Below are 43,398 nucleotides of genomic sequence, written 5' to 3'. Positions count from 1 at the left end.
GGGACAAGGGGACAGGGGGACAAGAGGTGAGAACTTGAAACAAGTCTTTCCCCTTGTCCCCAATTCTCCTTGTCCCCAAGTCCTCTTCCCAATGCCCAATGCCCCATGCCCTCACTCCTCTACTGTGTCTTTCATTTCAACAGTCAAATTGGGGAGTCCCTCCAGTTTTTCTGTAGGCTCAACTTCTTCTACTAATGGCACAAAAATTTTCAAACCTGCTGGTACACACTTAATTTCTACTGGTGTTGTGCCTACGATTTCACCATCTAGAACAACTTTTTGTGGTGGCTCAGTCGTAATTTTAAATTGTTTGGCTCGTAGAAAGCCAATATCATTCCGTTCTACGGCGTTACCTGTAGAAGCCGTTTGAAATAGATGAAATGTAGCTGCGATCGCTCCTGCTTTGTTAGCTGGAGCTACGATCGTTAAATCTAGTAACCCATCATCATAAATCAGACCTGCTGGCCCTTGAGCCAAGACTGAAGTGGGAGGCGCGGCATTTGCTACTGTAACTGCACAGGCACTAGTTTTAATGATCTTGTCTTCAGTTTCAATTTCAACATCAAAGTTTTTTAAGTTTCTTAGTTGCTGGATTCCTGCCAAAACGTAGGCCATCATTCCAAAACGATTCTTGGCATCTCGGTCTGCCAATTCTACAGTTTCAGCTTCAAAGCCAATACCTGCCAAGAGCACCATTGGCCGATCGTTGCAATAGGCTACATCCACATTGCGGGTTCCTCCCTGCAAAATTGTTTGACACGCACCTGCGATCGTGTCAGGAATGTTTAAAGCTGTAGCAAAAGCGTTTGCTGTTCCTCTAGAAATGATCCCAAATGGAATGTCACTGCCTACTAGAGCCGCCGCCGCCGCCGAGAGAGTTCCATCTCCTCCCGAAGCAATAATTGCATCTACCCCTCGCTCTACCGCTGCATAGGCCAGTTCGTCAGCGTCGATTTCTTCAGTTGTAAGATAAATATCTAGGTCAATTTCTGGCTCTAATATTGCCCGAATTTCTGCCAGTTCTATGTCTGGGTCACCCTGACCGGCAACTGGATTAAAGATGAGACAGGCGGAACGATTCATAAAATATAAAAGCTAAACTTAGATCACTAAAATACCAAATTCTTTCTAGCATTCTTGTGAAATTTCGACTTCCTTCTGCCGACTGGTTTATCTTTTGTAAGCAGGTTAGAAGTCTTTTGTTTCGTAACTTAACAATGCTGACGTGTATTTTAGTATTTTTTGTCCTTACTTAAACAATAAAATTTTTGCCATGCGTCAATTCTTACTAGTTTTAGCAAGTATGCTAACTCTCAGCAGTTTAGATACCCCCACCATGACAATAGCAGGCACAACGCCTAATTTATCCGATATGCGCTTAGTTCAAAAGCTCAACTGCCATAATCCTCAAACTCAAAGAGCAATTAATGAATGCACGAAGTTATCTTATCAAAATGTAGATAAAAAACTGAATCAAGTTTATCAACAATTGCTACCTACCTTAGAAAGGTCTAGAAAACAGAAATTGATTGCTGCACAGCAAGCATGGATAAAGTTTCGGGATACCAATTGTGAGTTTGAAAGAAGCAGATATGAGGGAGGAAGTATTGCCCCTACAATTTATTTTGGTTGTCTAGAAAATGCTACAAAATTGCGTACCCAAGAATTACAGGAATATCTCAAATCCGACCCTTAAGTAGTTTAAGTAAATTATTTCACGAATTCGTAGCAAAAAAAAGCTGAAACTTCTGCGATCCTCTGCGCTAAATTTTATGCACCTCTGCGTTGAAAAAACTAATGTTTTTCAACTCAAAGTAAATGCATAGCACTTCGCCTTCCCACAGGGTAGGAACGCAGAGTTTTGCCAATAGCTGAATTCTTCTGAGGAGGGCTAAATATAACATTTTAGTTTAGTTGTTTAAGACGGTAGCCAATACCGTGAACTGTTTCAATAAAATCTTCAAAAGCTCCGGCTGCTTTGAGCTTTTGACGCAGACTTCTGAGATGAACTTTCACCGCATGTTCTTCTGGAGGAGACTCTAGCGACCAAATATGTTCAATAATCACGCTGCGACTAAGCACACGACGACCATTTCGCAGCAATAACTCTAATATTCCGTACTCTTTTGGGGTTAAATGTAGCATATTTTCGCCGTAACTCACTTCATAAGTGCTGGGGTTGAGGTGCAGATTTCCCCATTCTAAAATCGGCGGCGATGAAACATTACCTCGACGAAGCAAGGCGCGAATTCGGGCAAATAGTTCTTGCAAATCCACTGGTTTAACGACATAATCATCCGCTCCCGCATCGAGTCCGGTGATTTTATCGCTAACGGTATCACGAGCAGTCAGCATGAGAACAGGCATACTGTAGCTGTGCGATCGCAACCGATGACATAAACTAATTCCATCAAGTTCTGGCAACATCACATCCAGCAGCAGCAAATCATAATCCAGCATTTTAGCTTGATTCCATCCTGCCTCACCGTCTGTCACCACATCAACCATATAACGTTGGTCTGTAAGAGCTTCTGCTAAAGTTTCGGCAAGGCGTACATCATCTTCAACTAAGAGAATTCGCATAGCATTTTTTTTAACTATACAAGTTATCAGGACTTGCGCAAAATAATGAAAAAACGAACCGCATTCGCGCAGCGTCTCGTTAGAGAAGGACGCAAAGGACACAAAGGAATAAGAGTTTGAGAGAGTTATTGCGTAAGTCCTAGTTATGTTTAAAACTATTTGCGAACTCTCTTTGAGAAAATATTGCAAAAAGTAACAATTTCTAGTTTTCGTTGCTTCTTTCCGATTTCTTTACCATTTCCTGAGCGATTTCCTTACTTTTAGTATGTAATTTTCTATTCTATGTAGGTTTCTAATAACCTCCTTTAGACGTTCCCAAAGAACTCTATGTTTAGCCAGGAGATTTTCATAAAATGGCTTTTAGACCAAGTTCACGTTTAGGTGTCAGCCTGTTTGAAGACACTCACTCAACTGGAGGGGTACCTGGTTATTCGGCAGAAGAACTTGAAGCTCTCATCAGGGTTATATACAGACAGGTTTTAGGAAATGCGTATGTGATGGAAAGCGAACGGCTCACTGTTCCTGAGTCGCAATTTAAGCGAGGTGAAATCAGCGTCCGCGAGTTTGTCCGTTTGGTAGCAAAGTCTGAATTGTATCGTTCCCGGTTTTTTAGCAGTTGTCCTCGTTATCGGGCAATTGAGTTAAATTTTAGGCATTTGCTCGGTCGCGCTCCTATTGATTTGGAAGAAATGCGATCGCACAGTAATATTCTGGATGAAAAAGGCTTTGAGGCTGAAATTGATTCCTATCTCGACAGCAACGAGTACCAAGATACCTTTGGGGAAAACATTGTGCCTTATATTCGAGGCTACAAAACCGAAGTCTGTCAGAACATAGTGCAGTTTACCCATATATTCCAATTAGTCCGAGGTGCCTCTAGTAGCAGTCTCAAAGGCAACTTAGCAGGTAAAAAACCTCGGTTGAATAGTTTGGTAATTCAAAGTACCCCTACCCCTGTGGTTTCACCTGCTAGCGATGGTGCAACATTCCGTAATCCACCACTTGGCTCCAGAACCCTTCATGGTGTAGCAGCTAGTGATGAAGGTAAGGTGTATCGATTGGAAGTCACTGGTTATCGGGCAAATACAGTAAACCAGATTTCTCCATTTCGCCGCAGCAACCAAGTCTATCTTGTGCCCTTTAATAAACTATCGCAAGAGTATCAACGGATTCACCAGCAAGGCGGTGTGATTGCCAGTATCACCCTAGTTAACTAGTAAAATGCCCCATGCCCAATCCCTTTAAATCTCTAGCTTTAATATGCCTATACCTTTGTTAAATTACTCCCCTTCATCTCGAAATCACCGTGTATCTGGATATGAGATTCTTGGCGACGAGCAACCTAGAATTTATACAGCCGAACATCTGCCATCATCAGTAGAAATGGATGCCTTAATTACGGCAGCCTATCGCCAGATTTTCCACGAACAACAGATGCTAGATTGCAACCGCCAACCCTTTTTAGAATCCCAACTGAGAAATGGTCAAATCACAGTCAGGGATTTCATTCGAGGGTTAGCAATATCTGATGCATTTCGGCGACTTAATTACGAAAGCAATAACAACTATCGCTTTGTGCAGATATGCGTGCAGCGCTTCTTGGGCCGTGAAGTTTACAATGAACGCGAAAAACTAGCCTGGTCGATTGTGCTAGCTACCAAAGGACTAGAAGGATTTATCGACGCTTTGGTGGATAGTGGGGAATACATTAGTAACTTTGGTTACAATACGGTTCCCTATCAACGGCGACGGATTTTACAAGGACGCTCTCAAGGTGAATTACCTTTTGCTAGGATGGCTCGTTACGGCGAAGATTATCGGGACAAATTGCCGCTTCCCATCACGAGAAAGCAGATTGAGCCTTTTAATTTACAAACCTTCCTACGCAGTTCTGACAGGGATGTAGTGTTATGGCTATTAGCTTCACTGCTGGGAGTGATTGTCTTGTTTACTTGGCTAACTGCTTTTGGTTATTTGCCAAAATTCGGCGGATACTAGCTGAGAATTAAGCGGAGTGCGATCGCTATATTAGGCGATCGCACTCAACTTTTGAAAAAGGCAGAATAGGTCATTAAGCGTTTTTCATTGCATCTCTGCATGAAACAAAAATGATTTATGCAAGAAGTTGATTCATATAAAAACCGATGTAAACAATGCATTCATATCAAATTCTTTGAAGCAAAACAATGTTGCCGCCACAAGCGCATAAAAAGCTCCAATGTTGGATAAGAAGTCGCCATTTAATTTGTTCAGGCCATTTTTTTATATTTGAAACTATAGACTATTCTTGCGTTGAGAGATTTACTGAGTGTATAGTCGCGCTAGAAGGAACATTAATTTCTGTTGAGCCGGTTGACAAAATTTGGATGGGCGATCATCGTCAAGTTTTTCTTTATCGTGTCAAAGCCAGCTTATTTACACCTTGTCATCAGTTAAGGCAATACTGGTTTAAGTATGGTGGTTTCTACACTAGATTTGATAAAAATTGTTAAAAGTTTTTGATATCTAGCGACTTCTATGATTATGTTACGATCTCAGATAATAGGTGATAAAAAAGTGCCTTTATGACCGTAACTACAGCGAAGTGGACAATAGATGAATATCACCATATGATCGCGGCGGGTATCCTAGATGATCGGCGTGTGGAACTACTAAAGGGAGAAATAGTAGATATCTCACCGGAAGGAGAACCTCATGCCTACTTCAGTAGTGAAGCTGGGGAGTACCTGATTCAACTTTTAGGCACTCGCGCCACGATTCGCCCCAGTAAACCGATTACGCTTCCTAACAAGTCTGAACCTGAGCCTGATATTGCTGTTGTACAAAGATTGGTACGTGAATATTTAGAACATCATCCCTATCCTGAAAATATCTTTTGGTTGATTGAATATTCAGATTCCAGCTTAGATAAGGACTTAAAAATAAAAACCACAGTCTATGCTGAAGTAGAGATTCCTGAATATTGGGTAGTTAATCTTAAAAAACGACAACTTGTAGTATTTCGAGATCCTCAAGATGGAGAGTATGCCTCAAAAACTACATTAACTGGAGGTAAAATTTACCCACAAGCATTTCCAGATTTGGCTATATCAGTGAGTTACATCGTGAGTATTTAGAAGTAGAAACGAAAAAAGCCACTAACACGATTATTTACAGATCCATTTAACATGGCTTTCTCACTCTGATTTCATCTTTAACCAGCCAAATACCTGTTCAACTGTCAACTTTAAATCAATACCATCTAGAACAGCCAAGCTATCTTCTTTATGACAAAATTCTGGTTGTTGATGTGGTTTAAATACAATAACTGATCGGTCATCAGGATCAATCAACCATCCTAGCTGACAACCATAATTTAAACAGTGTAAAATATTGCTTGTAACACGATTGGAACTCTGATCTGGAGAGAGAATTTCAATTGTCCAATTAGGAGCAATTAGCACATCATCTACAGGTTCTCCGTTTTCGTCAAACTCAATTTGTTGCCAACGAATAACCGCCACATCTGGAACAATTGACCGACCACCAAAAGTACAACGCAACTCTGGAAAAGCATAAGCTATTTGCTTTTTTTCTGTGACTTCGTTAATCCCATTAATCAACTTAGCCTGAAGTCGGGAGTGGCGGGTTTTCGGCATTGGTTTCTGGATAATCTCACCATCAATATAAATACTTGCAGGCTTTGTTTCTGGCAACTTGAGAAACTCTTCCAGGGTTAGGGATGCAGATTTTGCAACACTCATAACTTCTGCTACTCCGAAAGTCCTACATTCAGTTTATCAACGTTCACAACTAATGGATGAGCAGAAAACAGTAAACTAAACCAGATGCCTCTAATCTTTCCTGTCTATACCCATGACCGATTTTAGCGTTATCAATCTCGCCTCCATCGGTGTTGGCTTTAGCATTATTGCCTTGGGAGTAATTTACTATTTTCTCAACTTAGAAGTAACTAGACGGCAACGAGCAGAAGTGGTGCTGCGGCAACAAACTGAGCGAGAGCGACTAGTAAACCAGATCGCTCAACATATCCGTGAGTCTTTGGAGTTAGAAGAGGTTCTTACTACCACCGTTGCCGAAGTGCGCGAGTTTCTCCAAGCAGATCGGGTGCTAATTTATCGCCTTTGGGAAGATGGCACAGGTAGCGCAATTACCGAAACAGTTCTACCTGAGTACACAAAAATTTTGGGAGAAACCTTTCCACAAGAAGTGTTTCCTAGAGAGTACCATCAAGCTTATTCATTAGGAAAAACCCGTGCGATCGCTAATGTTGAACAAGCAGATGTAGAACCATGTTTAGCAGACTTCCTGAAACAGTTTGGTGTCAAAGCAAAGTTGGTAGTGCCAATTTTACAAGAAAATCGGCAAGCGGATAAACAACGAGATAGTAAAACTCCTGCTTCTCCCCCTTATCTTTGGGGCTTATTGATTGCCCATCAGTGCGATCGCACCCGCGTATGGGAATCCTGGGAAATTGAGTTGATGAAGCAACTTGCAACCCAGGTTGCGATCGCCATCCAACAATCCGAACTTTACAAACAGCTGCAAACACTCAACGCTGAATTAGAACACCGCGTTCAACAACGGACTCAAGAGTTAGCTAAAGCCAATGTCTCTCTCCGAGCAGAAATTGCTGAACGTCAGCGCACTCAAGCGGCGCTGCAAGCTCTAATTACTGCCTCTCCTCGCGCCATCTTCACACTTGATTTAGAAGGGAATGTGAAAATCTGGAATCCTGCTGCGGAACGCATGTTTGGCTGGACAGAAGCGGAGGTAATTAACCGGCCTAACCCAATTTTTTTAGATGACCAATTAGAGGAATACAATACTCTCCAACAGAGCATTTTGCAAGGAACAACTTATACCAGAGTCGAATTGCGCCGTTTTAAAAAAGATGGCACTGCGATCGATATAGTTTTCTCTGCTGCTCCCTTGCATGATAGTGACGATAGTATCAACGGGATGGTGGCAGTGATTGCTGATATTACACACCAAAAGAAGCAGGAAGAACAGGTACGTTTGCTGCAATCTGTAGTTGTAAATACTAATGATGCTGTCGTTATCACTGAAGCCCAACCCATTGGCGAACCTGGGCCGAATATTATTTATGTTAATGAAGCATTCACCCGAATCACAGGTTATAGCCTGGAAGAAGTCTTAGGTAAAACGCCCCGTATCCTTCAAGGAGCGAAAACAAGTCGGGCTGAACTGGATAAAGTCTGGACAGCTCTATCTCGTTGGGAAACAGTCACCGTTCAGGTAATTAACTACCGCAAAGATGGCTCTGAATTCTGGAATGAGTTCAGCATCGTCCCCGTAGCCGATCAAACCGGCTGGTATACTCACTGGATATCAGTACAACGTGACATTACCGGGCGCAAGCGGTTAGATGAAATTCGGATGGCACTAGAGCGAGAGAGAGAACTCAGCGTCCTCAAAACACGCTTTTTCTCAATGGCATCTCACGAGTTTCGCACTCCTCTAAGTACTGCCTTAGCAGCTGCTCAATTGCTAGAGAACTGTCAGGATGAATGGGATAACTCTTCTAAGCGACTGAGGAACTTGCAGCGAATTCAACTCTCTGTCAAAAATATGGTTCAAATATTAGACGATATTTTGACCATCAATCGAGCCGAAACCGGAAAACTGGAATTTAATCCCAAACTCCTAGATTTAGAAGAATTCTGTGGTTATTTTGTCGAAGAAATGCGCCTAAGTACAGATGAGAGACACACACTGAGTTTTGTTTGCCAAGGAAAAGCTGTTCCTGCTTTGGTGGATGAAAGGTTGTTGCGTTCCATTTTGTCTAATTTGCTGCTGAATGCGATTAAATATTCTCCTCAAGGAGGGAATGTTGATCTAAGTCTGGAGTTTAAATCAGATACAGTGATTCTCCAGGTTCAAGATCAGGGTATTGGAATTCCGCTAGCAGATCAAAAGCAGCTGTTTGAGCCGTTTCATCGTGGCAAGAATGTCAGAAGCATTCCTGGTACAGGATTAGGATTGGTTGTGGTGAAGAAGTGTGTAGATTTACACCAGGGTGATATTAATATCACTACTGAAGTAGGAATTGGTACAACTTGTGCGATCGCTCTCCCATTAGAAGGTAAGTCTAATTAGTATTGTTCGAGATTCCTAAAACCAGCTTTTGGTAAAGAATTGTAATCCAAAATCGCAAATCTAAAACCCAAAATTAGTATGAGTCCCTGACTACGGTAGTCTAGATGAGAGTGAATTTATCGCCTAGTTTGATATATTGTTTTATGACTTCAGTTGTTTCTCCCCCACGCACTATTCGGATTGGTTCGCGCAAAAGCCAACTTGCTCTGGTTCAGACCTACTGGGTACAAGAGCAACTCCAGCAAAGCTTTCCCGATATCACTTTTGAAGTCCACACCATGTCTACCCAAGGCGATAAAATCTTGGATGTAGCATTAGCTAAGATTGGCGATAAAGGACTTTTTACTAAAGAACTTGAACTCGGAATGCTCAATCAGGAGATTGACTTTGCCGTTCATTCTCTCAAGGATCTGCCAACTCATTTACCAGAAGGCTTAACACTGGCAGCAATTACTGAACGGGAAAATCCAGCAGATGCATTAGTGGTGCATGAAAAGCACAAAGATAAACAAATCGATACCTTGCCAGAAGGTGCAGTAATTGGTACATCTTCACTGCGGCGGTTAGCACAGTTACGCCATCACTTCCCCCACTTTACTTTTAAAGATGTGCGGGGAAACTTGATTACACGGTTGGCAAAACTGGATGCAGGTGAGTATGATGCTTTGATTTTGGCAGCAGCAGGGTTAGAAAGATTGGGAATGAGCGATCGCGTTCATCAAGTCCTCCCCAAAGAAATCTCCCTCCACGCCGTTGGACAAGGTGCTTTAGGAATAGAATGCCGTGCTGATGATAGTGAATTGCTATCTCTACTCAAAGCGATCGAACATCCCGAAACACGCGATCGCTGTCTCGCCGAACGCTCTTTTTTACGCTCTTTAGAGGGCGGCTGTCAAGTACCTATTGGTGTAAATACAGAAATATCTGGTGATAATTTGACCTTAACAGGCATAGTTGCCAGTGTAGATGGTCAAAAGCTGGTAAAAGATACCGTCACAGGGAAAGCTAACAATGCCGAAGGGCTAGGCAAAGAACTAGCAGAAGTGTTGCGGCAGCAGGGAGCGCAAGAAATTTTAGAAGAAATTTTTGCAGTGATTCAGCGCGGTTCCTAACCAATTGGGCAAGCCGATGTGATTAGATAAGAATTGATCGCCGTTGCACCAAAGACGCGACAAATCGCCTTGGTCGGGATCAGAAAGTTAATTTGACAAATATAGAGAGAATCGGGGAAGCAAAAATTACCATGCGGATTCTATTTGTTGCAGCAGAGGCAGCACCCATTGCAAAAGTAGGAGGAATGGGTGATGTCGTCGGGGCATTACCCAAAGTCCTGAGAGAAATGGGGCATGATGTGCGGATATTCTTGCCTTACTATGGCTTCCTGCCAGACAAAATGGAAATTCCCAAAGAACCCATCTGGCGGGGATCTGCGATGTTCCAGGAATTTGCTGTTTATGAAAGCGTTCTGCCTGGTACTGATGTTCCCTTGTACTTATTTGGACATCCCGTTTTCCTACCCCGCCGGATTTATTCTGGAGATGATGAAGACTGGCGGTTCACCTTTTTTTCCAATGGTGCAGCGGAGTTTGCCTGGAATTACTGGAAGCCAGAAATTATCCACTGTCATGATTGGCATACGGGGATGATTCCCGTGTGGATGCACCAAGATCCTGATATCACCACAGTATTTACCATTCATAACCTGGCTTATCAAGGGCCGTGGCGTTGGTATTTAGAGAAAATTACTTGGTGTCCCTGGTATATGCAAGGACACAACACAATGGCTGCGGCGGTACAATTTGCCAATAAGGTAAATACAGTTTCGCCCACCTATGCAGAGCAAATCAAGACAGCTACTTACGGTGAAACATTAGAAGGTTTGCTGTCTTTTATTAGCGGTAAATTATCTGGGATTATCAACGGGATTGATACTGAAGTTTATAATCCAGAAAATGACAAATACATTGCTCAAACCTTCACTGCTGATAGTTTAGAGAAACGCAAGGCTAACAAAATTGCTTTGCAAGAAGAAGTAGGATTAGAAGTCAATTCCAAAGCCTTTTTAATTGGGATTGTCACCCGATTAGTAGAACAAAAAGGCATTGATTTGATATTGCAAATCCTTGATCGCTTCCTCTCTTATACAGATGCACAATTTGTGTTGTTAGGAACAGGCGATCGCTACTATGAAACTCAGATGTGGCAATTAGCATCTCGCTTTCCCGGACGCATGGCAACTTACTTGCTGTATAACGATGCCCTGTCTCGCCGGATCTACGCTGGTACTGATGCCTTCTTAATGCCCAGTCGTTTTGAACCATGTGGTATTAGCCAAATGATGTCTTTGCGCTACGGTTCTGTGCCCATTGTCCGCCGCACAGGTGGATTAGTTGATACCGTAACCCATCACGACCCCGAAAATGCAGCAGGTACGGGTTATTGCTTTGACCGCTATGAACCCCTAGACCTTTTTACCTGTATGATCAGGGCTTGGGAAGGCTTCCGTTTCAAACCACAATGGCAAGAACTACAAAAACGGGGCATGAGTCAAAATTTTAGTTGGCATCAATCTGCCAAAGAGTACGTGAAGTTGTACAGGTCAATTTACGGTTTGCCAGAAGAAGAGGAGACACCACAACCAGAGTTAGTGTTAAACGAAGCAGTCACTAATAACAAGTCATAAACCCCTGTAGAGGTGTACAGATGTATGCACCTAATTTTTTGGACTCATGATAGCATTGTTCAGATTAGCCTATTATCTGAAGATGCTAATCATGAGTTTTTTTTGTTTCTGAAACAATCCAAAATCTAAAATCTAAAATTGAATGACTTCTAACTATTGATTACTTGTGGCTTTCGCCTTAATTAACCAGTCACTATCGTGAGCGCAAATTTCCTGACCGGACGAGTCTCCTAAGCGGTCTAACGCCCATAAACAAGCATATTTTAAGTCCCAAATCGGCGTATTTAGGCAAATTTTGAGTTCAGGAATTGCTCGTGAATCACCCAATTCACCAAGAGCGATCGCACAAGCAGCACGGGATTTCTGAAACTGAGGTTCACGGTTGTGCAGGTTTTCTATTAACAAATCATAGGCGGGAGCATATTTCAGCCAACCGAAAAGTTTCATCACATGATAATGAGCGCCATAATCGTTATATCCCTTGTCTAAATAAGTTGCTAGAAGTGCTTCGGGTGCTTCTTGTGCATAGATATCCAGTAAGGTTTTTGTTGCTAAATAACAGCGTCCAAAATCGGTTTCGTAGAGTTCGTTAATTACAAAATCCAGAACAGGGGTAGCATCATACTCATGTACTAGATCAAGGTCATTGGGATGGTCATAGAGTACTTGCTCTAAGTAAGGTTGAATTTCTGTGAAGGTAATTTCACCACTAGGAACGCCTGCATCCAAAAGCATTCGCAATCCTCGGAGTCGGAACACCAGAGATACAGGACAACGAGCAATTTCTGGGATGGCTTTGTAGTAACGTGAATCAATCAGGTCTTGAATGCAACCGCGCCGTGCATTGACGCTGGAACTTTGCAGCAGCGCCATCACCTCAGTGATTTGGGAGTAATCACCTGTGAACCGACAAACTGTAGCGATCGCAGCACTACGGGTAGGTTCATCCTCAACTTGAGTAAATTTCCGTACACGTTCTAGAGACGGTTGATAGTCAGCATTAGCTAGGGTATGAATAATTACTCGATAGATTTGACCTGGTTTATCCAGCAATTGGGCCATCTCTTCAAAGATTTCTGGATCTTTAGTCCCGATTTCTCCGATCGCCCACACGGTATTTTCGACAGTATAAATATCATCATCTTTAAGACACTGCCTAATTACAGGTAAAGCTGATTCGGCCTGCAATCGCCCCAGACTTTCTACAGCTTTGCGTCGGACAATCCGGTGATCTAATTCATCAGGGTTACTGGTTTCAATTGCCCGTACCAAAGCTGCGATCGATTGCTCGGTGGGATAATTAATCAGATGGGAAACAGCAATATACTTATCAGAAGCGTCTTCGAGTTGTTCTAATGGTGTATCGATAATTGCGATCGCTTGTTCTTCTGTTAGCCCAAACATTTTAAAAAAACGTTTATCCATTGATCTGTAAATTGCTCTTGGATAATTGCTCAGATGTCACCTTTACTATCGTACTAGGGAGTGGGGACTGGAAAATAGCGGTAAATTATGTTTGGGGATTGAACTACTAAAAAATGCAGTTGCTAGTTAGGTTGGAGTTTACACCAAAATAAAATAAAATTCGCTCACTGAGCTAGTCAGTTGTAATTGCGATGTCTAACGACAAGCCACTTTGCGTCTACGCAGCCATTTGAGGATGAGAAGAACAAATATGAGTGATTACTTAGATGACTACGAATTTAATAATCTCGATTTTTACAGAAAAAATCATGGGTTACAGCTTTATTACAACTGGTCTGGGGAAATTTGCTGGCAAGAAACACCAGAAAAGCCAAAAGAAAAGTTATTTTCTATTATTGGAATGAATGCTACTAAGGTATTTATCAAGCCTGATTCTGAGTACGGCGAAGTCGGGTATCGCATTAATAGAGAATTGGGTTTATTTTGTGACCCGGATACTCAAGAGATTCTCCACTTTTGGAAGTCACCAACAGCAAGTCAATCAGTACCAGTAGTCCACATTGCTAACCGCATTGTCCAAGGCTCAGTCAAACCAAAGAAATTTGTCATACCCAAAGGCAGTGGATATATTACCTCTGTGATGGAAATTCCTTTAGAATACCCACATCCCTTAGCAGGAGATAGCAAATATTCAGACTATTGTCCTGGAGAAAAGTTTAAGGGAATTGAGTACTTTATATCAAATACTTGCCGACCAGATGCAACTGAAGTCCCTCCTGCTAGGTGGGCGAGGGACTGTCCTTGGTTACCGTGGATGAAATTAGGATATGCCCATCCAGCTAAATTAAGATTTGAAACAACAATATTTAGAGTAGATTCTTTTGAGCAGCTTCATCCTAGCTTGGTCAAGCTGGTGAGGGAAAAAGTACCAATTTATGAATTCACGCCAACGGAAAGTGATGAACCGAATGTGACGAGCATTCAATACTTTAAGAAAAACTTTGAGTCCTACTTGCGGGGAGATATTTTTCCATTAGAGGAAAGCTGTTGAGCAGTTTTTGTATAGTGCTAAGTAAGTCAGTGCAATAAAACCAAACTATGTAAATAAAAGTAAATAAAGCTCAAACTCTTTCTCTCCCTGCCCCCTGCCTTATTGCAACAATAATTATTTACGCCGACTTACTTGTATCATGCTGTGCGATGTCTACAACGGGCTACGCCTACGCACTTCAATCAAAAAAGCTTAAAATACTTATCAAAACTTGGTTTGAAGGCTATGGTTGAGTTCTATTTTTGAAGATTTTCGTCAAAAGCTTTACCAGTGGTTACACGATCTGAGAAGATCGGAATATATGCATTTGTCAGCTATTTAGTTAGTTGCCTCTTGCCAATTGTTCGGTTTTATGTAAAGGCTAAGTGCTGGTCTTTAGCGAGTAACCAAATACAAATGATAGTGGAATACTGACCACACATCATTCATATAAACACGTATTTAGGAAACAAAAGTTATGGATGAAACCTCAGAACTCACAACAACCGATAACGTAACCGCTCAAGATGTAGCAGAGGTTATTGAAGAGCTTGAGCAGTATCGGGAACGTCTAGTTCAAGAAACTACAGAAACGGCAAAACGGGCTAAGTTGATGAGAGTAAATGTTGTGGCAAAACTGGAGCCTGAGCTTGCTAAGATTGATTCTGCTCTCCAAGAACTCCGTAATCAACAGGCTGCTCTCAGTGCTAGTAATTAGTCAATTATCTTGATAATTTAGCTATAAGTCACATGCTCAACTCCGAAACTCAATCCGGGGCGGATTCATTAAATCTGTCTCAGGCAGAAACTGATGCTTTACTTGCAGCAGTCAGTGAGCAATTAGCCTTAAAAACCTTTAACCCCAATGACCAAGAGCTAGTCAAGCGAATGGTTGAAAGTATGGGAGACTCACGGGGGATGGTTAGGTTGAGTTTTGCAGAGGCATTGGGTAAAATCGGTAAACCAGCGACCCCTTTATTGATGGAAGCTGTGGCAAATCACCCAAACCCAGTTGTACGCAGAGCCAGCGCCAAAACCCTAACACTTATCGCTGACCCGATCGCAGTTCCCACCTTGGTCAACGCTCTGTTAAATGATGAAGATACAGTGGTCAAAACCTCGTCGGTGGGGGGGCTTGCCAAGATAGGTGAGGCAGCTGTGCCAGCATTGCTGAAAATCTTAGCGTCAACCGAATATCCAGAAAGTGCCAAAGGACATGCGGTATGGGCGTTGGGATTTATTGGGGCAGAGGCAAAAGAGCATTTATATCGAGAGATTAACTCAGACTCGGCTGAGGTTCGAGCTGCGGTAGTGGGTGCGATCGCTAAAATTGCTCAAGAAAGCACTGAAGAAGCAGCATTTAATATTTTAGTTAACGCTCTCACCGATCCATCTGAAATTGTGAGGTGTGAAGCAGCATCTGCTTTGGGTAGCCTTAGCTATCAACCAGCAATTCCTAACCTCGTTGAGTTACTGCATCATGCCGATTGCGATACTCGAAAAGCGGCAGCTCTGGCATTAATGAAAATTGGCGATCGCACTGCCTTAGAACCCCTGCAAGCCGCATTAACCGTGGAAGAAGAAGCGGGGGTTCAGGCGGTGATCAAGTTGGCGATTTCTCAAATTGAGAGACAGTTAGAGGAAGATACTTGGGAATAGGGCGATGCACGCTTACAACTTGACATACTCCTCTCGTTTTGAGAGTATTTAATTAGCAATTAGTTTTTTGTTGATTGATGAATATGGACAAAGAACCTAGAGACAAATGCATCTGATTGCGATTCGTAACCTCCGCATTGATGCTGCCCAGTACCCCGATGTCAAAAAGCAACTTGACGAATGGTACGCAACTGTTAAGAAAGTAGAATGGCAGAACTTGGAGGACGTTCATCAAATTTATCGGGATGCTGAAGCGGTTGGAAATTTTACTGTCTTTAATATCAAAGGGAATGACTATCGCCTGATTGTCGGTATTGACTACGAAAACCAAACGGTTTATTACAAATACTTTCTAACTCATGCCGAATATGACAAAGGTAAATGGAAAAATGACCCTTACTTTTGACCAAGTTGCTTATAGTAGTCTGCTAGCTGAAGTTGCTCCCAAGGTGATTGAGACAGAAGAAGAGTACGATCGCGTCCTAGCTGTAGCAGAGCGCCTAACATTTTGCAAGAACCGCACTCCAGAAGAGCAAGCTCTGCATAAGCTGATAGTAACCCTGATTGAAGTGTATGAGGGACAGAACTATCCAATGGATAAATCTGCACCGCATGAAATTCTCCAGCACATTATGGAAGCCAGCGACACCCGTCAAGCTGACTTAGTGGGCATTATCGGGTCGAGTGGCGTGGTATCTGAGGTTGTAAACGGTAAGCGGTCGATTAGTAAGGCGCAAGCTAAGGCACTTGGAGATTACTTCAAGGTGGCACCCAGTTTGTTCATCTAATATATCCGTCCTACAGGGATTGATAAAGTAGTTGTATAAAAGAGCGATCGCTACGCTCTTTTATAGTTAATCACCTGACCCAATCGAGGCAAAGCACTCACTGCGGACTCTCGAACATATGGATCGACGGATTCATCATTTGTCAATGCCGTGAGTACTTCCACTCCTCGCATATCACCCATCGAACCGAGTGCATTGACGATTGCCACAGCCAGCGCCACATTATCTATAGTTTTCAGAGCCTCTGCCAAAATCTCAAAGGCAGGAGAACCAATTTCACCCAGCGCCATGACTGATGCAATATAAACAACCGCATTTGGATCATTAAGCGCTGTTTTCAATCCCTGTAAGCCTTGATCTGGAAAAGGAACATCGGGATGGTTCGCAGCAACCTGTGCTAACGCCTTAGCACAGCTACCCCGAATAGTCGCATTCTCGCTATTTACTAATGACTCTACCAGTGGTGGTACTGCATCTATACCAATAGCACCTAGTGCTTTTACCGCAGCTCGACGGTAAGTCACATCTTCTTCATCCAAAATACCCATCAGCCGAGGAATGGTATTTTCATCACGAACCTCAGCCAGTTCCCACATGGCTCGTTCCCGCAGATTGGGATTAGGGTGTTTCAACTGTTCAAATAGAGAATCTATGGTCATAAAAAAAATTTTCCTGTTTCAATCCCCCAAGTTAAATCATGAATTACGTTAGCGAGACCTTGAGCGTCATTACGAATTACGAATTACGAATTACGAATTACGAATTAGTAACAACTGAGGGACTCTTGGTCAATCACTCAACCAGATACAGGCAAAGCAACAGACTGAGAGTCCCTGAGTTTTAGAGTATGACTATCGCTCGTCTAGTCAATCCGCGTCACTATGACAGGGAGTTGATTACATAGTCGAGGAGAGCGCGGAACTCACCCAACGCTTGAGGAGACATGTCACGAGGAGAACAAGCGCGATCGCGAGTGTAAGTCAACGCGGTAACATAAGGAGCGGTAGGCAGAGCCAAAGAGCGATAAACTTCACGAGCGCCTGCAATACCCCACTCATCCAGAGGGCCAGTACCGCCCACAACCAAGCTGTAGTTGATCAAGCGTAGGTAGTGCTTGATGTCGCGGAGGCACTTTTCTTGCTTGACTTGGGTGCTGCCAGCTTCGCCTTCTTGGGTCAGGTAAGGATATTTCTTAAAGGCAGCATCATAAGCTTCCTTAGCTACGTTATCGATACCAGCAGCTAGCTTTTCAGCAGCTTCTAGACGAGCACTAGCACGCTGAATGCTACCTTGAACGGATTCTAGGTCAGAGGTGGTTGGAAAACGACCTGCTGCATCAGCAGATCCAATAACCGTAGTGATAACTGATTTCATTGCTTTTTATACTCCAGATTAGATTTGATCGAGTTTTAATTTCAGTTGGCTTGACTAATAGGCTTTAGCCGTTAGGAATTAGCAATTAGCTCAGAGCAGAAATAACGCGATCGAAGTAGCTAGCAGCTTCAGCAGCTAGAGCAGAGCAGTCGCCTTGAGGAGTGTCCAGCTTGCGGAACCTTTTACCAGCGTTAGCTTCAGTGTTGGTGTTGGTGATGTGAGCGACGCTGATAGCCTTCAGGATTTGGAAAGCGCGTACAGAAGATCCTGTGGGTACGCCCAAAGCTGTGTAGGTTTCTTTCAAACCGTTCAAAGCACGATCATCCAATACGGAAGAATCACCAGCCAACAGCGCGTATGTTACATAGCGCAGAACGATTTCAGCATCACGCAGGCAAGCAGCCATCCGGCGAGTGGGGTACAAGTTACCACCAGCTTGAAGCAGACCAGTGTTTTCACAAGCAATCCCAGCAATGGCATCAGAAACTGCACAGCTAGCGTTACTGGCGATCGCATTCACTGCATCAAGGCGCTTGTTGCCTTCAGCAATGAAATTTTTGAGAGATGCTAAGTCAGCACCACCGATAGGAGCGGTTTTGGCATCAGCCGCAATTACAGCTCTGGAAAAAGCATCAAGAACCATGAGTTCTCCTTAAATATTCACAAATGGCGGATATTATTTCTGGCATGTTCTCGATCAGATTAACTGCGAGTAGCCAAACAAAAACATAGGGGATCAATAGTACCCTAGTCTTTACTATGAGAGACAAAGTAATAATCTGTAATATTTACCTGTAACTTGGCTAGTCTGACAAAAAAGCCAAATTTAGCCTAAATGGGCAAAAAATTAAGACTTACGCGTTTCAATGGAACTCTGCCACTGCGTAAGTCTTAAGTAAAAATTTTCTTTTTTAGTTGATCAAGCTTGTTTGAGCAGATGTTTAACCAAATTATCTTTCACCATCATCTGCCGCAAAACTTCTAACAAAAATTCCTGAGCCTCTTCTTGGCTCAAATTCTTTACCTGATCTTTCAAATTTTGTAAGCGAAACTGTTGTTCTAAAGTTAGTTCGATTGGAAAGTCCATCATTCACTCCTCGGATTGACTGAATCGAAGGGTATTTGTTTTTACCACTAGTGTGAAGGCGTAGGCTGTCGTAGACACTGCTTTCTACTATTTTAGCACTGAGATATTAAAACGTCTATATTGTCAAGCCATAAGAAATTACACTCATAAAAGTTTACAATTGCATAACAACATATCAATCTCTCCCTTTGTAGGGAGTTTATTGAAGCTGATCACTAATCGCTGTAATGTTTAGAATGTTTATATACCAATAACTTTAAAAAGAAAGAACTCGAAAAACATCATCCGCAGGAGTAATAAGTAGGAGTCAGAAGATTGATAGACGCAATGGAATTTTTTCAGCTAAGTGCTGGTAAGTGGCGATCGCAACGTGCAACTCATCACCTGGCGTTCAAACGCTCAGAGACAGGAGAATCGGATATACAGGTAGAAACTTTAGATGCCAATCATCCAGAAATCATAGAACTGTGCCAGTATCATCAGATTGACCCCAGCCTTTCAGTAGGAGGATCACGGGTGCGTTGGCTAGGGACAATGGCTTGGGATAGAGAGGATGAAGAGAACCATCAAGGGAAAACCATATTTGCGATCGTGCCTGATGGCGATAACCCAAGGGCTGGCAAATTACTCCGCGAAAGAGGCTATGCCGAAATTGTGCCTGTAGTTGGTCTTTTCCACATGGATGATGAAGATGGACTAGTGTTGACAACCGAATACGAAACAATGAGTTCCATTGAGCGATTCTGGTTTGCCAGCCCAAATATGCGACTGCGAACCAGTACAGTAAAACGGTTTGGTGGCTTCAGCACGGCATCATTTTGTACCGAAACCCGCATTGAAACTTCTGTTGAGGCTTCCAGCCCAGAAAAAGTAACAGAAAAGCTTGGGGAGGATGTTCTGGAAAAAAGACAATTTTATTCAGTTTTGGGCTGGTGAATGATTCTTAAGCAGACCGATGCTTTTACTCGTGGACGAGATTATCTGCATCGGGTACAGGAACTTGCCCTAGAACCGGGTATGGTGGATGTGTTCGATAACCTGCGCGATCGCATCCCCATTTGCACTTGGATCGGCGAAAATATTAACACAGTTAACGCTCAGATCAACGCCTATCTAGAACTTTGTCATGAGTGCTTTCACCCCCAAGAGCGTCGCCATATCCAAATTTTTGCAGTCCCTATAGCTCAATCCTTCGGCATAGATGGGCTGTGCAACATTCTCACAAACCCAATCACTATTCTGGTAGATGTCGGTCGAATAGCACCTAGAGACTGGTTTGGTGTAGTCATCCATGAATACGCCCACGCCCATCTAGGAGATTTTGGTCACAATCAGCAGTTTGCTAACATCCTATCTCATCTATGTTTAGGGCTGGGACTGGAACCACCCTATTGGAGGGAAGGAATGGAAGCAACTTTGCGTAGCTGGCCTCACTGTAAGTCAACTATAGATCCTCTGGAATTTTGGATAGGTCACTGAAGAGGAGAGGGGGCAGGGGAAAATATTTTTGCTTGTCCCCATTCCCGATTAATTTCTTTTGCTAAATGTTAAAAATTATTGCTTCAGTTAAAAAAAGTGAAACTCAATCTCCTAATCTAAAATATGTAAATAAAGTTTTTTAGTCATTTACGTAGTCATTAAGCTGGAAGCCCCACTTAATTTTATTGATTAGCTATGGGTTAAATCCAGCAGACTAATTGTTCTTCCTAAGAATAGTTAAATTACCCTTAGTTAAGTTTCGTGAAATTTTATCAGAATCTGAGGTTCTGATCCTACTACTCCCTTAATATGTGTTTTAAAGTTGTTAACTTTAATTAAGAACATGGAGGCTTTAGAGTGGCAATTCCTCTGTTAACATATGACCCTTCAAGTCAAAACCAGCGTGTAGCTGCATATGAAGTACCGGGTGATGAACAGCCCAGGATTTTTACTACAGACAACATACTGTCCCCGTCAGATTTAGATGTTCTGATCGAAGCAGCATATCGTCAGATTTTCTTTCATGCCTTTGCTGCCGATCGCGAAACATTCCTAGAGTCCCAACTCCGTAATGGACAAATTACAGTCCGGGACTTTATTCGTGGGTTGTTGCTTTCTAATACCTTTAAGAAAAGCTTCTACGACCTCAACAATAATTATCGCTTTGTTGAGCAAGTAATCCAGCGCGTTTTGGGACGCGACCCATACAGTGAGCGGGAAAAAATTGCTTGGTCAATTGTAGTTGCTACCAAGGGTATTAGAGGCTTTGTTGATGAAGTGCTCAACACTGAAGAGTACCTGAGCAATTTTGGATACTCCACAGTGCCTTATCAGCGCCGTCGCATACTGCCATCCCGCGCTGAGGGTGAGTTGCCATTCAACATCAAATCTCCGCGATACGAAGATTACCACCGTGCCAAACTGGGTTTCCCCCAAATCATTTGGCAGGTCGAAGTCCGCAGATTTATCCCACAAGAACAAAAGCCCAAGGCAGGCGATCCGGCTCAATTCTTGTCTATGGCACAAAGTGTCAATGCTGTTGGCAATCCACCACAAAGGATCTCGTCATTCAACATCGATATCGAAAAGTCTGTACCTTATCGCCAGCTGGCTGGAATTAAGTAACGATTTTTGGTCTGCGGCTAGCTAATACATCGATTTGATCATTTTATAGCGTGCATAAGTCTTGGGTTATGTAGGAGTTTCATTTAGGTATAACTAGTGGAACAGACTCTATCCCATGTCTAATGCACGCTAGTCGTTTGTTTTACGGTGCAGTTCGTCTTTTTAACATCTCCAAAAGTTTTGTAAAGTGGCTGGGAGGGTTTGCTGTCACCTCAATCAACTCTCCAGATACAGGATGCTGCAATTTTAGTCGCCAAGCGTGCAGTGCTTGACCGGGCAGATTTACGCCCACTGAATGACCAGAACTATAAACTGGGTCGCCGACAATGGGATGACCCATTTTGGCACTGTGGACGCGGATTTGATGGGTGCGTCCAGTTTCTAGTTGAAAGTGGATTAAAGTGAAGTTACCGAGGCGTTCTAGTACTTGCCAATGAGTGACTGCGGCTCGTCCGCCTTGTTCAACAGGCATAATAGCCATTTTTTTGCGGTCTTGTGGATGGCGACCAATAGGCAAGTCAATTGTGCCACTTTCAACTTTTGGCGCACCGTAAACCACGCCCAAGTATTCTCTCCGTGCGGTTTTAGCTTTGAGTTGCGCTTGTAGGTGATGATGGGCAACTTCTGTTTTAGCGATCGCGATCGCTCCTGTTGTATCCTTATCCAATCGATGGACGATTCCCGGACGTTGGACTCCCCCAATCCCTGGTAAATTGGGGCAATGTGCCAATAGGGCATTTACCAAAGTGCCATCTGGATGGCCGGGTGCAGGGTGGACAACTAAGCCTGCGGGTTTGTTAAGAATGAGTAACTGATCGTCTTCGTAGAGAATATCTAAGGGGATATCTTCTGCTAGCAGTTCTAAAGGTTGCGCTTCTGGTATTTCGAGAGTGATGCGATCGCCTAGCCTAACATTGATCTTTTTGGATATACAAACTTTGCCATTAAGTTGGACATTACCCTGTTCGATTAACTGTTGGATGCGGGAACGGGATAAATCTGGTAATTCTTGGGAAAGGTAACGGTCAAGGCGATCATTGCCTTTAGTGTTGACGCAGTGTATCGTATCCCTGAAGGGAAGTAAGCTAGACGCTGCATCCTCCAGTGGAGTTGACAAGCGATCGCTATTTTCTTGGATTTGTAAATTAAATTCGGTCACAATTGCTCTGGATTATTAATTCCCCATTCTTTAAGTAAAGCGCGGAATCATTTTAGTTGGGCTTCTAAACTTATCTAAGTCAATTAATACAGCATAATTCAGGAGTCAAACAGGCTTTATATCTTACTTGTGTACTGAACCAAACTGAAATCTGCTGTAAAGTTTACTAGAATCTTCGCGCCATTCGCGTAGCGTTAGCGAATCCTTGACTATCTGACTCGCTAAAATCCTCTATCCTTCTTAGGTCACCCTTTGGGCGTTTGCGTAGCCTACCGCAAACTATTGATGTAGATTTTATGTGGTAACTAGCAATTCCCTCAACAAATATAGGATTTTTAGTGATATTTCTGTAACATTTTGCTCATATAATTTACGATTATGAGATAATTTCCTACTATTGTTTTACACAAAGTAAATTACTGAATATTCGTATGCCGCAAGTATCAATCCCTAGTGTGGAGTTACCAATTCATCTCTGTGCTAAAACAATTGCTCGACGTTTAATAGTTATAGTTATCAGTCTCACTTTTGCAGGTGTCTTAAGTAGCTATTTTTGGCTCTCAGAGTTTACTTTCCCATCTAGCAAATGGTTTTACGAACTATTTAGCCTTGATAGAGAATTGAATATTCCTGCTTGGTATTCTGCATTCTCTCTATTATTTTGTTCGGGATTACTTAAAGCAATTTCTGTTATTAAGAGGAAAGACAGCTATTCCTCTTACTGGAAAACCCTATATTTTATATTTGTATATTTGAGTTTGGATGAAGCATTTAGTTTTCACGAAATTTTGATCATACCGTCAGTACGGCAAGCGCTTAACCTCAATCCTATATTTTTCCAAACCTGGGTTATTCCTGGTGCAATTTTAGTAGCAGTTTTTGTATTTAAATATCTAAAATTTTGGCTCGATCTACCTCATAAAACTCGGTATTTATTTTTTATTGCCGCAGTTGTTTATGTGAGTGGAACATTAGGTATGGAAATGATCGGTGGGCTTTTGATAGAATATTTTGGTCGTCGCAGTTTCATAACATCAACAGGTATAGTTATTGAAGAGTTTTTAGAAATGATAGGAATTGTGATTTTTATTTATGCATTGATAACTTACCTTGGCAGCTTGAAAAAAAATATTAAATTGAAAATATATATATCTGAGAAATAAATTCATACATGGCAATAAGGGACAGGCGATTTTAATTGGTACAAAAAATATCGCAAATCATCCGCTTATTGTATACAGCATCATTCATGGTTAAAATACAGGTAAAACATCAATTTTATCGGCTAGGGAAAAAGAGTTTACAATTATATAAAAATTTGCCACTACACCAACTCAATACCCATCTCTTATCTGCAAATCTAACAATAACACCTGTATAAGCTCACTATACCTTAATAGGTTCATCTGGATAAAATTGAAGACATAGATTATTTGCTTTGTGGCTATTAGGATATATAGATATCCTAATTTCTAATTTACCTTTCTGCCAGTTTTTTCCACTTTGAAGAACCTGACACTCTTTGACAGCATGTAGTTGAAATTCGCTAACTGGAATGGACTCGTCACGAGCAGGAATGCTGCCAAATAAATTACCAACTGATACATCAGAGATTTGAGCTTTATAGCTGCAAATTTTCTGATGCCATTTATTTGCAATTTCTCGTATGACTAGCTCTCTTAATTTACTTACTTTAAAAGTATCTTTATTAAAAAAAATGACATCATCTTCACACTCTAAAGAAATGAATTCGTTTTCCATATCAATGTCTATACTGTCAACTCAGAGTTGGCAATACTTGTTTTTTTATTTTACATTCAACATGAAATTATAATGTAAGATTATTATTCTAAATCTAGTAAATATACTGAAGATAAAATATAAAAAATATTAAGCGATCGCTTTACAACATTATTCTTTAATATCTCACCCCCAGACACAGATTTTTTCTGTGAGCCTTTACGCCTTCGCGCGAGTTAATCATTCTATAAATTAGGTGGAATACAAACATCCGGCGCACATAATCCAATAAATTCCAGCGTTGTCACTTCAAGAGTATTTAAATCTACGCGGCGGATGGCGTGGTTATTGGTATCACTAATATATAGATATGAATTCATAGCACTCAATCCCGAAGGTTCAAAAAACCGAGTTTTTTTACCCTGGCCATTTTGTAAACCAGCAGAACCATCTCCTAAAACTGTTTGACAATTCCCTGTACTGGGACTCACTAATTTAATTTTGTGATTGTAACTATCTGCCACCCACAGAAAATCCTGAACATATTCCACTCCTAAGCAGTGTTGTAAACGGACATCTTCACCTTGTCCATCTACATCACCAAAACCAAATAAACCCCCATTACCACAAACAGTTCTCACTTGGTAAGGTTCTACAATTCCAACACCACGAATTGAGCTAACTTCACTGTCAGCAATATATAGTTCATTCCCATCGGTGCTGATACCGCTAGGTTGGGCAAAGGCAGATTCGGTAAGTGAACCATCAACGCAAGCTTCTGCACCAGTACCAGCATAAGTTTTGATAATGCTATTTTCTAAGTCCATTTGCCAAATTTGATGCGGCCCAGCCATTGCTATAAACAAAGTATTTCCCACTTTCACTAAATCCCAAGGGGAATTCAGCGCGGTTTCTAAACCAGCACCGCCATGAGGACGAATATTGCGGCTTTGTTCACCAGTTCCGGCGAGAGTTTCCACTAACTGACGCTTGAGATCAACTCGCCGTAGAGCATGATTTTCTGTATCAGCAACATAAAGAATTTGATTTTCGCCATCAAATGCCATTCCCTGTGGTGCAAAAAATTGCGCTACGTTAAAAGCACCATCGGTTAAACCAGATTTTCCAGTACCAATCAAGTGCAGAATTTCGCCGTCGAAGCTACTCATAATCAGGCGATGATGTCCAGAGTCAGCAATGAATAAACCCGTTGGAGTAGCTAAAACTTTACCAGGAAAAGCTAGGGGTGTGATTAATGGTTGGCGCTGTTTTTCTAAAGTCAAGCTGAGTTCTTGGAAATTAATTGTGCCTTTCTCTTGGTGTTGTTGAATTAACTTTTGAATCAATTCGTCTAAAGCGTCACGGTTTCCTTCACCAGAAATCTGACCAATCACGTAACCTTCTGGATCAATAATTATTAATGTAGGCCAAGCACGCACAGCATACTCTTCCCAAACTCGAAAATTGCTGTCAACTAAAACTGGGTGTTCAATGTCGTAGCGCAGGATAGCTTGACGAATGTTTTCTGTTTCCTTTTCGTTGTCAAACTTGGCGGAGTGGATACCGATAACAGTGAGGCTATCTTTATATTTCTGTTCTAAATATTTCAGGTTTGGCAAAATATGCAGACAATTGATACAGCAGTATGTCCAAAAGTCTAAAATTACGACTCTACCCCTGAGTTGTTTAAGAGACAAAGGTTTTTCTGTATTGAGCCAACAATAATTTTGCGGTAATTCTGGCGATCTGACACGGGGAATCATACTAATTTGTAATTCGTAATTCAGAAATGCAAGCATTATGCTTATTAACTATACGTAATTTAACGTGGCTATATCTGTTGTGAAAGGACTTGAAAAATTAACATTATCCTCTTGGATACAACAAGCTAAAACTAAAGCTGAACAAGGACAAGTTGCCGATCGCATTCCGCAATTGGCTAAAGCTTATCCTGGTTGGTTTGCAGTTCACATCTGCTGTGAATCGGGGAAAAGTATCAGCCTTGGGGATACCCTTTGTGTATTCCCATTAATGAGTACCATTAAGCCATTTTTCTTACTTTATCTGCTAGAACATTTTGGCGCAGAAACGGTTTTTGGGTGGGTTGGGGTGGAGCCATCCGATGCACCATTCAATTCTTTAGAGCAGTTGGTTGCCGATCGCGGCCGTCCCCGCAATCCGATGGTTAATAGTGGAGCAATTACTCTCGCTGATAAATTACCGGGAAAGGACGCTAGCCAACGCACTCTTTTATTTTGTCAATGGCTCAACCAATTAGCAGGTTGCCAACTATATTTAGATGAGGTAATGCTGGCTTCAGTGCGATTAACACGCTCAACAGCCAATCAAGCGATCGCAAACTATCTTGCCCAAACAGGTCATCTAGAAAATCTGGAAACAGCACTTGACACCTACGAGCAAATATGCTGTTTGTCTGGGCGAGTGGAAGATTTAGCTCTGTTAGGAAAACTCCTAGCTATTGAAAATAGCTATTTAAAATCACAAAACCGCCGGATTGTCAACGCGGTGATGTCAACTTGTGGGTTATATGAAGCTTCTGCCCAGTTTGCAGTCAGGATTGGTCTGCCAATGAAATCAGGGATTGGTGGTGGACTTATAACAATAGTACCAAGTGAGGGGGCGATCGCTTGCTACAGTCCCGCCTTGGATACGGTAGGAAATCCGGTAGCAGGGCTTGCTTTTGTTGAGGCTTTATCGCAAAAGTTAGAGTTGAGCATTTTCGGATAAATGCTGCTTTTGAATCGGAAGAGAAATGATAAATTCTGTACCACTACCCACCTCAGATTTACAGATTAGTTGTCCTCCGTGTTTCTCGACTACAATCTGATGACTAATCGAAAGTCCCATACCAGTACCAACACCTCTGGGCTTGGTAGTGAAGAACGTCTCAAAAATTCTTTCTTGAACATCAGAGGGAATACCAGAACCATTATCAGTAATGCGGACAACTACCCAGTTTTTATCTTGAAGTTCAGTAGCGATCGCAATTCGTGGGTTGTCTTGAGGATTGTGCTCTTCCTCCAATGCATCAAGCGCATTGTTGATAATATTCATGAACACTTGATAAAGTGAGCTATAAAAACCTTCAATACTAGGAATCTCGCCGTAGAAGCGCTCAATTGTAATGCCTTTTTTGATCCGATTATTGAGGATGAGTAGCGTACTATCCAGGCATTCATGTAGATTGACTGCATGTGCTTCTGCTTCATCCAGCCGGGAGAAGTTTTTCAAGCTCAAGACAATTTGCCGCACGCGATCGGCACCAAACTTTATCGATCAATTGTATGACAGCAACATCGCCGGAAACTGCCTGAAAATTTGAACCTTGAGTTTGGGAAGCCATAGTAATCCTAAGTAAGAAATAAAAGCCATCCTTACTTAGAATTCCCTAGTTGTTGTGCAAAAGTAAAAATTTTGCAACTTTTTGCTCGCGATAGTAAACGAGTTATTTCACTTCTGGTTTTTCCAGTAACGGTGTTGATTCAGGAGTTGGTGTTACCTCTGGTTTAGTTTCTGCTGGTGGCACACTTGTTTCAGGTGCAGGAGACTCAATAATCTCTGGCAGCGTCGATGGCAAACTAGGAGATGGTGCAATTGGTGCTTGTGGGGTAGTCATCTTGCCTGCTCGACGGTTGAAATAACTGCCCAATCTAGATTTTGTTGCTTGAGGGGCAACTTTTTCGGGTAACGGCGTTGATTCAGGAGTTGGCATTACCTCTGGCTGCGGTTCTGGTGTTGGCGTAATTATTTCAGGTGCAGGAGACTCAATTATTTCTGGCAGCGTCGATGGCAAGCTAGGAGATGGTGCAACTGGTGCTTGTGGAGTGGGGACTTTACCAGCCCGACGGTTGAAAAATCCGCCCAATCGAGGTTTTGTTGTTTGAGGGGCAACTTTTTCAGGTAACGGTGTTGATTCAGGTGTTGGTGTTACCTCTGGCTGCGGTTCTGGTATGGGAGACTCAATTATTTCTGATGGTGTCGGGGACAAGATGGGAGATGGTACAACCGTTGGAACTTCCAATTTTGGTTGTTCTGGCTCTTCTGGTTTGCTTGGCTGTGTTTTGAATTCTTTTGGAATTTCAGTTTCAGGAATGGGCTGTTTTTCTACCTTCGGTTGTATCTGGGGTGTTTTTTCAACAGACGGCGTGGGTGTAGGTGTGAGTCTATAATTCTGGTCTACAACGGGGCGCGCCTCATCTGCTGTGAGTTCTCCTCTCACAATTCTCGACAAAGTGTCTTTACCCTTTGGCTGGTAGTCAATTAGTCTGACTGTGGTATTAAAGGCATTTTTGACAGGATTTCCCTGATTATCAAGAAATTCCAGTTTTACCCAGTTTTTACCAGGTTGGAAACCTTTAAGATAAACTGCTTGCCAGCGATCGAAAATAAAGCTTTCACCATTAATTGTGGAGCGGATGCGCCAATCACTGAATTCGTCGTTAGCGTTTTCCTTCCCAACGAGGTGCAGGGGAGCGTTAGTTAGATAAAAGTCCAGCAAGATTGGTTCAGCTCCGTAGCTGCTTTGAGGACGGCTGTAAGTTAGCAGGGGTAACTTGGGATCTGGGTTGTTGTCGGCGGTTTTGGTGAAGACGTGAAATGTTGTCTGGGCATAAGCGCCTTCATTCTTAAAGCTTTCATGCCAAGGACGAGAGGCAAAGACGCGCAGGGTATGAGTACCTGGAGACAAGTCTGGCAAAACCAAGGGCTGATTCAGGTCGTAAACAGGTATATAAGGTTGGTTATCCAGAATTACATGTAGATGGGGCCCCAGTTGTAATTGTGGATCTTTAAATATTGGTAGATCCTTAACCTGAAAACTGGCAGTGGCTTTGTTATCTTGGAGAACTTCATCAGCTTGTGGAGTAACAATTGTCACTTGCGGCTGATAAACTTCCAAAATTGTCCGCAGTTCTTGGATAACAGATGGTGGGGAAACTTCCGAAAATTGCTTTGAAATTTGAGAAATCTGTGGAGATTTTTCTTTATAGCCAATAGATACTTCCTGGCTACCAGCTTTCTCGCCACAGCTGGTCAAGTTTAATACCAGCACCAATGTTATTACCCACCTGAGAATCGGGAACCTCTCAGGGAGGAGCTTCTCTAACACCTTTTTCTGCCACAAGTTCATGCGTTGCACCCAGTGATAGTCTTCGACAATCGACAGATTATTTTGGCTCAAACTGTCCATAGGGAACAATAGCCCAAAAGGTTAAATCTGCCTCACATCCCATAAGTTTTCCTGTGTCTGTCTCAATAAATTTTCAAATAAGTCATATTCTTTACAGCTTTTTACTTACAACAATGGAAATATGACACAAATGTTCATGAGTAATAGCAGCAAAAGCTGGAACATCGGCTGTATACAACCAAACCATAAATTTTACAAATTGTTATTCTTTGTAAATTAAATGGAGAATCTATTGACTTTTGGACAAAAACTTTGAAGTTAAAAGGCAGATCAGGCAGGAATTCCAGCAATATTTCAGCAAGTTTGAATTATTGTTAAAATATCTCCAACAATGTACAAGTGAAGACTCTATAATTCAACGAGAAACAACTATCCACATAGGTCTTCATCGCGGCTTCAGTAAAATTCTGGAATTTGCGGTAATGGTTAACTTTGTGGTATTCATGATTCCTCATTCCTTATCAAGAGAGGAGGTCGAATGACAATAAGTCCTCCGGAGCGAGAGGAAAAAAAGGCAAGAGTAATCGTCGACAAAGACCCAGTACCTACCTCTTTCGAGAGATGGGCCCAACCTGGACACTTTGACAGATCCTTAGCCAGAGGTCCCAAAACCACCACATGGATTTGGAACCTGCACGCACTCGCCCATGATTTTGATACACATACAAGCGATTTAGAAGACATATCCCGGAAGATATTCTCAGCCCACTTCGGCCACTTAGCCGTAGTGATGGTTTGGTTGAGCGGGATGATTTTCCACGGCGCGAAGTTTTCTAACTACGAAGCTTGGCTAAGCGACCCGTTGAACGTTAAGCCTAGTGCTCAAGTTGTTTGGCCCATTGTGGGACAAGACATTTTAAATGGTGATGTTGGCGGTGGTTTCCACGGTATTCAAATCACCTCCGGTTTGTTCCAAGTATGGCGCGGCTGGGGTATCACAAACTCCTTCCAGCTTTATGTGACTGCGATCGGTGGCTTGGTATTAGCAGGCTTATTCCTATTTGCCGGCTGGTTCCACTACCACAAACGCGCTCCCAAACTGGAATGGTTCCAGAATGTGGAGTCAATGCTGAATCACCACTTGCAAATATTGCTAGGTTGTGGTTCCTTGGGATGGGCAGGTCACATAATCCACGTATCCGCACCGACCAACAAGCTTTTGGATGCAGGCGTTGCTCTCAAAGACATACCCTTGCCCCACGAGTTCATCTTGAACAAAGACTTGTTGACCGAGCTGTATCCCAGCTTTGCTGCTGGTTTAGCACCTTTCTTCACCTTGAACTGGGGTCAGTATGCTGACTTCCTGACCTTCAAGGGCGGTCTAAACCCGGTAACAGGCGGCTTGTGGATGACTGACATTGCTCATCACCACTTAGCGATCGCAGTTCTCTTTATTATTGCTGGTCACCAGTACCGTACCAACTGGGGTATTGGTCACAGCATTAAAGAGATCCTAGAAAACCACAAAGGCCCTTTCACTGGTGAAGGTCACAAAGGTCTCTACGAAAACCTGACCACATCTTGGCACGCTCAGTTGGCTACTAACCTAGCCTTCTTGGGTTCGCTGACCATCATCATCGCGCATCACATGTACGCGATGCCCCCCTATCCATATTTGGCAACTGACTACGCTACGCAGTTGTGCATATTCACTCACCATATTTGGATCGGTGGCTTCTTGATTGTTGGTGGAGCGGCTCACGCTGCTATCTTCATGGTGCGTGATTACGATCCAGTTGTGAACCAAAACAACTTGCTGGATCGGGTAATTCGTCACCGTGACGCGATTATTTCTCACCTGAACTGGGTGTGTATTTTCCTCGGCTTCCACAGCTTTGGACTTTACATCCACAACGACACAATGCGTGCATTGGGTCGTCCTCAAGACTTGTTCTCTGATACAGGGATTCAATTGCAGCCAGTATTTGCCCAGTGGATACAAAATATCCACGCCTTGGCTCCTGGTACAACTGCACCCAATGCCCTAGAACCAGTTAGCTATGTCTTTGGCGGCGGTATTTTGGCAGTTGGCGGTAAAGTGGCAGCAGCACCCATTGCTTTGGGTACAGCGGACTTCCTAATTCACCACATTCACGCCTTCACCATTCACGTCACCGTCCTAATTCTGCTCAAAGGTGTGCTATACGCCCGTAGCTCTCGTCTGATTCCAGACAAAGCAAACCTGGGCTTCCGCTTCCCCTGCGACGGTCCTGGTCGTGGCGGTACCTGTCAAGTGTCTGGTTGGGATCACGTATTCCTCGGACTCTTCTGGATGTACAACTCCCTGTCTATTGTAATTTTCCACTTCAGTTGGAAGATGCAATCAGATGTTTGGGGAACCGTAGATGCAGATGGTACTGTGACTCACATCACTGGTGGTAACTTTGCCCAAAGCGCCATCACCATCAACGGTTGGTTGCGAGACTTCTTGTGGGCACAAGCTACACAAGTCATCAATTCCTATGGCAGCGCGCTATCTGCCTATGGTCTACTCTTCTTAGGCGCTCACTTTGTCTGGGCATTCAGCTTGATGTTCCTGTTCAGTGGTCGCGGCTACTGGCAAGAACTGATTGAGTCCATTGTTTGGGCGCATAACAAACTGAAGGTAGCACCAGCAATTCAGCCTCGCGCTCTGAGCATTATTCAGGGTCGGGCTGTAGGGGTAGCTCACTACCTCTTGGGAGGAATTGCCACAACTTGGGCATTCTTCCATGCACACATCCTTTCAGTAGGGTAGCAATCAGCAAAATTTTGGGTTTTGGATTTTAGATTTTAGATTTAATCCAAAATCCAAAATCTGAAATCCGAAATTGAACTGATACTTGATGGCTAAAGGTCAGAGGATTTATTAAACCTATGGCGACAAAATTTCCGAAATTTAGCCAGGATCTCGCACAGGACCCGACTACTCGTCGGATATGGTATGCGATCGCTACAGGCAACGACTTTGAAACCCATGATGGCATGACGGAAGAAAATCTTTACCAAAAGATTTTCGCAACTCACTTCGGTCACTTGGCAATCATCTTCCTGTGGGCATCCAGCCTCCTGTTCCACGTAGCCTGGCAAGGTAACTTTGAACAGTGGATTAAAGATCCCCTTCACATCCGTCCCATCGCCCATGCGATTTGGGACCCCCACTTTGGTAAACCAGCAATCGAAGCTTTTACCCAAGCTGGCGCTAGTAATCCGGTAAACATTACCTACTCTGGTCTCTACCACTGGTGGTATACCATCGGTATGCGCAATAACAGTGAACTGTACACAGGTTCAGTGTTCCTGTTATTGTTCGCGGCCGTACTCTTGTTTGCTGGCTGGCTGCACTTGCAACCCAAGTACCGTCCTAGCTTGGCATGGTTTAAGAGCGCTGAACATCGCCTAAACCACCACTTAGCAGGTTTGTTTGGTGTTAGTTCATTGGCTTGGGCTGGTCACTTAATTCACGTTGCTGTACCCGAAGCTCGCGGTCAGCACGTAGGTTGGGATAACTTCCTCAACACCCCACCCCACCCAGCCGGTTTGACACCATTCTTTACAGGCAACTGGGGTGTTTACGCTCAAAACCCTGACACTCCTGGACATATCTTCGGGACATCGCAAGGTGCAGGAACTGCAATTCTGACTTTCTTAGGTGGTTTCCATCCCCAGACAGAAGCTTTGTGGCTGACTGACATAGCTCATCACCACCTAGCGATCGCAGTTTTATTCATCGTTGCTGGTCACATGTACCGGACAAACTTTGGGATTGGTCACAGTCTCAAAGAAGCCTTGAATGCTAAGAATTTCTTTGGCATTCCTGTTGAAGGTCCGTTTAACCTACCTCACCAAGGTATTTACGACACCTACAACAACTCCCTGCACTTCCAATTAGGTTGGCACTTAGCAGCGCTAGGTGTTGTTACTTCCCTGGTAGCGCAGCACATGTACTCCATGCCTTCCTACGCATTTATTGCAAAGGACTACACAACTCAGGCAGCGTTGTACACGCATCACCAGTATATTGCTGGATTCCTGATGCTTGGTGCTTTTGCTCACGGAGCAATCTTCTGGGTACGTGACTACGACCCAGAGCAAAATAAAGGCAACGTTCTTGAGCGCGTGCTGAAGCACAAAGAAGCGATTATTTCCCACCTTAGCTGGGTATCCCTTTTCTTGGGCTTCCACACCCTTGGTCTGTACGTACACAACGACGTAGTAGTTGCTTTCGGTACTCCTGAAAAGCAAATCTTGATTGAGCCAGTATTTGCTCAATTCGTCCAAGCGGCAAACGGTAAAGTACTGTACGGTTTAGATACATTGCTATCTAACCCTGATAGTATTGCTTACACAGCATGGCCCAACTACGCTAACGTTTGGCTTCCAGGCTGGTTAGATGCCATCAATGCTGGTACTAACTCCCTGTTCTTGACAATTGGCCCTGGCGACTTCTTGGTACACCATGCGATCGCTTTGGGTCTGCACACCACCACCTTGATCTTGGTCAAAGGTGCTTTGGATGCCCGTGGTTCTAAGCTGATGCCCGATAAAAAGGACTTCGGCTATGCCTTCCCTTGCGATGGCCCCGGTCGTGGCGGTACTTGCGACATCTCAGCTTGGGATTCCTTCTACCTCGCTACATTCTGGATGCTCAACACCCTTGGTTGGGTTACCTTCTACTGGCATTGGAAACATCTAGGTATTTGGCAAGGCAACGTAGCTCAGTTCAATGAGAACTCTACATACCTCATGGGCTGGTTCCGCGATTACCTCTGGGCTAACTCTGCTCAGTTGATTAACGGTTACAACCCCTATGGCGTGAATAACCTGTCTGTCTGGGCTTGGATGTTCCTGTTTGGACACCTAGTTTGGGCTACTGGCTTCATGTTCTTAATCTCCTGGAGAGGTTACTGGCAAGAGTTGATTGAAACCCTTGTTTGGGCACACGAACGCACTCCTCTGGCTAACCTAGTTCGCTGGAAAGACAAGCCCGTTGCTCTATCTATTGTTCAAGCTCGTGTAGTTGGTCTAGCTCACTTCACTGTTGGCTACATCGTGACTTATGCTGCATTCTTGATTGCTTCTACTGCTGGTAAGTTCGGTTAATTCGGCTGCTAGTTTTGTAGATAAGTAAGTAGATAAGTAATAAAATTCCCCTGCCGCAAGGTGGGGGATTTTTTCTGAAATCAATTTTGTAGCTGCATGAGGTTAGGGATATAGACGGAACATTCGGAATATTAGAGATTTCTTTTCACCCAGACAGGTATGAGAAGGATCAAGAAAAGGATGCTTGGTTTAAATCAGGAATTCTCTGCGTTGAACACTACCCTGCAAAGAAATGCTATAACCAACCAAGGGCAGCAGTAGAAGAATTTTTGAGCTTTCTGTCTAAACATAAAAGGTAGACTGCGATCGCCTAAAATGAACTTTAATTACAATTCACTATAGGAGCTATCAGGTGTCCCTTCCCGAAATTACTCAAAAGCTATTAGCCGCGAAACAAGAAAAAAAACTAAGTTTTGCCGATTTGGAAAAAGTTCTCGGACGTGATGAAGTATGGATTGCTACTTTATTCTATCGGCAAGCTAGTGCTTCCGAGGAAGAAGCTAAGTTACTAGTTGAAGCATTGGGGTTAGATGCTACTTATATTAAAGAGTTGACTGAATATCCTGTAAAAGGATTAGGCCCAGTAGTACCAACTGACCCATTGATTTATCGTTTCTACGAGATTATGCAAGTTTATGGTTTCCCCATTAAGGAAGTCATTCAAGAAAAGTTTGGTGACGGGATTATGAGTGCCATTGACTTTACTTTAGATATAGAAAAAGAAGAAGACCCCAAAGGCGATCGCGTTAAAATCATTATGTCTGGTAAATTTTTACCATACAAAAAGTGGTAGTGTTTCAGTCTTAGTTATTTCAGGAGTATATTCTCATCCACATGGATTACAAAGTTAATATACTCCCCTGCGTTACTTTGCGCTTCCCTCCGTGTCCCTTTGCGTTAAAAAATAACTTTTAAAATTAAATAATTGGACAATACCAAAACAAGTTATAAATATAAAAAATGAAATAATTTTATCACTCTTGCAAGAAGAACCAGTAATACCACCAAAAGAAATAATTTTTAATCCCTATTATACCCAGCAGAACGGAGCCGCATATTTAGGTGATAGCCTTAAACTTATTAAATTCATTGATGATAATAGTATTAATTTAATTATCACATCACCTCCATTTGCTCTGACACGAAAAAAAGAATACGGTAACGAAACTGCTGAAAAATATATTGAGTGGTTTCTACCTTTTGCCTATGAATTTAAAAGAGTACTGGCAGATAATGGTTCATTCGTACTAGATTTAGGTGGCGCTTACCTTCCTGGCAATCCCGTGCGGAGTATCTACCAATACGAACTTTTAGTTAGATTATGCAAAGAAGTAGGTTTCTTTCTTGCTCAGGAATTTTACCACTATAATCCGGCTCGACTGCCAACCCCTGCTGAGTGGGTAACAATCAGGCGGATTCGTGTGAAAGACTCAGTAAATACAGTTTGGTGGTTGTCTAAAACACCGAATCCTAAAGCAGATAACAGAAAAGTTTTAAAGCCCTATAGCCAAAGTATGAAGCAATTACTCAAAAATGGTTATAAGGCTAAAATACGTCCTAGCGGACATGATATTTCTGATAAATTCCAAAAGGATAACCAGGGTGCAATTCCGCCAAATCTACTAGAAATTGCTAATACTGAATCTAATAGCGCTTATTTACGACGCTGCAAAATAGCAGAAATGAGACCCCATCCAGCACGTTTTCCGCAAGGGTTCGCCGAGTTCTTCATCAAATTCTTAACTGATGAAGGTGATCTGGTATTAGATCCATTTGCAGGTTCTAATACAACGGGTTTTGTTGCTGAGACTCTGCAACGCCAATGGATATCGTTTGAAATTAATGAGAATTATGTAATGGGAAGTCGTTATCGATTTAGCCAATAACCAAATTAAGTGAGGAGTCAGGAGTCAGGAGTTAAAATTTATAACTCATAACTACTCAATTAAATTTCTCCATTCACCTGCATTTGATGAACTTGATCTGCTAGCTCTTGACGACCTTGATCATCTAGTTTGTCAATAGCTAACATCCCCATGAGAATAACTTCTTTCAGGGTCAAACGTGTAGAATGTGCCTGCTTTTGCACAATCTCCTTAATAATGGGACTGACACCAATCGCTGTACTAGCTCTAGCCACGGAAGAAAAGGAAAACATTAATGATTCAGCCTAAATCTTAGCACTTTCAATGAGGTTATTCTATAGAGGTAAAACTTAATTTAAATGTGTTTCAACTCATACTTCAATGAGTAAACATACATTTTAAATTACGTGTAGTGAGTTATGAAATTCTCGGTATGGCAAACCTAATGCTTGCTCTTTGAGGACACACCGTCGTATGATATCAATATTATAAACAGTTAAACTTTTGCCTATTCCTCTATAATTTCCACTAAATCTTCAATCCTCACATCAAAAGTGCGAGCTAATTTGTGGATAGCAGTAAAGTCAACTGTCGTCATACCAGGACGACGCGCATAACTTCTAACTGTGCTGTAAATTACCCCAGAACGGTCAGAAACTTCTTTTAGTGTCCATCCTTTCTCTTCTGCTAATTCTCGAATTTTTAATCTGACTAATCCCATATTTGATAAATGATGCATTTGCATCGCTAAATTTCATATGAGAAATTAAAAAGCGTAGACATGTTCGCTCAGCGTCTTGTAGAGAAACGGCTTGTCGTCAGACATCGCTTCTCTGTCTAGTAAACTCTCATGCGATCGCTACACTTTTCCTAAGATATGGAAACCTGAAAACAAATGCTTATTCACCATACTAGCAACATTAAAAGCAAAAACCTCTGTCCTGAGATACTCAAAAATCACCCATTAATCGCTGAGTTTGCAAACACTTATAATATTTGTGACAACTGAGTTATAGAAACTGGTCAGCTGATGAAAAAAGTGCTTTCAGTAGAAGTATTCTCACAAATAAGATTTGTATACTACCGGAAAAACCGTAATTTAAAGAGATCGTAAATTGTCAAATATAATCTCGTAAACACGCTTTACAGAACTACACAGTTTAAATAAGAATAATAACTTAACCGAAGTAAAATTTTCCTGAATACAGGCAACTAATGCTGTCATAGGGAAAAGCAGTGAGTAGAGGAGAGACAAAGCGATGAAGGACCCTTATCTGTTGGCAGCAGGCTTGTTAACAGGATTGGCAATACCAGCATCGGCTCTCCCACATCTGTCTATTGTCCTGCCAGAAAATTCTAGATTCCTGTGGGATTTAAAACAGGGTTCGCAGGCAATAGTCAGTACAAAAATTATCAATAGCGTTGATCTCTCCTTACCAGAACTCAGCGGTCAAGTGTTGCAACCCCTAAAAAGTTTGCAGCCAACAGTAGGTGAGAAAAACGTCACTAGCGTACCAGAATTCAGCAGTCAGGGATTACCAGCCACAACAGAGTCATCACTCAACCCCAGTGCCCAAGCAGCTGGTGTCTCACTAACATCTGGCAATCAACTTTACTACCAAAGATTGGCGGCTCTGAAAACAGGTCAGATTTATACACGCGTAGATAGTGATAATTTGCAATCATTGTGGGAGTCGATCAAGAAACGTCAACTAACTTATGATGACTGGAAAAGTTTATTAGCTTTAGAAGCTAGAGCGATCGCTCAAGGTCAAGGTGCAAATCATCTGAGTATCTTAGTTGGTGATTCTTTGAGCATGTGGTTTCCTAGAGAAAAACTTCCTGCTGGAAAATTATGGCTCAATCAAGGCATATCTGGAGATACTTCCAGTGGCGTTTTAAAAAGATTGGGGGCATTTTCGACAACGCGGCCGAATGTGATTTACGTTATGGCTGGGATTAACGACTTACGAAAAGGCGCTAGTGATGACACAATTGTGCGTAATTATCGCCGGATTGTCCGTCGTTTACGGCAGACTCACCCAAAAGCTCAAATCATTGTCCAATCAATTTTGCCTACTCGCCTAGCAAAGCTTTCCAATAGCCGCATTCGTCACATCAACACACAACTAACCCAGATTGCCAAACAAGAAGGAGCTAATTATCTAAATATTTATAGCTGGTTTACGGATATGGAAGGAAATTTGCGTCCAGAGTTAACCACAGATGGGTTGCACCTGTCTCAAGAAGGTTATGATGTGTGGCGCTCGGCACTACAGCAGATAGAGTACAAGCTGACTCAGCGTGAAAATTGAGCGATCGCTTCTCCAGAAAACGCTACACCAATGCCGACGCTTAAAGCGATGTCTACGACGGGCTGCGCCTACACAATTTTAAATTTTTTATGGAAGTTACTGACAACGATGCCATCACTATACGTTCTCTAATTGAACGCCAATTGGCAGCCTTTAACAAGGATGATGCCCAAGGCGCTTTTGCCTTCGCCAGTCCGGCAATTCAGGCGCAATTTGGAAGCCCAGAAAATTTTATACAGATGGTAAAAATAAGCTACCCAGCAGTATACCGTCCTCGTTCTGTCTTTTTTGAGAAGATAACAACCATCCAGGGGAACATAACTCAGCCAGTGCTACTACTAGCTCCTGATGGAGTTCCCTTTAGAGCTTTATATTTTATGGAAAAACAGCCAGAGAATACCTGGAAGATTAACGGTTGCTTTCTAGTTTCCGTAGAAAGTAAAGAAGTATAAATTATATCTTCATACAACCAAAATTTTATAATTTAACGCTCAAGGCTTCCCGATTCAAAACCTGATTTAACTTACCGCTGCGATAACCTTCTAAATCCAGGGTTACGTAAAGAAATCCGAAATCCTGAAATGCAGAAACTACTTTCTGTAAATCCGTAGTTAACACAAACTCTTTAATTTGTTCTGATGCCAATTCAATGCGTGCTGTATCTCCTTCTGATCGCACGCGCAAATTCTGCCAACCTAGCTTTCGCAGGAAAATTTCTGCTCTACCAACTCGTTGCAACTTAGCTACAGTAATCTCTTCACCATAAGGAAACCGCGAACTGAGACAAGGTTGAGCGGGTTTGTCCCACCAAGGTAAACCGAGTTGTTGCGAAAGTTGGCGAACTTCAACTTTGGTGACACCCACTTCTGCTAAAGGCGATCGCGCACCTCTTTCTTTCGCCGCCTGAATTCCTGGGCGATAATCATGCAAATCATCAGCATTTACCCCATCCACTACATAGGGATAACCCAACTCTAAAGCTAAAGGTTTGAGAGTGTCGTGCAACTCACTTTTACAAAAATAACAGCGGTTAACAGGGTTAGAAGTGTAATTGGGATTTTCCATCTCGTGAGTCTGGACGATTTTATGAGGAATCCCAATCGTTGCGGCTTGAATTTTGGCATCTTCCAACTCTTCTGGCAAAAGCGAAGGAGAAACAGCCGTGACAGCTAGAGCGCGATCGCCCAACGCATCATAAGCAATTTTGGCAACCAAAGTGCTATCAACGCCCCCAGAGTAGGCAATCAACGCCTGCTCCATTTCTTGAAATAAAGCTCTTAATTGCTCAAATTTTTTTGTCAGCATCATTTCCCAATCCTGCCCAAACCCAATAGCACCTAACAAATTCTATTCTAGTCATTTGTTATAGGGCATTGCGAAAGAGGCACAATGGTGCAGAGGAGAGGGATTTTCCTTGTGTTCTTTGCTCACCCTCATCTTCCTGCTTCCCCTACTATTGGTGGTTTGCTGTATTTAGCTATCAGACTGGCTAAAAGTGGCAAATCAATCGGTTTAGAAATATAGTCATCCACTCCAGCTGCTAGACAAGTTTCGCGATCGCCTTTCATTGCCATTGCTGTTTGGGCAATTACCGGAATTGTCCGATATTGCTGATTTTCTCGCAGTTGTTGCACCAAATTAAGACCATTTCCATCTGCTAGATAAACATCCATTAAAATCACCACTGGGTCTAACTGTGTTAGAGCTTCCCACATCTCGCTAGCATTCTTAACCCAAGTGACCTGATATCCCAATTTCTGTAGATAAATTTGCATCAAATTAGCGTTGGGTAAGTCATTTTCTACCAGCAAAATGTCTACAGAAGAACTAGGGGTGAAAGGCAAAGGAGATGAGAAGTATTTTGGTTCCTCATCTCCCTTATCTTCCCTCACTGCCACCTCTTGCTTAAGGGGAAGTACGAGGGTAAAACGGGAGCCACGATCTACTTCAGATTCCACTTTCACAGAACCACCGTGAATTTGGGCGAGTTTCCGAGTCACGGCTAAACCCAAACCAGTACCTTCAGCACCAGCAGCGACAGCCTTGGCAATTTGGAAATAGGGTTCAAACAGTTGAGCCTGGTCTTCTTGGGAAATGCCAGTGCCAGTATCCCAAACTGTAAAATGCACAAATACACCTTTAGGAGCAACTTTTAAGCCAACACTTCCTTTGCTGGTGAACTTTAAGGCATTGAAGAGTAAATTCAACAGCATTTGCTTGAGTCGTAAGGGATCGGCTACTAGGGTTGTAATATCGGGTTCAAGTTCTAGGCACAGTTTCAAACCTTTATTAGCGGCTTTCTCTTTCACTAGTGCGAAAACATTGCTACACAGCAGTGGCACATCAACTGTTTCCCACTGCACTTCCAGCTGGTTTGCTTCAATTTTGGAGAGATCCAAAATATCGTTAATCAGAGCTAGCAAGTGCTTGCCGCTAGATTGAATGATATTTAAATACTCTTGCTGGCGTTCTTTACTTGGTTCGTACCCTTGGGCTAAAAGCAGGTGGGTAAACCCAATAATAGAACTAAGAGGTGTACGAATTTCGTGGCTGGTGTTTGCCAGAAACTGATTTTTGAGTTGATTAGTGCGCTCCAATTCTTGATTAGAGTTATTTAACTGTTGATACCGTTGCTGCCAAGACAGGATCTGTCTAAGTTGTACCAAGGCTCTAGTACAGTGTTTAGCAGACCTTGCCATCAATTGTGATCTGAGTTGAGCTTGTGATTTTATGAGCGACTCACGATCTGAGTTTAGGGGTGCTGCGGCGATAATTAGCCAGCCCATGACGTTGCCAGAATCATCAGCTAACCGCCAAGCGCTCGGTATTTGTTGATTCTCAAGCTGCTGTAAATCTTCGAGTTCTATAACCTCTTGCAGTCTCAACAGCAGCTTTTTTTCTGCTGTCAGCAATTCTAGAAATAAAGGTTGTGATTTTGGGGATAGAGAACAAGAAACATAGCAAACTGTGGCAACAGTTTCTTGTGGTTGAAACAGAGCGATGCCTACGGCACAATCTGTAAACGCCAAATTACTGCTGTGCACAGCACTGTTAATCTCATTGACCACCGTTTGGAGAATTTCTGCTTCTGCGGCTCCTGCCTGTGGGACAGTGTTACAAGCAGAAAGCAGGCAATCATTAAGGTGACTTTGCAACTGGTTCAAGCTGCTCTCCAGCCACAACTTGGCGCGAAGTTGCTGAATTGTTGTCAAAAGTTTTGGCGTTGCATCTATCTGTGAGTTCTGGTCTGGTAAGCTTGAGTACTGCTGCATGGTCAACTAGACCGCTGAACAAGTTTAGCTTCGCATAAAAATCCGAAAAGGATTCTATGTATATTAGCGGACAATTCTTTTTTATTTATAAACCATAACTTATGTTGTTATAAACCATAACTTATGATGTTGAATTTAGCAGCAATTCCAAAAAAATTATTATATAAACCACTGACCTAAAATTTGTTAAAGCAACTTAAGGCTTATGGATACACAATTCGCCCAACTAATCGTTAACGGGATTGCGGTGGGGAGCATTATTGCTCTAGCAGCAGTCGGACTCACTCTTACCTACGGGATTCTACGGCTATCTAACTTTGCTCATGGTGACTTTCTAACTTTAGGAGCCTATCTGACCTGGCTGATAAACACTATTGGAGTCAATATTTGGCTGTCGATGATCCTGGCAGCGGCGGGAACAGTAGCAGCAATGCTGTTATCGGAAAAGTTACTGTGGTCAAAGATGCGCTCTATCCGTGCTACTTCCACTACGCTGATTATTATTTCTATCGGACTTGCCTTATTTCTTCGTAACGGCATTATTTTTATCTGGGGTGGCAAGAACCAAAATTATAATCTACCTGTTACGCCAGCTTTAGACATCTTTGGTTTAAAAGTCCCGCAAAATCAATTATTGGTATTGGGTTTGGCGGTGCTAGCAATTTTGGCGCTCCATTACCTGCTGCAAAATACCAAAATTGGTAAGGCGATGCGAGCAGTTGCTGACGATCTAGACCTAGCCAGGGTTTCAGGTATCAATGTTGACCGAGTAATTTTCTGGACTTGGCTAATTGCTGGCACTCTTACCTCATTGGGCGGCAGTATGTATGGGTTAATTACAGCCGTGCGTCCAAACATGGGATGGTTCTTAATTTTACCATTGTTTGCCTCGGTAATTCTTGGTGGGATTGGCAACCCTTACGGTGCGATCGCAGCAGCTTTTATTATTGGCATCGTTCAGGAAGTCAGCACCCCTTGGCTGGGTTCACAGTATAAACAGGGTGTAGCACTGTTAATCATGATTTTGGTGCTGCTCATTCGTCCCAAAGGTTTATTCAAAGGAACGATTTGAGCAGCACCATTCCACTTCTAACTATTCAATAATGTGGAAATAGTAGGCTGCCACCAAAAAATTGATAGCTAACAATAACACTGCCCAAGCTGTGCGATAGGCGTAGGGAGGTTTAGCTCCACTGTCGGCAACTGGGGAATTCTTCGTTTTAGCAGTCATAATGCGATTCTCCTAATGTCAGGACTTTTTAAGAAATACCAAACTGGTGTACCAAATACCCAAATTCTTTAAGAATATTTGTGTGAAGTTGGGAATTGGGAAGAGGCAGGGGGCAGGGAGCAGGGAGAAGAGGGGAAAGAGGTAATTTTTATTCTCCCCCTTCCCCCCTGCC

General features: G+C 42.6%; 42 protein-coding genes. 24 read left to right on the top strand and 18 right to left on the bottom strand.

Translation table 11 applies throughout. The features are described 5' to 3' along the window. Positions 1–111 precede the first annotated feature (111 nt). Entirely contained in the window at positions 112–1,083 is a 972-nt protein-coding gene (locus F8R90_RS26695) for a YegS/Rv2252/BmrU family lipid kinase (RefSeq protein ID WP_196513184.1), read from the bottom strand. 190 nt (positions 1,084–1,273) lie between these two features. Between F8R90_RS26695 and F8R90_RS26690 the strand changes: the two genes are divergently transcribed. Beyond that, complete coding sequence (locus F8R90_RS26690) at positions 1,274–1,696, top strand: lysozyme inhibitor LprI family protein (RefSeq protein WP_196513183.1); 423 nt, start codon at positions 1,274–1,276, stop codon at positions 1,694–1,696. A gap of 209 nt (positions 1,697–1,905) precedes the next feature. On the opposite strand, the gene F8R90_RS26685 is transcribed toward F8R90_RS26690, so the two are convergent. Beyond that, a complete protein-coding gene (locus F8R90_RS26685; RefSeq protein WP_196513182.1) occupies positions 1,906–2,583 on the bottom strand; it encodes a response regulator transcription factor in 678 nt (225 codons plus the stop codon). Between the two features lie 353 nt (positions 2,584–2,936). On the opposite strand from F8R90_RS26685, the gene F8R90_RS26680 reads away from it, so the two are divergent. From F8R90_RS26680 to F8R90_RS26670, 3 genes are all read left to right on the top strand, one after another. Beyond that, positions 2,937–3,800 carry a phycobilisome linker polypeptide gene (locus tag F8R90_RS26680; protein WP_196513181.1) on the top strand — a complete coding sequence of 288 codons (864 nt, stop codon included), beginning with the start codon at positions 2,937–2,939 and terminating at the stop codon, positions 3,798–3,800. A gap of 43 nt (positions 3,801–3,843) precedes the next feature. Then, positions 3,844–4,581: a phycobilisome rod-core linker polypeptide gene (locus F8R90_RS26675; RefSeq protein ID WP_196513180.1), complete on the top strand. Its 738-nt coding sequence runs from the start codon at positions 3,844–3,846 to the stop codon at positions 4,579–4,581. Between the two features lie 566 nt (positions 4,582–5,147). Then, entirely contained in the window at positions 5,148–5,699 is a 552-nt protein-coding gene (locus F8R90_RS26670; RefSeq protein ID WP_196513179.1) for a Uma2 family endonuclease, read from the top strand. A gap of 60 nt (positions 5,700–5,759) precedes the next feature. Here F8R90_RS26670 and F8R90_RS26665 read toward each other — a convergent pair whose 3' ends face one another. After that, on the bottom strand, positions 5,760–6,326 hold the full coding sequence (locus F8R90_RS26665) for a Uma2 family endonuclease (protein WP_196513178.1): 567 nt from the start codon (positions 6,324–6,326) through the stop codon (positions 5,760–5,762). Between the two features lie 112 nt (positions 6,327–6,438). Here F8R90_RS26665 and F8R90_RS26660 point away from each other — a divergent pair, with 112 nt between their 5' ends. The 3 genes from F8R90_RS26660 to glgA all read left to right on the top strand — a co-directional run bounded on the left by F8R90_RS26660 (position 6,439) and on the right by glgA (position 11,386). Continuing rightward, entirely contained in the window at positions 6,439–8,703 is a 2,265-nt protein-coding gene (locus F8R90_RS26660; RefSeq protein ID WP_196513177.1) for a sensor histidine kinase, read from the top strand. 143 nt (positions 8,704–8,846) lie between these two features. After that, positions 8,847–9,815, top strand: coding sequence for a hydroxymethylbilane synthase (gene hemC / locus F8R90_RS26655; protein ID WP_196513176.1), 969 nt, complete (start codon positions 8,847–8,849; stop codon positions 9,813–9,815). A gap of 131 nt (positions 9,816–9,946) precedes the next feature. Then, positions 9,947–11,386 carry a glycogen synthase GlgA gene (glgA, locus tag F8R90_RS26650; RefSeq protein WP_196513175.1) on the top strand — a complete coding sequence of 480 codons (1,440 nt, stop codon included), beginning with the start codon at positions 9,947–9,949 and terminating at the stop codon, positions 11,384–11,386. 153 nt (positions 11,387–11,539) lie between these two features. Here glgA and F8R90_RS26645 read toward each other — a convergent pair whose 3' ends face one another. After that, the gene (locus F8R90_RS26645) at positions 11,540–12,811 is read right to left on the bottom strand and encodes a HEAT repeat domain-containing protein (protein ID WP_196513174.1); all 1,272 of its coding nucleotides are present in this window, start codon (positions 12,809–12,811) and stop codon (positions 11,540–11,542) included. 250 nt (positions 12,812–13,061) lie between these two features. Here F8R90_RS26645 and F8R90_RS26640 point away from each other — a divergent pair, with 250 nt between their 5' ends. The 5 genes from F8R90_RS26640 (at position 13,062) to F8R90_RS26620 (ending at position 16,288) form a co-directional block, all read left to right on the top strand. Then, the gene (locus F8R90_RS26640) at positions 13,062–13,862 is read left to right on the top strand and encodes a DUF1838 family protein (protein ID WP_196513173.1); all 801 of its coding nucleotides are present in this window, start codon (positions 13,062–13,064) and stop codon (positions 13,860–13,862) included. A 457-nt stretch (positions 13,863–14,319) separates the two neighbouring features. Next, entirely contained in the window at positions 14,320–14,559 is a 240-nt protein-coding gene (locus F8R90_RS26635; RefSeq protein WP_196513172.1) for a hypothetical protein, read from the top strand. A gap of 32 nt (positions 14,560–14,591) precedes the next feature. Continuing rightward, positions 14,592–15,500: a HEAT repeat domain-containing protein gene (locus F8R90_RS26630; protein WP_196513171.1), complete on the top strand. Its 909-nt coding sequence runs from the start codon at positions 14,592–14,594 to the stop codon at positions 15,498–15,500. Positions 15,501–15,606: 106 nt separating this feature from the next. After that, on the top strand, positions 15,607–15,906 hold the full coding sequence (locus F8R90_RS26625; RefSeq protein ID WP_196513170.1) for a type II toxin-antitoxin system HigB family toxin: 300 nt from the start codon (positions 15,607–15,609) through the stop codon (positions 15,904–15,906). After that, positions 15,890–16,288 carry a helix-turn-helix domain-containing protein gene (locus tag F8R90_RS26620; protein ID WP_196513169.1) on the top strand — a complete coding sequence of 133 codons (399 nt, stop codon included), beginning with the start codon at positions 15,890–15,892 and terminating at the stop codon, positions 16,286–16,288. Before F8R90_RS26625 ends, F8R90_RS26620 begins: the two co-directional genes overlap by 17 nt. 50 nt (positions 16,289–16,338) lie before the next feature. On the opposite strand, the gene F8R90_RS26615 is transcribed toward F8R90_RS26620, so the two are convergent. From F8R90_RS26615 to F8R90_RS26600, 4 genes are all read right to left on the bottom strand, one after another. After that, positions 16,339–16,947, bottom strand: a complete 609-nt coding sequence (locus F8R90_RS26615; protein ID WP_196513168.1) for a HEAT repeat domain-containing protein — start codon at positions 16,945–16,947, stop codon at positions 16,339–16,341. 220 nt (positions 16,948–17,167) lie between these two features. Continuing rightward, positions 17,168–17,662 (bottom strand): bleomycin hydrolase, encoded by a 495-nt coding sequence (locus F8R90_RS26610; RefSeq protein WP_196513167.1) that lies wholly within the window; start codon positions 17,660–17,662, stop codon positions 17,168–17,170. Between the two features lie 85 nt (positions 17,663–17,747). Then, positions 17,748–18,305: a bleomycin hydrolase gene (locus F8R90_RS26605; protein WP_196513166.1), complete on the bottom strand. Its 558-nt coding sequence runs from the start codon at positions 18,303–18,305 to the stop codon at positions 17,748–17,750. 276 nt (positions 18,306–18,581) lie between these two features. After that, positions 18,582–18,752, bottom strand: a complete 171-nt coding sequence (locus F8R90_RS26600) for an NblA/ycf18 family protein (RefSeq protein WP_230966908.1) — start codon at positions 18,750–18,752, stop codon at positions 18,582–18,584. A gap of 315 nt (positions 18,753–19,067) precedes the next feature. Between F8R90_RS26600 and F8R90_RS26595 the strand changes: the two genes are divergently transcribed. The 3 genes from F8R90_RS26595 to F8R90_RS26585 all read left to right on the top strand — a co-directional run bounded on the left by F8R90_RS26595 (position 19,068) and on the right by F8R90_RS26585 (position 21,353). Further along, the gene (locus F8R90_RS26595; RefSeq protein WP_331000723.1) at positions 19,068–19,685 is read left to right on the top strand and encodes a phycobiliprotein lyase; all 618 of its coding nucleotides are present in this window, start codon (positions 19,068–19,070) and stop codon (positions 19,683–19,685) included. Next, positions 19,686–20,228 carry a hypothetical protein gene (locus tag F8R90_RS26590; RefSeq protein ID WP_196513164.1) on the top strand — a complete coding sequence of 181 codons (543 nt, stop codon included), beginning with the start codon at positions 19,686–19,688 and terminating at the stop codon, positions 20,226–20,228. Between the two features lie 357 nt (positions 20,229–20,585). Continuing rightward, positions 20,586–21,353, top strand: coding sequence for a phycobilisome rod-core linker polypeptide (locus tag F8R90_RS26585; RefSeq protein ID WP_196513163.1), 768 nt, complete (start codon positions 20,586–20,588; stop codon positions 21,351–21,353). Positions 21,354–21,495: 142 nt separating this feature from the next. Here F8R90_RS26585 and F8R90_RS26580 read toward each other — a convergent pair whose 3' ends face one another. Continuing rightward, entirely contained in the window at positions 21,496–22,512 is a 1,017-nt protein-coding gene (locus tag F8R90_RS26580; protein WP_442946764.1) for an RluA family pseudouridine synthase, read from the bottom strand. Between the two features lie 431 nt (positions 22,513–22,943). On the opposite strand from F8R90_RS26580, the gene F8R90_RS26575 reads away from it, so the two are divergent. After that, positions 22,944–23,675: a hypothetical protein gene (locus tag F8R90_RS26575; protein WP_196513162.1), complete on the top strand. Its 732-nt coding sequence runs from the start codon at positions 22,944–22,946 to the stop codon at positions 23,673–23,675. Between the two features lie 223 nt (positions 23,676–23,898). Here F8R90_RS26575 and F8R90_RS26570 read toward each other — a convergent pair whose 3' ends face one another. Together F8R90_RS26570 and F8R90_RS26565 are read right to left on the bottom strand one after the other, a co-directional pair. Further along, positions 23,899–24,273 carry a KGK domain-containing protein gene (locus F8R90_RS26570; RefSeq protein ID WP_196513161.1) on the bottom strand — a complete coding sequence of 125 codons (375 nt, stop codon included), beginning with the start codon at positions 24,271–24,273 and terminating at the stop codon, positions 23,899–23,901. Between the two features lie 224 nt (positions 24,274–24,497). Continuing rightward, positions 24,498–26,015 carry a thioredoxin-like domain-containing protein gene (locus F8R90_RS26565; RefSeq protein ID WP_196513186.1) on the bottom strand — a complete coding sequence of 506 codons (1,518 nt, stop codon included), beginning with the start codon at positions 26,013–26,015 and terminating at the stop codon, positions 24,498–24,500. A 64-nt stretch (positions 26,016–26,079) separates the two neighbouring features. On the opposite strand from F8R90_RS26565, the gene glsA reads away from it, so the two are divergent. Beyond that, positions 26,080–27,000, top strand: coding sequence for a glutaminase A (glsA, locus tag F8R90_RS26560; RefSeq protein ID WP_442946763.1), 921 nt, complete (start codon positions 26,080–26,082; stop codon positions 26,998–27,000). On the opposite strand, the gene F8R90_RS33165 is transcribed toward glsA, so the two are convergent. Both F8R90_RS33165 and F8R90_RS26550 read right to left on the bottom strand, forming a co-directional pair. Then, positions 26,977–27,525: a sensor histidine kinase gene (locus F8R90_RS33165; RefSeq protein ID WP_331000721.1), complete on the bottom strand. Its 549-nt coding sequence runs from the start codon at positions 27,523–27,525 to the stop codon at positions 26,977–26,979. The genes glsA and F8R90_RS33165 overlap by 24 nt on opposite strands. A gap of 193 nt (positions 27,526–27,718) precedes the next feature. Next, a complete protein-coding gene (locus tag F8R90_RS26550; RefSeq protein WP_196513185.1) occupies positions 27,719–29,401 on the bottom strand; it encodes a hypothetical protein in 1,683 nt (560 codons plus the stop codon). A 538-nt stretch (positions 29,402–29,939) separates the two neighbouring features. Between F8R90_RS26550 and psaA the strand changes: the two genes are divergently transcribed. From psaA to F8R90_RS26530, 4 genes are all read left to right on the top strand, one after another. Beyond that, positions 29,940–32,198 carry a photosystem I core protein PsaA gene (gene psaA / locus F8R90_RS26545; RefSeq protein WP_190892749.1) on the top strand — a complete coding sequence of 753 codons (2,259 nt, stop codon included), beginning with the start codon at positions 29,940–29,942 and terminating at the stop codon, positions 32,196–32,198. 119 nt (positions 32,199–32,317) lie between these two features. Further along, the gene (gene psaB / locus F8R90_RS26540; protein WP_190892751.1) at positions 32,318–34,543 is read left to right on the top strand and encodes a photosystem I core protein PsaB; all 2,226 of its coding nucleotides are present in this window, start codon (positions 32,318–32,320) and stop codon (positions 34,541–34,543) included. 352 nt (positions 34,544–34,895) lie between these two features. Beyond that, the gene (cynS, locus tag F8R90_RS26535; protein WP_196513159.1) at positions 34,896–35,336 is read left to right on the top strand and encodes a cyanase; all 441 of its coding nucleotides are present in this window, start codon (positions 34,896–34,898) and stop codon (positions 35,334–35,336) included. Between the two features lie 187 nt (positions 35,337–35,523). Continuing rightward, on the top strand, positions 35,524–36,429 hold the full coding sequence (locus F8R90_RS26530) for a DNA-methyltransferase (RefSeq protein WP_196513158.1): 906 nt from the start codon (positions 35,524–35,526) through the stop codon (positions 36,427–36,429). Between the two features lie 59 nt (positions 36,430–36,488). On the opposite strand, the gene F8R90_RS26525 is transcribed toward F8R90_RS26530, so the two are convergent. Both F8R90_RS26525 and F8R90_RS26520 read right to left on the bottom strand, forming a co-directional pair. Beyond that, the gene (locus tag F8R90_RS26525) at positions 36,489–36,701 is read right to left on the bottom strand and encodes a hypothetical protein (protein ID WP_190728355.1); all 213 of its coding nucleotides are present in this window, start codon (positions 36,699–36,701) and stop codon (positions 36,489–36,491) included. Between the two features lie 215 nt (positions 36,702–36,916). Beyond that, the gene (locus F8R90_RS26520) at positions 36,917–37,129 is read right to left on the bottom strand and encodes a helix-turn-helix domain-containing protein (RefSeq protein WP_190893017.1); all 213 of its coding nucleotides are present in this window, start codon (positions 37,127–37,129) and stop codon (positions 36,917–36,919) included. 538 nt (positions 37,130–37,667) lie between these two features. On the opposite strand from F8R90_RS26520, the gene F8R90_RS26515 reads away from it, so the two are divergent. Beyond that, the gene (locus F8R90_RS26515) at positions 37,668–38,723 is read left to right on the top strand and encodes an SGNH/GDSL hydrolase family protein (RefSeq protein ID WP_196513157.1); all 1,056 of its coding nucleotides are present in this window, start codon (positions 37,668–37,670) and stop codon (positions 38,721–38,723) included. A gap of 89 nt (positions 38,724–38,812) precedes the next feature. Then, entirely contained in the window at positions 38,813–39,175 is a 363-nt protein-coding gene (locus tag F8R90_RS26510; protein WP_196513156.1) for a DUF4864 domain-containing protein, read from the top strand. Between the two features lie 25 nt (positions 39,176–39,200). Here the strand turns inward: F8R90_RS26510 and larE are convergent, their stop codons facing one another. After that, positions 39,201–40,031 (bottom strand): ATP-dependent sacrificial sulfur transferase LarE, encoded by an 831-nt coding sequence (larE, locus tag F8R90_RS26505; RefSeq protein WP_196513155.1) that lies wholly within the window; start codon positions 40,029–40,031, stop codon positions 39,201–39,203. A 125-nt stretch (positions 40,032–40,156) separates the two neighbouring features. Continuing rightward, positions 40,157–41,995, bottom strand: coding sequence for a hybrid histidine kinase/response regulator HrmK (gene hrmK / locus F8R90_RS26500; RefSeq protein ID WP_196513154.1), 1,839 nt, complete (start codon positions 41,993–41,995; stop codon positions 40,157–40,159). A 205-nt stretch (positions 41,996–42,200) separates the two neighbouring features. On the opposite strand from hrmK, the gene F8R90_RS26495 reads away from it, so the two are divergent. Further along, positions 42,201–43,067, top strand: a complete 867-nt coding sequence (locus F8R90_RS26495) for a branched-chain amino acid ABC transporter permease (protein ID WP_190892760.1) — start codon at positions 42,201–42,203, stop codon at positions 43,065–43,067. Positions 43,068–43,088: 21 nt separating this feature from the next. Here F8R90_RS26495 and F8R90_RS26490 read toward each other — a convergent pair whose 3' ends face one another. After that, complete coding sequence (locus F8R90_RS26490; RefSeq protein ID WP_190892762.1) at positions 43,089–43,226, bottom strand: photosystem I protein PsaX; 138 nt, start codon at positions 43,224–43,226, stop codon at positions 43,089–43,091. Between the last annotated feature and the right edge of the window lie 172 nt (positions 43,227–43,398).

This window comes from Nostoc sp. NZL, from assembly GCF_015714705.1.
Taxonomy (GTDB): domain Bacteria; phylum Cyanobacteriota; class Cyanobacteriia; order Cyanobacteriales; family Nostocaceae; genus Nostoc; species Nostoc foliaceum_A.
The sequence above is the reverse complement of the archived record's forward strand: the minus strand, read 5'-3'. Positions and strand labels throughout refer to the sequence as shown.

Excerpts from the sequence above, each read along its gene's own strand:
- F8R90_RS26615 (WP_196513168.1), bottom strand. The coding sequence starts at position 16,947 with ATGACCATAGATTCTCTATTTGAACAGTTGAAACACCCTAATCCCAAT.
- F8R90_RS26575 (WP_196513162.1), top strand. The coding sequence starts at position 22,944 with ATGCCGCAAGTATCAATCCCTAGTGTGGAGTTACCAATTCATCTCTGT.
- F8R90_RS26660 (WP_196513177.1), top strand. The coding sequence starts at position 6,439 with ATGACCGATTTTAGCGTTATCAATCTCGCCTCCATCGGTGTTGGCTTT.
- F8R90_RS26510 (WP_196513156.1), top strand. The coding sequence starts at position 38,813 with ATGGAAGTTACTGACAACGATGCCATCACTATACGTTCTCTAATTGAA.
- F8R90_RS26635 (WP_196513172.1), top strand. The coding sequence starts at position 14,320 with ATGGATGAAACCTCAGAACTCACAACAACCGATAACGTAACCGCTCAA.
- F8R90_RS26645 (WP_196513174.1), bottom strand. The coding sequence starts at position 12,811 with ATGGATAAACGTTTTTTTAAAATGTTTGGGCTAACAGAAGAACAAGCG.
- F8R90_RS26625 (WP_196513170.1), top strand. The coding sequence starts at position 15,607 with ATGCATCTGATTGCGATTCGTAACCTCCGCATTGATGCTGCCCAGTAC.
- F8R90_RS26620 (WP_196513169.1), top strand. The coding sequence starts at position 15,890 with ATGACCCTTACTTTTGACCAAGTTGCTTATAGTAGTCTGCTAGCTGAA.
- F8R90_RS26600 (WP_230966908.1), bottom strand. The coding sequence starts at position 18,752 with ATGATGGACTTTCCAATCGAACTAACTTTAGAACAACAGTTTCGCTTA.
- F8R90_RS26665 (WP_196513178.1), bottom strand. The coding sequence starts at position 6,326 with ATGAGTGTTGCAAAATCTGCATCCCTAACCCTGGAAGAGTTTCTCAAG.
- F8R90_RS26610 (WP_196513167.1), bottom strand. The coding sequence starts at position 17,662 with ATGAAATCAGTTATCACTACGGTTATTGGATCTGCTGATGCAGCAGGT.
- psaA (WP_190892749.1), top strand. The coding sequence starts at position 29,940 with ATGACAATAAGTCCTCCGGAGCGAGAGGAAAAAAAGGCAAGAGTAATC.
- F8R90_RS26520 (WP_190893017.1), bottom strand. The coding sequence starts at position 37,129 with ATGGGATTAGTCAGATTAAAAATTCGAGAATTAGCAGAAGAGAAAGGA.
- psaB (WP_190892751.1), top strand. The coding sequence starts at position 32,318 with ATGGCGACAAAATTTCCGAAATTTAGCCAGGATCTCGCACAGGACCCG.
- larE (WP_196513155.1), bottom strand. The coding sequence starts at position 40,031 with ATGATGCTGACAAAAAAATTTGAGCAATTAAGAGCTTTATTTCAAGAA.
- F8R90_RS26590 (WP_196513164.1), top strand. The coding sequence starts at position 19,686 with ATGATTCTTAAGCAGACCGATGCTTTTACTCGTGGACGAGATTATCTG.
- F8R90_RS26675 (WP_196513180.1), top strand. The coding sequence starts at position 3,844 with ATGCCTATACCTTTGTTAAATTACTCCCCTTCATCTCGAAATCACCGT.
- F8R90_RS26670 (WP_196513179.1), top strand. The coding sequence starts at position 5,148 with ATGACCGTAACTACAGCGAAGTGGACAATAGATGAATATCACCATATG.
- F8R90_RS26640 (WP_196513173.1), top strand. The coding sequence starts at position 13,062 with ATGAGTGATTACTTAGATGACTACGAATTTAATAATCTCGATTTTTAC.
- F8R90_RS26695 (WP_196513184.1), bottom strand. The coding sequence starts at position 1,083 with ATGAATCGTTCCGCCTGTCTCATCTTTAATCCAGTTGCCGGTCAGGGT.
- hemC (WP_196513176.1), top strand. The coding sequence starts at position 8,847 with ATGACTTCAGTTGTTTCTCCCCCACGCACTATTCGGATTGGTTCGCGC.
- F8R90_RS26605 (WP_196513166.1), bottom strand. The coding sequence starts at position 18,305 with ATGGTTCTTGATGCTTTTTCCAGAGCTGTAATTGCGGCTGATGCCAAA.
- F8R90_RS26565 (WP_196513186.1), bottom strand. The coding sequence starts at position 26,015 with ATGATTCCCCGTGTCAGATCGCCAGAATTACCGCAAAATTATTGTTGG.
- F8R90_RS26690 (WP_196513183.1), top strand. The coding sequence starts at position 1,274 with ATGCGTCAATTCTTACTAGTTTTAGCAAGTATGCTAACTCTCAGCAGT.
- F8R90_RS26490 (WP_190892762.1), bottom strand. The coding sequence starts at position 43,226 with ATGACTGCTAAAACGAAGAATTCCCCAGTTGCCGACAGTGGAGCTAAA.
- F8R90_RS26630 (WP_196513171.1), top strand. The coding sequence starts at position 14,592 with ATGCTCAACTCCGAAACTCAATCCGGGGCGGATTCATTAAATCTGTCT.
- F8R90_RS26685 (WP_196513182.1), bottom strand. The coding sequence starts at position 2,583 with ATGCGAATTCTCTTAGTTGAAGATGATGTACGCCTTGCCGAAACTTTA.
- F8R90_RS26495 (WP_190892760.1), top strand. The coding sequence starts at position 42,201 with ATGGATACACAATTCGCCCAACTAATCGTTAACGGGATTGCGGTGGGG.
- F8R90_RS26550 (WP_196513185.1), bottom strand. The coding sequence starts at position 29,401 with ATGAACTTGTGGCAGAAAAAGGTGTTAGAGAAGCTCCTCCCTGAGAGG.
- glgA (WP_196513175.1), top strand. The coding sequence starts at position 9,947 with ATGCGGATTCTATTTGTTGCAGCAGAGGCAGCACCCATTGCAAAAGTA.
- F8R90_RS26680 (WP_196513181.1), top strand. The coding sequence starts at position 2,937 with ATGGCTTTTAGACCAAGTTCACGTTTAGGTGTCAGCCTGTTTGAAGAC.
- F8R90_RS26525 (WP_190728355.1), bottom strand. The coding sequence starts at position 36,701 with ATGTTTTCCTTTTCTTCCGTGGCTAGAGCTAGTACAGCGATTGGTGTC.
- hrmK (WP_196513154.1), bottom strand. The coding sequence starts at position 41,995 with ATGCAGCAGTACTCAAGCTTACCAGACCAGAACTCACAGATAGATGCA.
- F8R90_RS26570 (WP_196513161.1), bottom strand. The coding sequence starts at position 24,273 with ATGGAAAACGAATTCATTTCTTTAGAGTGTGAAGATGATGTCATTTTT.
- F8R90_RS26515 (WP_196513157.1), top strand. The coding sequence starts at position 37,668 with ATGAAGGACCCTTATCTGTTGGCAGCAGGCTTGTTAACAGGATTGGCA.